A 57671-nucleotide genomic window follows, 5' to 3' on the forward strand; every position below is an offset into this window, starting at 1 on the left:
TTTTTACAACACTTGAAGCTCTGATTATCAAATAGATATTTGGGGCTTTTTTTGTTGAGCTAAACTACATATTAAAACTTCTCTCGGAAGTCTTACTGTCATTGACCTGACGGAAATCGGATTTATATATTAAAATAAAATCAAAGTGATTTTGTGATCTTGCTTTAGTAAAATTTTAGCTCAACTATAAGTTAATATATCCTTTTGTCTAATAAGTTTTCAAAGGTTTCCGTTTTCGGCAATTGATGTGTATAACGTCAGCAAAAATTGAACTTGATGTAACTGTTGTTGAACAGATATCGACTGCCCCATTAGTTTCGGTAACAGTAAGTGTAACTGTGTTTGTTAAGTTTAATAGGGTTAGTTTTCTTTTGTACACATATGACACAAGGTTTATGACCACTTTGTATATACCTTACATGGAACAACTAGTACTGCCATTTTATAAAATTTAAAGATTTAATCTTTTTTAAACAAAAATACCACACTGATTATTAATCTGATTTTCTAAAGGTTCGTATTTATTAAGAGATGTTCAACGACTATTTATTATTCTTCAAATATTCTGATGGACTCATGCCAGTATAGTTTTTAAATATTCGAGTAAAAGAAGATGCATTTGTATAGCCCACAGAATTAGCCAATGCCTCAATCGAGTATTTTTTAAATACAGGGTTCTCGTTTAATTGTTTTATTAAAAACCTAATACGGAAATCATTTAAATATTGTTTAAAAGTTAGCTTTTTTTGTTCATTAATAATTCTAGACAAATAAGAAGTGTTTGTGTTAAGCAGTTTAGCTAAAGTATTAAGACTAAAATCTTGATCTGTGAAAACAGAAGAGTTTTCTAGATTATTTAAACCATCTAATATTCTTTTTGTGGTTTCGTCATCAATAATAACGTTTTGTTTCTTTTTATTTGGAATATGCCTTTCAATAGATTTTTGGTGACGTTTCTTTCTATTACCAATAGCCATAACTAATAACAATGTCCCACAAAAGATAGATAGAAGCGATAATCCTATTTTTTTCTTATAATCACTCTTTTTAAGAGATTTGATAATTGTTTGTTTGGCTTCAATGAGATTTGGGGTTGTATATTTATTATTTATATTTTTTATTAAATAAGTAAAATCTTTATTTAAAATACTGTCAGTGACTAAAAGTTTGTTAATATAATATAATTGATTTTTTAGATCATTTTTTTCTTTATAATGATTGTACATCAAAGTGTAATTTTCACTAATTGCAGCGTCAAAATAGTTTTTAGATGTTGAAATTGAATCTATGTTTTCAAAGTTCTTCATAGCAAGATTAATCTTATTTTGTTTTAAATAATTTTTCCCTTCATAAAGATTCATTAAGACATTTATGTTATTACCAAATTCTCGTTTTTTATTATATGCTCTAAGCTTAATTATAGTATCTAAACTAGACATATAATCCGCTTTTTCAAAATAGGCCATAGCTGTAGATAGTAATAGCTTATCGTATACAATGCTATCATGCGTTTTTATACTAAGTGGTATTGCTCTTTTAGCAATTAGTAATGCAGAATCTGGTTTTTTTAAAAAATTGTAGTTGTTTGCAGTAGCCCATGATAGGTTAATAAGTTCTCTTGCATAATACTCTTTATGAGCATTTAACTTATAATAAGATACAACATCTTTTAAGATGTCAAGGCTTGATTGGTAATCTCCAACTTTAGTTTTTAACCTTGATATTAAATATTTGATTTCATATAATTGATCTTTATTGTCATTAGCTTTGGCGTAAAAGTTCGCTTTATGTAATTCAAGAAATGCTTCTTTAAAACGGCCATAAATTCCGTAAGCATTTGCCCTATAAATATAAGTCTTAGCGGGTTGCGTATAATTATAGTAGTCTTGAGTAATGGAAATTATAGAATCCGTGTATAACAAATCACGATTTGATTTTCTAGACGATATCAACATGTAATAACCATCGACGATTTTTGATGTATCCTTTTCTCTTTTTGCTTTTGATAAAAAGGCCTCTGCATAGTTATATTTTCCTATAGTCTCATTGAGACCTATATTCTGAAATTTCTTTTTAAGAGTTTCAAAGTTCTGGTTGTGAATTTGCTTTATTTGTTCTTTTTCCTCTTTAATTATTGTTTGTGTAAATAATGAATTGTTAAAAGAAAGGATACTAAATATTAAAATTTTCAGTAGTGAATTATTCATTCTTAATGGTGATACATAATTTTATATCATAGCTTTTTTCTTTCATAAAGTTAGGAAACATTATTATCAAAAAACTTATCTAGTTGTTAAAATAAAAATCAATATCGCAATAATTAATATCCATTTTATAAAATGTAGAGACTAGTTCTGATTTATTATCTCTGTGTTTTCCTTATTACTATAGTTTTGATTTATTTTACATACAAATGTATTATTACAAGACTTAACTAAATAAAAAACTCAAACCAATCTATCATGAAAAAAATTGTTTTATTAGCACTACTTGTTTTGCCTTTTTTAAATTTTGGACAAACTCAAATAGGACCAGACTTTGATGGAATAGGAGATAACGATCGATTAGGACGCAGTATAAGCTTGTCTTTTGATGGTACAATTATGGCAGTAAGCTCTAGATTTGGTGCAGATGGAACTAGTCGAGGGCAAGTGAAAATTTATGAAAACCAATCAGGAAGTTGGATGCAAATTGGGCAAAGTATTGATGGAGAAGCAGAAAATGATTTGTCTGGGTCCGCAGTGAGTTTAAATGATAGTGGTGATATTATTGCAATTAGTGCAATTGGAAATGATGATAATGGTAGTGGGTCTGGACATGTACGAGTATATCAATACAATGGTATCGATGCTTGGACTCAAATAGGACAAGATATTGACGGGGAAGCAGCGGGAGATCTTTCAGGAGGGAGTATTTCTTTATCGTCAAATGGTACAGTTGTAGCAATTGGTGCAAGATTAAATGAAAATGATAAAGGCCACGTTCGTGTATATAATTACAATGGCGTTGATGCGTGGACACAAATAGGAGAAGATATTGATGGTATTACTGATTTTGATCAGTTTGGATGGTCTACCAGTCTATCCTCTAATGGTAATGTGATAGCAATTGGTGCCCCAAGGAGTTTTTCTACATCTGGGTCTGTTAGAGTATTTAGAAATATTGACGACGACTGGGTTTTAATAAGTAGTGGAATTATTAGAGAACAATCTATGGATGAATTTGGATTCTCAGTTAGTTTATCTTCTGATGGAAATATAATAGCCGTTGGAGCTAGACTGAATGATGGTAATGGAAGTAATTCTGGTCATGTAAGAATTTTTGAGAATGTAAATGGTTCTGTTTGGAGTCAGGTAGGTCAAGATATTGATGGAGAAGCAGCAGGAGACCAATCAGGATATTCGGTAAATCTATCATCTGATGGTAATATTGTAGCCATAAGTGCTAGCAGAAATAATGGAGGTGGTACAGTATCTGGACATGTACGTTTATATATGTATGATGGAATAAGCTCTTGGACACAAATAGGTGAAGATATAGATGGTGAAAATTCAGGCGACTTTTCAACTACGATTTCTCTATCAGGTGATGGAAGTGCTATTGCATACAGTTCAACATTAAATGATGGAAATGGTACTGATGCGGGTCATGTCAGAGTTTATGACCTTAATACTATAATATGTACCGATTTAACTCTAAACGCAGCAGTAATGCCAACACCACATGATGGAGCGAGTAGCATAGCTCTTGGGACAAATAATTCTATAAATTTTTCATGGGAAAACGGTACAGATGATATTGTAACTTCTCATGTACTAAATATTGGAACAACAAATCCTCCGATAGAATTTGAATTTGTAAACTTTGTCAATGGAGATGCTTTAGATAACTTTGCCAATAACACTACTTATTATTGGTCAGTTGACGCTACAAACTGTGCAGGCACTACAATTGGTGATATTTGGAGTTTTACTACAGGTGAGACATTATCCGTCGATAATAATGAAATTGAGCAAATCAAAGTTTACCCAAATCCAACTACAGATATTTTATATATTAAAACCTCTTTAGAGATAAACCGTATTGAAATCTATGATTTATTAGAGAAAAATATCAAAAACTTCACGAAGACAAACAATAGCTCAATTGACATATCTCAACTGAAAGCTGGGGTCTATCTAATGAAAGTTAGTTCTAATGATAAATCGAGAACGTTTAAAATCACTAAGCAATAATAACAAAAAACTAAAACTTCACACATGAAAAAAATATTCGTAATTATTTTATGCATCTTCAGTTTTGTGGTTTATTCTCAAAAGGAGCAAGAGAAAAAAAATCAATATTTTTTTATTCACAACAATACAATTCTTACCGAGAAACAGGTAAACGAGTACATTTGTAAAGGGCTTGTAAAAAGTATGAAACAAGGAGTTCCAAAAGAAAAGCGAAAAGAATATGAAAAGCTACTTGGTGATGAATTTTATAGCATACATGATCATAATATATTGACTATAGTTTTATTTACAAAAGAAGAAGATATTGAAAATGCTATTCCTCCAGATATTTTAGAAATTAGAAATGATGACAATATAAAGCCATTAATACTTGAAAAGGGGAGGTATATTCTATTTATCAAATGAGAGAATGGTAAAACTCAAAAGATTGAAATTAAAGTATAGCAAAATACTTTTAGATGCTTAAACTACTGTAGCAATTGAAAAAATAAATATGAATAAATTTGTCACACTTTTAATCATCTTATTACTAACATCTTGTAATAAGCAGATAGAGCAAAATAACGGTATTTCATTACTTGAAAACCTAACACCACAAATAGACAGTTTAATGCAAATACACAAGCTAACTGGTTTGAGTGTTTCAGTGATAGAAGATTCCAAAATACTATGGTATAAAGAATACGGTTATAAAGAAAATGGAACTGAAGAATTAATTGACGAAAATACCGCATACTCAACAGCTTCACTATCTAAAGCAATTACGGCTACAACTGCTTTAATTCTTGAAGAATCTGGAAAAATAGATATTGATGCACCGGTAAAGAATTACCTTCAAAGATGGCAACTTCCCGAGTCAAAATATTTGGAAAAAACAGATGTAACTATACGTCATTTATTATCACATACCGCGGGAACAACACATGACGGTTATGCCGATTTTTATGGAAATGATATCGTCCCAACCATTGTACAGTGTTTAAATGGTGAATTACTGCCAAGAACCAACGAGCCTATAGATTTTGTTTTTGAACCTGGTACCGACGTTTTATATAGTGGCGGTGGATTTGTAATTGTTCAATTAGCCATAGAAGATGCGTTGAATAAACCTTTTCAAGATATTGTAGCTGAAACACTTTTTAAACCTTTGCACATGAAAAATACAACCATGATTCAACCCAATCAAGAGGGGTTTTTAAGCAATGTGGCTAAAGTGCATAATGCTAATCAAGAGGTGATTAGAACAGGTCTTCCAATTTGTCCTCAATTAGGACCATCTGGTATGTGGAGTAATCCTAAAGATTTAGCATTATTTGCTATTGAAACGCAAAAAGCCTTAAATGCTAAGCCTACAGAAGTTATCAGCGCAAATGTTGCACAAGAACTATCTAAAATTGTTACTTACAAATATTTAGGTGGAGGAGCCTTAGGTTGGCACCGCACATATGCCTTTGGTAATATAGAGTGGTTAACTATCATGGGGCAAAATACAGGAGTTGGTGGTGAGATGAATATATCTATGGAAGGCGGAAAAGGGATTGTAATACTGGCTAATGGAGAAAGTCAAAACAGACAATCTGTACTTAATTTTATACGCACACAGGTTATTGAACAGTTGAAGTGGAAAACAGAAATTGAAGCTAAAGCAATGCCTTTAGATAGAGCATTCATCAATGCTGTCAAAGGGTCTTATCTAGATTTTTTGTTCGGTGATTTTGACAAAACGGTTTCAATTATTGAAGAAAACGGACAACTATATATGTCTTCTAATATTATAAAATTATTAACGGGAAGTGAAAAAAATAAAATGACGCATGTAGGAAATCATGTCTTTAAAATAGAAGAATATCCCAACTATGTCGCTTTTACTCAAAATGGCGGAAAGATAGAAGCCATAAAAGTATATCGCAACATTGACGAGGCTGAAGAAAGCAAATGGGTAATACCTATAGAAACCCTAAAAACTCTGAAAGTACGTATAACGGAGGCGTTTTCTGGTTCCGATTTTGAGGTGTCAAAACAATTGTATTTAGCTATTAAAAGCCAAGAGGTAAATCACGATTTTTCAAATAGTTTATTAGATGTAGGGGTGCAATTTTATAGTACAAATCAATTAGAAAAAGCCTTACAAATATTCAATTTTAACATACAAGAAAATCCAAATAATCCTAACTCTTATCTGGTTCTAGCAGAAGTAAATGAACGGATTGGGAATACTAAAGAAACCATAAAGTATTATGAAAAAACATTAGCCTTAGTTATGGATATAGATGATCGAAAAGAAATTCAATCTAAAATTGAAATGCTGAGTCAAAAATGAATCATGAGAATAAAATAAATTATCAAGTTCCAAGATAGTACTCATGGAAAAAAGTAACATTAAAATACGACGACTAACACTAATTAATTTAGTTTTTATGATAATTCTATTAAACTGTAAATCTGAAACGAATCATATGGAAACAGTAGAGTATAATCATAGTTCAGTAGAGCGTTTGTGGAATGATTTTTTAAAAAATAACCCAGATAACAAAATAAAAAACACACCTCTATCATTTTATTTTTGTGATAATCAAAAAGATGCTGATGAATGTGCTGAATTGGTTGTTAAAGGAGTTAAAAGAGCAACAGCGACATCCTTATGGTGGTACGAAAAAAACAATGAACTACTTCCTAAAGTAGGAGACCAGTATATTGTAACTGATTGGAATGGAAATGCAAAAGCGGTCATTGAAACCACCAAAATTGAAAACGTATCTTATAATAAAATCACAGCTGAGTTTGCTGAAACGGAAGGGGAGGGAGACAAATCTTTAGACTACTGGAAAAAAGTTCATGAAGCTTATTATAAAAGAGAAATGGAATCTCATGGAGATGATTTTGATGAAAATATGACTATTGTTTGTGAATACTTCAAGACTATATATTTAAAATAATGAATACAAGTAACTACATACTAAAAGAAATAGAACAGTCAGATATACATAATATTCATAAGGGACTATCCAATCCTGAAATAACAAAATATTATGATGTTCATTTTTCTACATTAGAGGAAACAGAAGAACAAATGAAGTGGTATCGGAACTTAAAAAAAGAAGGTATTGGAATTTGGTGGGGAATTTATGATAAAAAAGATAATCAATTTTGTGGTGCTGGAGGTTTTAATGGTTTAGACAAAAACAACCAAAAAGCTGAAATTGGCTTATGGCTACTAAAAGAATATTGGGGGAAAGGCATTTTAAAAGAAGTAATGCCACAACTATTTGAACAAGGTTTTACTGAGCTAAATTTGAATAGAATAGAAGGATATGTTGTAAGTGAAAACACAAAATGTAAAAGTGCTTTAGAGAAAATTAATTTTAAGTATGAAGGAACGATGAGAGAATGTGAAATTAAGAACGGAGAAAGAATAAACGTTGATTTTTATTCTATTTTAAAAAGTGAATGGAGTAATTAAATTTACATTGTAAATATATATCATAGCAAGTTGTTTATTTTAAAGTTAAGAGTTGATTAATATTATTCGAAGCAGAAGTACTTGTTGGGATATAAAAAATATTGACATGAATATTAACTTTAGGGAAAGCTGCAAATTGAAAAATGAATTTGTAAGATTAAGTCCTTTAGAAAGTTATCACTTCGATGATTTGCTTGATTTTTCAATCAATGAACATAAATTATGGAAATATAATTTGGGAGGAGCAAATGGTTCTGAAAATTTCAAAAAACACATATCAAGTACTATTGAACAACGAAAAAATAAAAAGGAATATTTTTCCATACTACTTGTCTACCTAGGAATTCCTAAGGAATTTCCTCTGGTTGGTTCCTTCATACTTAAAATTAATTGCTAAAACAATCAATAAACTAAAGAAACACATTAGCTACAAACTAAATAAAGCAAATAGAAATGAAAAACAATGATATAGATAATAAAACAACTGAAAAACTCGAGGGTCAATTAAAAGGAATTAAAATCATAACTGGAGCATTGATTGGGGTTTTGACTATGCTATTGATTGTCTCAGTTTATGGATTAGTAACTAAAGAAAACAACGCGACATTTATTGCATTAATAGCTGTTGCAATTTCTTGTAGCGGGATTCTTCCTTCACAATTTATCAATATGAAGAAAATTAAAACAGAACTAAATTCCAGAAAAGAAAATAACTAATAAAACTTAAAACTTTGGATTATGTTTACCTGAAGAGTTATCACGTATTTTCGGTCACACTTTTCATATACGGAAACGTTGGTATCCATTGAGCAGCTAACTAAAAAAACAACATTGAATTAAAAGATATGAATAAAAAAACTTTTTTTTCATCGGAGCAATATTATCTCTTATAATTTTTATTGGATGTCTTGGAGAAATAGAACCGAAAACATTATTTGGATATTCTGTTAGTATTTGGTTTTTTTAGAGCCTTTTGGTTATTAAATGCTTTCATTATAGTTAAGGCATATCTTACTGTTAAAAAAAATGGATACTAACTAGAATGAAATTTTAATTTCGACTTATTTCCTGAATTGCAAAATGAATTTATAAGAAAGAAGCTGAATGTGGTAAACAATCAAGTTTTGGAATTACTAACTCAATCGGAATTGAAAATTTCGTAATACTCTTTATTACTGTAATCAAGAGTATTCCAAGTGGGACCACAAAATTGAGCCGCTTCAATAGCTTAGGGCGGTTTTTGTTTTTAATACTGTTTACGAAGTAGAGTTTAAATCTCAATTAATTTTAAAAGTACTGAACCTTAAACGTTTATTTTAGGTTTTGGACGTTTGAAATGCCCTTAGAATTGAATTAATATTATATTTATGTTAAGCATTAGAGCTAAATTGTAAGAATCTTCCCTGTTGTTACTGCATTTTCAGCGCTTTGTCGATAAAATTTACCTTTTAAAGATGTTTTTTACTCTATTTAATTTTGTTGGGTCATTTTTTTTTATACATTTACACCTTAATTATAGAATACTGAAGAAAAATATGTTAGCCTCAATCGCACTTTTTTTTGCAGGTTTCGCATCTATGGCTCAGGGAGCTACACCTCCTCCGCCAATGCCGCCTCCACCTCCAGGACTTCCTATCGATGGTGGTATTGTTGCTTTATTTTTTATTGCTTTAGTTTTTGGCATCTACAAAAGCAATAAAATTTCAAAAAAAGTAGCTTAATATCTTAGATCATTAAGTCGTTTTACATATTTCCCAATAACATCAAACTCTAGATTTACAGAATCTCCAACTTTCAAGTTTTTAAAAGTTGTGTGGTTATAAGTGTATGGTATTATAGCTACAGAAAAACTATTTGTTTTTGAATTGACAACTGTTAGGCTCACTCCGTTTATAGTAATAGAACCTTTTTCGATAGTAATATTATTTAGATTTTTATCGTATTCAAAAGTATAAACCCAACTCCCATTTTCTTCCAAAATATTAATACACTTTGCTGTTTGGTCTACATGTCCTTGGACAATATGACCATCTAAACGATCTCCAAGTTTCATAGCACGTTCTATATTTACAGAATCATTTTTGGACAGCAACCCTAGGTTTGTTTTATCTAATGTTTCCTGTATGGCAGTAACAGTATAAATTTCCCCGTCTATACTTACTACGGTTAAACAGACTCCATTGTGTGCCACACTCTGATCTATTTTAAGTTCGTTAGTGATATTTGTACTAACAGAAATATGAATATTCCCTCCATCTTTTACAATATTTTTTATAATTCCTAAGTCTTCAATAATGCCAGTAAACATAAATTGTGCTTTATTTGGTTAAATTTGTAATTGCAAAGTTAAATACATAATATAACTGATTTGTCATTTTTGATAAAAAAATAGGATAAGGTTTAAGTATGAAAAAAGAAGAAAAGGTCATTGTCGGAATATCTGTTGGAGATCTTAATGGAATAGGTCCAGAAATTATTATCAAAACCTATGAAGACCCAAGGTCTTTAGAGTTGAACACACCTGTTGTTTTTGCTTCAGGAAAGGTTATGCAATTTTTCAAAAACCATTTTCAGAGTAAAATCAATTTTTTTAATATTGATACTCCAGAAAAAATAGTGCACGGTAAAGTTAATGTTGTTAATGTTTGGGGGGAACCAGTAAAAATTGATTTTGGTAATGAAGATAGTAAAATAGGGGAATACGCTATAAAATCACTCGAATCGGCAACAAAAGCTTTGAAAGAAGGATTAATAGATGTGTTAGTTACAGCACCTATTAACAAACACAGCATACAATCAGAAAAATTTAATTTTCCTGGCCATACAGATTATTTAGCCAAAGCGTTAAACGGAAAAAGTTTAATGTTTATGGTCTCTGAAGAACTTCGAGTAGGACTTTTAACAGATCATGTTCCGCTTAAAGATGCGAGTAGTTCAATTACTGAAGAGTTAATTATAGAGAAGGTAGGAACTGTTATTAAGTCACTAAAGCAAGATTTTGGTATTAGAAAACCCAAAGTAGCTGTATTAGCAATAAACCCTCACGCAGGTGATAATGGGGTTATTGGTAATGAAGATGATACTATTCTAAAGCCAACATTAGAAAAATTAAAATCCGATGGAAGTCTAATTTATGGGCCTTATTCTGCAGATAGTTTTTTTGGTTCAAACACTTACAAGAAATTCGATGCCATAATTGCATCTTATCATGACCAAGGTTTAATTCCTTTCAAAACTATTGCATTTGGACAAGGAGTTAATTATACAGCAGGTTTGGAGAAAGTAAGAACGTCACCAGACCATGGGACAGCGTATGAAATTGCAGGAAAAGGTACTGCTAACGAAAGCTCAATGAAACATGCTATAAACACTGCCATTCAAATTTTTAGAAATAGGGCGGAGTATAGTCAGTACAATAAAAACCCATTAAAAAAAGCCAGTAGATAGTTATAAACAAAAATTGTTGATATCTGGCTGTTAAATAAGGAAAAATTTATATATTTGCACGCTCAAAATGAATGTGGTAATGAAGGCACTTAAAGATTATATAATTCCTTTTGTAGGATTAAAAGTCGGAGAGCATCATTTTGATTATCAAATTGATAATACGTTCTTTCAACATTTTGAATACGATGAGTTTAATTCAGTTAATGTTAATATTGACCTTAAGTTCGAAAAAAAGGCGACTTTATTAGAGTTGTATTTTTCGGCTGTCGGTTCAGTAAACATTAATTGTGATTTAACGAACGAACCTTTTGACCAAGTAATTAATGACGAATATAAATTAGTTGTTAAGTTTGGTAATGAGTACAATGATGACAATGAAGATATATTAATTCTACCACATGGTGAGTACGAAATTAATATAGCACAATATATATATGAACTCATTGTACTGGCCGTTCCAATAAAACGAATTCATCCTGGTATTGAAGACGGTTCATTGCAATCAGAAATACTTTCAAAATTAGAAGAACTAAGTCCTGGAGAGGACAAAAAGACAAAATCATCAGAGGAGATTGATCCTCGTTGGAATAATTTAAAAAAACTATTAACGGATAAATAACATTTAAAATGGCACATCCAAAGCGTAAAATATCAAAAACAAGAAGAGATAAAAGAAGAACACATTACAAAGCTTCTGTACCTCAAATAGCAACTTGCCCTACAACAGGTGAGCCACATTTATACCACAGAGCGCATTGGCACGAAGGGAAACTTTACTACAGAGGACAGGTTTTAATTGACAACTCACTTGAAGAAGAAAATATAGCATAAGTATTATGCATGCATATAATAAAACGCTCACTTGTGAGCGTTTTTTTTGTTATAATTTCCTGAATCGCACAAAAACCACTTAATTTGCATAATTATTTGCCAAAAAACGACGAAAATTGAGCAAAACTCATTAGTTTTTATCAATTTTCTATACTTTTAATTAATATAAAAGCTAATAATGAGTAAAATCACAGCGGCAATAACAGCTGTAGGAGGCTATGTTCCAGACTTTGTATTATCTAATAAGATTTTAGAAACTATGGTAGATACCAACGACGAATGGATAACTTCACGAACTGGAATCAAAGAACGTAGAATTTTAAAAGAAGAAGGAAAAGGAACCTCTTTTTTAGCCATAAAAGCAGCAGAAGATTTAATTCAGAAAAAAGGATTAGATCCCAAAGAGATTGAATTAGTTATTGTTTGTACAGCAACTCCAGACATGAAAGCTGCAGCAACTGCAGCTTATACAGCGACACAAATAGGTGCTGTAAATGCGTTTTCATTTGATCTAGAAGCAGCATGTTCTAGCTTTCTTTACGGGATGTCAACTGCGGCAGCATATATAGAGTCTGGTCGTTATAAAAAAATTCTTTTAATAGGAGCTGATAAAAATTCATCATTTATAAATTATAAAGACAGAGCAACATGTATCATTTTTGGAGATGGTGCTGGTGCTGTACTTTTTGAGCCTAATGAAGAAGGTTTAGGTTTGCAGGATGAATTACTAAGAAGTAATGGTGAAGGAAGAGAATTTCTTCAGGCCACTTATGGTGGCTCATCATATCCTATTACAGCCGAAACTTTTAATGAAGGTAAACACTATGTTTTCCAAGATGGTAAAACAGTATTTAAAAATGCTGTTTTTAATATGGCAGATGTTGCTGAAAAAATTCTTAAAAGAAACAACCTAACAAACGATGATGTTTCTTGGTTGGCAGCTCACCAAGCAAATAAGCGTATTATTGATGCAACTGCCAATAGAATTAATTTGGAAGAAGAAAAAGTAATGATGAACATACAGAAGTATGGCAATACTACATCAGCGACTTTACCATTATTACTATATGATTACGAATCACAGCTTAAAAAAGGTGACAATATAATATTTGCTGCCTTTGGTGGTGGATTTACTTGGGGCTCAATTTATTTTAAATGGGCTTATAATTCCTAACAAAAAAACTAACTAAAAAACAACTTAATATTATGGATTTAAAAGAAATTCAGAACTTAATAAAATTTGTGGCCAAATCTGGTGCAAGTGAAGTTAAGTTAGAAATGGATGACGTTAAAATTACCATTAGAACGGGTTCAGAAAGCGACACCACAATAGTACAGCAAGTACCAATGCAGGCGGCACCAGTTATTCAACAACAAGCTCCAGTTCAACCAGCTGCACCAGTAGCAGAAACGTCAGCACCAGCAGCAAGTGAAGATTCAAAATATATCACAATAAAATCACCAATTATTGGTACGTTTTATCGTAAGCCATCTCCAGATAAACCTGTTTTTGTTGAAGTAGGAACTGAAATTAAAGAAGGAGATGTACTTTGTGTTATTGAGGCCATGAAACTTTTCAACGAGATTGAATCAGAGGTTTCTGGTAAAATTGTCAAAGTACTTGTTGACGATTCGTCACCAGTAGAGTTTGATCAACCATTATTCTTGGTAGATCCATCATAACCAGATTTAAAATTCCAAAGTATAATTCCCAAGTTGTTGGAATTTGGAATTTGAAATTTTAAATATCTAAAAGTTATGTTTAAAAAAATACTAATTGCCAATAGAGGTGAAATAGCACTTCGTGTTATTAGAACCTGTAAAGAAATGGGTATAAAAACTGTAGCGGTATATTCAACTGCAGATGCAGAAAGCCTACACGTTAAGTTTGCTGACGAAGCCGTTTGTATAGGCCCACCTCCAAGTAGCGAATCTTATCTTAAAATATCTAATATTATTGCCGCAGCAGAGATTACCAATGCTGATGCAATTCATCCAGGTTACGGGTTTTTGTCTGAGAACGCAAAATTCTCTAAAATATGTGAAGAGCACGGTATTAAATTTATCGGAGCATCTGAAGAGATGATTGAGAGAATGGGTGACAAAGCTAATGCCAAAGCAACTATGAAAGCGGCAGGTGTACCTTGTGTGCCAGGAAGTGAAGGCGTTATAACATCTTTTGAAGAGTGTAAAAAATTAGCTAAAGAGACGGGCTATCCGGTTATGCTAAAGGCTTCAGCAGGTGGCGGTGGAAAAGGAATGCGCGCGGTTTGGAAACCAGAAGACCTTCAGAACGCTTGGGAATCTGCGCGAGCAGAATCTAAAGCAGCATTTGGAAATGATGACATGTACATGGAGAAACTTATTGAAGAGCCGCGTCATATCGAAATACAAATTGTTGGAGATTCTCGAGGAAAAGCATGTCATTTGTCAGAAAGAGATTGTTCAATACAAAGACGTCATCAAAAATTGACAGAAGAAGTCCCTTCTCCATTTATGACAGATAAATTGAGAAATCAAATGGGTAAAGCCGCTGTTAAAGCTGCCGAATATATTAAATATGAAGGTGCTGGAACGGTAGAATTTTTAGTTGATAAACATCGAAAATTCTATTTCATGGAAATGAATACACGTATTCAGGTGGAGCATCCAATTACTGAGCAAGTTATAGATTTCGATTTGATTCGTGAACAAATTTTAGTTGCAGCAGGAGTACCAATTTCTGGTAAAAACTACACACCAAATTTGCATTCTATAGAATGTAGAATAAATGCTGAAGATCCGTTTAATGACTTTAGGCCATCACCAGGTAAAATCACAACTTTACATGCTCCTGGTGGTCATGGTGTGCGTTTAGATACACATGTTTATGCGGGTTATAGTATTCCACCAAATTATGACTCAATGATTGCGAAGTTAATCACCACAGCTCAAACAAGAGAAGAGGCAATTAACAAAATGAAACGCGCATTAGACGAGTTTGTGATAGAGGGTATAAAAACGACCATTCCTTTTCACAGGCAATTAATGGATCATCCAGATTATTTAGCTGGTAATTATACCACTAAATTTATGGAAGACTTTGAAATACAAGAAGAGACAGAAGATTAAAACAAAAAAGCCCAAGCTGATCAGCTTGGGCTTTTTATTTGAGCTTCAGATTCACTCTATGATTCTAAAGAGACAGCTGCTTTTTTTGATAATAGAATAAATACAACTAACTTTAGGGGTTAAAAAATATGTTATGAACCAGAACTACTTTAAAATAATGGCAGTTACTGCTATTTGTTTTTGCTCCCTATTTACTCATGCACAAAATTCAAATGAATTGTGGATTAGTGTTAGTGAGGCTAAAGCCCAAAAAGCCGAACAGATTTCAAGAAAAATTATCCTAGCAACAGAGAAGTTTTATCAACTAGATGTTAAACAATTAAAGAATTCTTTAATAAATGTTGGGAATAGAAAAAATACAGGAAATACAGTAATTTCTTTTCCTAATTCTGATGGCAAATTAAATCGATATAAAGTTTTTGAAGCTTCTGTAATGGCACCAGAACTTGAGTCACAATTTCCCAACATGAAATCTTATGCAGGTCAAGGTATTGATAATCCTTCTGAGACTATCAGATTTAGCATAACGCCAAAAGGTCTTAACGTTATGTTATTGGGTACTTCAAAAGGCACACAATTTATAGACCCTTTCACAACAGAAGGAAATATCTATACAGTTTACGCAAAGAAAAATTTAGAAGCTAGAAATTTTGATTTTGAATGTGGTGTTATTGATGAACCAGAACTACTGAATAAAACATCTGACAGTATTAACATAGCAAAAAATGCAGATGATGGCACACTAAGAGACTATCGAATAGCGATAGCATGTACAGGTGAATATGCTACGTTTCATGGAGGGACTGTCGCTGGAGCAATGGCGGCTATGGTTACAACAATGACAAGAGTTAATGGTATATATGAAAGAGAGTTATCTATGACAATGACCATGATTGCTAATAATGCTGACATTATATACTTAGATGGTACAACAGACCCATTTAACAATGATAGTGCCTCACAATTAATTAATCAAAGCCAAAGTGTTATTGATGCTGAAATAGGCTCTGCAAACTATGATATTGGCCATACCTTCAGTACTGGTGGTGGTGGCTTAGCTGCTTTAGGCTCTTCTTGTAATAATTCAAATAAAGCAAGGGGAATAACGGGTTCACCACAGCCTGCCGGCGATTCATTTGACGTAGATTTTGTGGCTCATGAGTTGGGTCATCAATTTGGGTCAACGCACACATTTAATGGTAATGTAGGAAGTTGCTCAGGAGGTAATAGAACGGCTTCTTCGGCTTATGAGCCTGGGAGTGGAAGCACTATTATGGCTTATGCTGGTATCTGTGGTTCAGACAATGTGCAAAACAATAGTGATGATTATTTTCATCAAAAAAGTTTAGACTTAATATGGACTCATATTACAAGCTCTTTCGTTTGCCCAGTAAATACAACAGCAACAGGAAATAATGAACCAAATGCCAATGCAGGTTCTGACTATACAATACCTCAGGGAACCCCTTACAAATTAGATGGTGGAGCCTCTACAGATCCAGACGGATTAGCGTCATTGACTTACACTTGGGAGCAATATGATTTAGGACCTGCTGGATCGCCATTAGAGACCAATACAACAGGACCATTGACAAGAACATATAAAGGAACTAATGATCCAGTTAGATATGTACCAAGACTTCCTGATGTTTTAAGCAATGGAGGCGTTTCAACAACTTGGGAAAAATTGGCAACAGTAGATAGAGCAATTAATTATAGTCTAACTGTAAGAGATAACGACGCAACTGGAGGACAAACAGATGTCGATCAAATGACAGCAACTGTAACTACTGACGCTGGTCCATTTATAGTGACTTCTCAAAATACAGGTGGAATAAGTTGGGATAATGGATCAACACAAACTGTAACATGGAATGTTGCAGGTACAAATGCTAATGGCGTAAATGCTACAAATGTGAATATTTTACTGTCAACCGACGGAGGTATAAATTTTGACACAGTATTAGCATCTAGTACACCAAATGATGGGTCTCATAGTTTCACAGTGCCAAATAATGTTGCAGGCACGAATTGCAGAATTATGGTTGAAGGGGATAATAATATCTTCTTTAATGTAAACTCCACAGAGTTTCAAATTGGATCAGTTGTTTGTAATGAGTTTCCTTCTGGAGCTGTTGGTCTTGCCATACCTGATGGTCCAAGTCCAAATCAACCAGGAACCGTTGTTTTTAGTACAATCAATGTTTCAGATTCTGGCCCTATTTCTAGTATGAAAATATCATTAAATATCACTCATACTTACATAGGTGATTTAGTGGTTCAGCTACAACATCCTAACGGTACAGATTTTGTAAACGTTTGGAATAGAACATGTAATAGTACGGCTTTTGGAAATATTGATGTTACGTTAGAGGATGGATTACCAGCAATAAGCTGTGCGTCTCCTACCACGGGATCATATGCTCCAGAGAACGCTTTAAGTGCCTTTAATGGTTTAGAAATGAACGGTGATTGGACGATTGCTCTAGTAGATAATTATAATGGTGATATAGGTACTTTAAATAATTGGTCAGTAGAATTTTGTGTGCCAGCAGGATTATCCATTGCTGAGAACGAATTAGATAAGTTGAGTATTTATCCAAACCCAAATAATGGCGAATTTAATATTGTTTTTAATCCAACTTCTGGAGAAGCTATTACGATCGAAGTTTACGATATTAGAGGGAGAGCTATTTTTACAAATGTATTCAGTAGTGTAAGCCGATTCGACCAAGTTATTAAACTTAATAATGCACAATCAGGAGTATATTTATTAACTATAGCAGATGGCTCACAAAAAGTGACTAAGAAAATTATAGTGGATTAAAAATTTAATTTATATTTTAAAAGCTCCTAATTTTAGGAGCTTTTTTTATACTATGAATCTATCGTATTGGGAAATAAAGAGTTGGTTATCTAATGTAGACTATACCATTATAGGTAGTGGTATTGTTGGCCTTAACTGTGCCCTTTATTTAAAGAGTCGATTTCCCGAAGCCAAAATCTTAATTCTTGAAAAAGGAACACTTCCTCAAGGGGCTAGCACAAAAAACGCAGGTTTTGCCTGTTTTGGTAGCCTTAGTGAAATAATTGAAGATCTTAAAAATCATTCTAAGAAAGAAGTTTTAGAGCTTGTAAACAAACGAATAAATGGTTTGCAACTTTTAAGAGAAAATCTAGGTGATAAAGCGGTTGATTATCAAAATCTAGGTGGTTACGAATTGTTTACAGACTCAGATACTGAACTTTATGAATCTTGTAACGAGAAGCAAGAAGAAGTTAATGGGTTGCTACAACCCATTTTTAAAGAAGATGTATTCTCTTTTGTAGAAAACAAATTCAATTTTAATAGTATAAAACCTAAATATAGTTTCAATCAATTTGAAGGACAAATCGATACTGGGAAAATGATAGAGGCATTACTGCTTAAGGTTTATTCCTTAGGGATAAAAATATTGAACAATACTTTTGTTGAATCATTTTCTGAAAATTCAAACACAGTAAAAATTCAAACAAATCAATTTGAATTTACAAGTCACAAGGTTTTAATTGCTACAAATGGATTTGCAAAAGAATTAAATATTCCACAAGTTAAACCCGCTAGAGCCCAGGTTTTAATTACAAAACCAATTGATGGGTTACACATAAAAGGCACTTTTCATTTAGACAAAGGATATTATTATTTCAGAAACATTGATAATAGAGTTTTATTTGGTGGAGGGAGAAACTTAGATTTTATAACCGAAGAAACTTTAAATTTTGGCGAAACTGAAATCATTCAAAACAAACTTGAGGAACTTCTAAAAACAACAATTTTACCAAATATCGATTTTGAGATAGACCATCGATGGAGTGGAATAATGGGAGTTGGAACACAGAAAAAAGCCATAGTAAAACAGTTATCAAATAATGTATTTTGTGGAGTGCGCTTAGGCGGAATGGGAGTCGCAATTGGCAGCTTGGTTGGTAAAGAATTGGCAGATTTATTATAATGAGCGTAAAACAACAATTATATAATCGCTGCGAAAGTCTTCTAAACGAGAGATTAAGAGTCGTTCAAAAAACCATTGCTGATATTCAAAACAATCTCCAATCTGAAACTAAAAGTAGTGCTGGTGACAAACACGAAACAGGTAGAGCAATGCTTCAGCTCGAACGCGAAAAGGCAGGAAATCAATTAGCAGAACTTCAAAAATTAAGCGAGACACTTCAAAAGATAGATGTAAAAATGAAACATAACACTATAGCTTTAGGGAGTGTAGTTAAAACAACAGGCTCAAACTATTTTATTAGTGTAAGTGTTGGAGAAATTAAGCTGAAGAATGAATCTTTCTACGGCATATCTGTTGCTACTCCAATGGGTAAATTATTAATTTCTAAATCAGTTGGAGATGAAATTAGTTTTAGAGCACAAACATTTACAATAATAGATGTATTATAAAAACTCTAAGAACTAAGACTTCAATTTTAAACAGATTGTCGTTTTTATTACTGGGAATGACGTTTTTGTTATAATATCTTGTCAAATAATTGGAGTAACTTTACGATAGAACAACTGTTATGAAAACACGATTAATTTTTATATGCTTTATATGTCTATCAGCCTTTAGTTTTGCACAAAAATCTTCTGTAGATTTTGAAATAAAAAACGTAGGTATAACGGTCGATGGGTATTTCAATACATTTACAATTAATGCAGATCTTGATGCGAGTTTTGAACTTAAAAATCTTTCAGGAAAAATTACAACTTCTTCAATTAAAACAGGCATTGATAGTAGAGATGAACACCTTTTAGAAGAAGATTATTTTGATGTTGAGAATCATAAATACATTACATTAAAAAGTACAGCTATAACTAAAAAAACTAATACCACATATAACGTTAAAGCCAGCCTCACCATAAAAGGAAAAACAAAAACAATTACCATTCCAGTTGCAGTAGAAAAAGAGGGAGATAAATATAAAATCACTTCAAGTTTTGAGATTAATAGACAAAATTATGATGTTGGTGGAGGTAGTTTTGTAATGAGTAAAACAGTGAAAGTTAATGTGATATACTATCAAGAATTTTAGATGAGTAATGAAGATTTTGATGTAATTATTATAGGTGGTGGATTAGCGGGATTGACTAGCGCTATTCATTTATCTCAAAACGACACCAAAGTTTTATTAATAGAAAAAAACAATTACCCAAAACATAAAGTTTGTGGCGAATATGTTTCGAACGAAGTTTTACCGTACCTGAATTTTTTAGACTTTAACCCATTTAAATTTGGCGCAAAACGTATTTCAAAATTTCAATTAACAACTCACAATAATAAGAATATTGAGGCTAAATTACCTCTTGGAGGCTTTGGAATGAGCCGCTATGAAATGGACTACCAACTTTATCAGTTGGCATTAAAGAATGGAGTTATTGTGCTTCAGGATTTGGTAAATGAAGTTAAGCTATATGGAGATACGTTTCAAGTTGAAATGCAATCAAAACAAGTGCATCAATCAAGAATAGTGATAGGAGCATTTGGAAAGCGTTCTAATTTAGATGTAAAACTAAAACGAAAATTCATAAAGAAAAAATCACCTTATTTAGGCGTAAAAGTTCATGTTTCTGGAAGTTTTCCTGAAGATAAAGTAGCACTTCATAATTTTAAAGGTGGTTATTGTGGTGTGTCAAAGGTTGAAAATAATCACATCAACTTATGTTACATTGCGGATTATAGTACGTTTAAAAAATATAAGAATATCGACGCTTTTCAAGAACAAATACTATTTAAGAACTTGGCCTTAAAGCAGTTATTTCAGCATTCTAATTTAGAATTCGAAAAGCCGTTAACCATTTCTCAAATTTCATTTGAAACAAAAAGCGCTGTTGAGAATCACATATTAATGTGTGGAGATTCGGCAGGAATGATTCACCCATTGTGCGGAAATGGTATGGGAATGGCGATTAGAAGTGCACAATTAGCATCAGAGCTAATAATTGATTATCTTAAAGGAAAAATCGCAACAAGGGAAGCTTTGGAAAAATCGTATACCAAAAATTGGAAAAACACGTTTAGTTTGCGCTTAAAGGTTGGTCATACTATCGCTTATTTATTTAGGCAAAATTGGTTGGCGCCTAAGTTATTAATAGTGTTAAGATGGTTTCCTTTTTTAATACCATTAATTATAAAAATGACTCATGGAAAACCTATGAAAGTGTAATGGGTTTGTTTATTGACACCACATATAGGAGCAAAGAAACCGAGCTCATGGATGATTTTTCTATGAAGGGGGAATTGCTACGAGATACTTTAGATAAGCTTGGTAAAATAAACAAATGGTTAGGGGGTAATCATGTAACTTTAGATGGTATTAAGAAATTATTGAGTAATCAGTCAAAAGATAAAACCTACACAATTATAGATTTAGGTTGTGGACATGGTGATATTTTAAGGTTGATTGCTGATTTTGGAAGAAAGAACGGTTATCGTTTTAATCTTGTAGGAATAGATGCGAATCAAGACGCCATTGATTATGCTATAGAGCTTTCCTCAAAATATGGAGAAGTCTCGTTTAAAAATATAGATATTTTTTCAGAAGATTTTAATAATCTAGATTATGATATAGCCCTTTCCACATTGTTTTTACATCATTTTAACGAAGCAGAAATAAACACACTTTTAAAAAACACTTCTTCTAAAGCTAGATTGGGTGTTGTAGTTAATGATTTGCAACGAAATAAATTAGCTTACGGACTGTTTAAATTATTGGGATTGGTAATTTCAAATCATATGATAGTTCAAGATGGATTAACATCTATTTTAAGGGCATTTAAAAGAAAAGAATTAGAACAAATTTCAGAAAATTTAAAACTCAAATCAGAAATACGTTGGAAATGGGCATTCCGTTACCAATGGCTAATTAAAACCTAAATGGCTGTAAAAATCATATCAGTTGCAAAGCAACTTCCAAAATACACAAGAGAGACCAAAGATATTTTACCTTTTGTAGAATTATGGCTTGAGGGTCAAGAAGATCGTTTTAAAAGAAAAGTATTGAAGATTTTCGAAAATGCTGCTGTCGATAAGCGTTATTCTATAATGGACGCTGGAGAGGTGTTTTTAAAAACTTCCTTTGAAGAAAAAAATGACATTTACATAAGAGAATCTATAAAATTAGCTGAGAAAAGTTTAGTAAAAGCTTTAGATAAAGCGAAACTAAAATCAACAGATATCGACTATATCATTACAGTAAGTTGTACAGGAATTATGATTCCGTCCTTGGATGCTTATTTAATAAATCGATTAAAAATGAAACAAGATATTGTACGACTACCAGTTACTGAGATGGGTTGTGCAGCAGGTGTTTCAGGTATTCTATATGCTAAGAATTTTTTAAAAGCAAACCCTAATAAACGTGCAGTAGTCATTGCGGTAGAATCGCCCACAGCGACTTTTCAACTTGATGATTACTCTATGGTGAATATAGTGAGTGCTGCAATTTTTGGTGATGGTTGTGCAAGCGTCATTTTATCGTCTTATGAAGATGAGGTTGGGCCAGAAATTAAAGATGAAGCGATGTATCACTTTTTTGATGCTGAACACATGATGGGTTTTAAGTTAAAAAACACAGGATTACAAATGGTGCTAGACCAATCTGTACCGCAAACTATTGCTGACCATTTTCCCATGATAATTCATCCTTTTTTAGAACGCAATAATTTATCTATAGAAGATATAGACCACTTGGTATTTCATCCAGGAGGCAAAAAAATAGTACAAACCGTTGAGGATCTATTTGGTGCTCTAGGCAAGAATATTAATGACACAAAAGAAGTTTTAAGACTTTATGGCAATATGAGTAGTGCCACTGTTTTGTATGTATTAGAGCGTTTTATGGATAGGGACTTGCCTAAAGGGGACAAAGGTATAATGCTCAGCTTTGGACCTGGGTTTTCTGCACAGCGTATTTTATTAGAGTGGTAATATGGATATAGATAAAATCATAGCACTACTACCTTATCAAAAACCATTTTTGTTTATTGATAGTATAGATACGATTTCAGAAGAAGGAATTACAGGGTTTTATAGATTTAAAAAAGAGGAATCGTTTTATAAAGGTCATTTTAAAGAGAATCCAATAACACCGGGAGTAATTCTAACAGAGTGCATGGCACAAATTGGTTTAGTGTGTTTAGGAATATACTTATTAAAAGATAAATTAGCCCAATCTTCAAAACCACAAATAGCATTGACGTCTCACCAAATGGATTTTTATCTACCAGTGTTTCCAAATGAAAAAGTAAAAGTGATTTCAGAGAAAGAGACGTTTCGTTTCAATAAACTAAAGTGTAAAGTGAGAATGATGAATGAAAAAGGAGAACTGGTTTGTAGAGGAAGTATTTCAGGAATGTTAAAAGCATGAAGAAAAGAGTAGTAATAACAGGTCTAGGAGTTGTTGCACCAAATGGTATAGGTGTTTATAAGTTTACACAAGCTTTAAAACAAGGCAAATCTGGTATTACATTTCATCAAAAGCTCAAAGACCTCAATTTTTCTTGTCAAATAGGTGGTATACCTAAGGTCACAAACGAATTGAAATTAAATTACTTTACAGATTTGCAATTAAGAGGTTTCAATAGCTCTGGAATTTTATATGGTTGTATGGCTGGAATTGATGCATGGAAAGATGCAGGTTTTACAATAGATGCTGAAAGCGAATTAGATTACAGCACAGGACTTATTTTTGGAACAGGAACTTCAGGTGTTGAGAAATTTCGTGAAGCTATTTATAAATTAGATGAAGGCAATGTAAGGCGTTTGGGCAGTACAGTGGTATTACAAACTATGGCGAGTGGAGTAAGTGCATACCTTAGCGGAATGCTTGGTTTAGGAAATCAGGTTACTACAAATTCTTCAGCCTGTTCTACAGGCACAGAGGCTTTATTAATGGGATTTGATCGTATTCAAAATGGTAAAGCAAAACGTATGTTAGTAGGTAGCTGCAGTGATGACGGTCCATATATTTGGGGAGGATTCGATGCCATGCGTGTTATGACTTATAAGCATAATAAAAGTCCTGAAGAAGGCTCAAGGCCTATGAGTGCATCAGCCTCGGGATTTGTGCCTGGTAGTGGAGCAGGTGCATTGGTTTTAGAATCCTTAGAAAGTGCTTTAGAACGCGGAGCTTTTATTTACGCGGAAGTTTTGGGTGGTGAAGTGAATTCTGGTGGACAACGCCAAGGAGGTACATTAACCGCACCGAACGCAGAAGCTGTACAAAATTGTATAAAAAATGCGCTTTTAAATGCTAATATACAGGCGAGTGAAATAGATGTTATTAATGGACATTTAACAGCTACATCCAAAGACGCTTTGGAAATTGATAACTGGGCAAAGGCATTAAATAGAAAAGGTATTGATTTTCCGTTTATTAACTCTACTAAATCTATGATTGGTCATTGTTTAGCCGCAGCAGGCGCTATAGAATGTGTGGCTAGTATTATTCAACTATCCGAACAATTTGCGGCACCAAATATTAATTGCGAAGATTTAAACTCAGAAATCACTCAATTGATTGATAAGTCAAAAATTTTAACAAAGACAATAGATTTTAATTTTGATGTTATGGTTAAAGCAAGTTTTGGATTTGGTGATGTAAATGCATGTGTTTTATTTAAGCGATATATAGCGTAACTTTACATCATAAATTTGTGCTATGACTAAAGATGAATTAATTGCTAAACTAAAGACAATAGTTGCCCCTTATATTCAAGATGAAGAGGCCTTTAAAAACTTATCTGAAGACACAGACTTTGTTAATGATTTAAAAATAAATTCGGCCAATTTAGTTGATATTATTTTAGACATTGAAGATGAGTTTGATATCCGTTTGGAAAACGAAGACATGGAAAAAATGCTTGATGTAAAAGCAGCGATGATCATTATAAACACAAAATTAGACGCCTAATGGTTGGCAATGATATTATTGATATTGTTGAAGCACAGAAAAGTTCTAATTGGCAACGACCTCGGTTTTTAGACAAACTATTCACACACAAAGAACAGCATATTATTCTTAACTCAGATAATTCATTTCTAATGGTTTGGAAATTGTGGTCTATGAAAGAGGCTGCATATAAATTATACACACAACTACATCCAAGTCGATTCTATAATCCAAAGGGTTTTGAATGTTCTGATGAAGAATATTTTAGAGTGGTGAGATTTCAAAATTTCAGATGTTATGTAAAATCTAGAATTACATCTCAATACATCATATCAGAAGCGCGTTTGAAGTTTAGCGAACTAGATTCAGAATATAATGTATTATCAGATTTCTCTAAAATTAAAAGTAGACAGATAAAAGTGGCTTTGCTCTCAAAAATAGCTACGCATTTTAAAATTTCCAAACAAGACTTAAACGTTGTTAAAACAACTTTTGGAGTCCCTTTAGTTTATCAGAATTCAAAAAAACTTCCTGTTAAAATTTCAATAAGTCACCATGGAAATTATGGTGCTTATGCGATTTCATACTCATGAAACAATTAAAACATACCATAGAGATTATTATCAAATATAGGATAGCGATTATTGTTGTTCTCGCTTTTCTTATGGGATTTTCAGGATACCAAACGGTTAAAAAATTACGCGTAGACAACTCACTTTCAATTTGGTTTTTAGAGGATGATCCAAGCTACAAGGCTTATATTGATTTTCAAACCGATTTTGGTTCAGATGAGATTTTCATTGTAATGCTTCCTGTTGGAAATGCCATTGGTGAAACAGAACTAAAAAGTTTAAATGCACTACACTCTAATATTGAAGCACTTCCGTATGTAAAAACCACATTTAGTTTAGCAAAAGCTAAATACCCAATCTATGCGAACAATACTATTAACTTCGATAATCTATATAACTCAAAGCGTAGTGAAAAAGGCTTAAAAAGTCTATTTTCAAAAATGCCGAATATCACATCTCAGTTGGTCACTAAAGATTACAAAAATCAGTTCTTCTATGTGCAGATGAATCCCACACCAACAATTGAAGAAAAGCGACAAGATATTGCTGGTGAAATTCGTTCCATTATAGAAAAACACTATTCTAATTATTACTTAACAGGACCACCTGTTTTAAACGAAGCTTACAGTAAAGGTATATATAAAGAAAGCTTGGTTTTTGGTTTGCTAACCGTTTTAGTGATTACATTAATGCTGTTATTCTTGTTGCCAAGTAAACGTTATCTTATTATTTCATTATTATCGGTTGCAGTACCAGTATCCTTATTATTTGGATTGATTACTTCCCTAGGCTTTGCATTGAATATGATTTCTATGCTAATTCCAACCATTCTGATGGTTTACAGTGTTAGTGACGCCGTACACATTATTAACATATATCATAAAGAAGGACTACAGAATAAATCGTTATCTAAAGTTGAGCTATTGACCTTAGCAATTAGAAAAAGTTTCACACCTTGTTTTTATACAACTTTAACAACTTTCGTAGGGTATTTTGCACTCTACCTCTCTCCTTTACCTGCATTTAAAAATATGGGTGTGTTTACTTGTGTCGGTTTAATTCTAAGCTTTGTATTAGTATATGTCATTACTATTATTGGCTTTAGTTTTATGACTCTTAATTTCGATGTGGCAAAACCACTTCTTAGTCTTAAAAAAGTCAGTCAATCTGGAGTTATAAATTGGTTGAATGGATTTACATCTAAATATAAAAACTCAATAATAACAGGTTTTACACTAGTATTGCTTTTTGGGTTGTATTCTATTTTTCAGGTGAAAATAGACACTAATTCTCGCGATCTATTGGCTGAAGGCATTGCAAAACAAGATTTGAGAACAGTTGAGTTTGAATTAGGCGGAAGTAATAGATTACAAATCAATGTATCAACTAAAAATGGCAAAAGCATATTGTATAAAGACGCCATGAAAGCATTAGAAAAGTTCCAGAATACGCTTGAAAGCAATGCGTTTATTTCTAATCCTGTTTCAGTAATTAATTTTAAATCATTCTTAGAAAAACGAACACCTGTACTGTTTCAGTCAAATGTATCTGAAGATAAAATTAAGAATACTTTGGCTGCGGTAGAAAACACGGACAACAACTTTTTCAAACTATTTTCTGAGGACTTAAGTACAGCTGGTTTTACATTGACTTTAAGTGAAATGAAAACTTCAGAATTAGAGCAAGTATTAGAGGATATAAAAATTGCTTTTGAAGCATCATTCAACACCAATGATTATGCACTTAAGATAAACGGATTTGCCGTAGTATTTGCGCAACTTAATAACTTTATATTAGAAACCCAGTTTAAGTCGTTTTTTGCTGCTTTTTTTGTGGCATTTTTATGTTTGTGGATTTTTATACGAAGTCTCAGAACTACACTTTTAGTATTGATTCCTAATATTTTGCCTTTAGCGATTTTAGCAATATTAATGAGTCTGTTAGATATTCCATTGGATGTCACAACAGCCATGATTACACCAATAATGTTGGGTATTGCAATGGATGACACTATTCATTTAGTTTATAAATACAGAAGGAGTAAAACCATAATTGGCACACCAGAAGAACGTATGAATAACGCTATGCGCTATACAGGGAGTGCGCTCTTTTCTACAACTATAGCCTTGGTTGGTGGTTTTTTAATCATTGCCTCTAGTACAACCCCATCTGTAAGAGATTTTGGCTTACTTTGTGCGGTTACTGTGGCTATTGCCTTGATAACAGATATCTTTTATTTGCCTGCTTTGCTGAAGAAGTTTGATAAGTAGACAATTAAAAGCGTCCAACTTTAAGCCGGACGCTCATTATTTTAAAGAACTTATCGAGTTGCATAGATTTTATCTCTTCGATCTATTTCGCCTAAGGGACTTCCTTTGAAGGTTAAAATGTTTACAAACCCATTATTCTCGGTTATTAAAGAATCTTGTTCCCTTACAGCCCCAATAACCTTGTTGCCATAGTCTCCAGTTAATTTATTTGTTGCAGGATCAACGTCTCCCCATAATTTATCCGGTTTTCCGTTGTCTATAGGTTCAACAAAATAAGTAATACCTGTAATTTTTGAGCTTACAATGAATCGTCCTGTTTTGTCCGTTTCTGTAAGGAATCGTTTGAGTAATTCTTGTCGTTTCATATTATATTATTTTTTAATTATATGTTTTGTTTTAAACACCAATGTAGAATCTTAGCAATGTTTTTTGCATCGTCAATTCCTCTATGATGCGTGCCTTCTAATGGTATTTCTAAAATACCTAAAGCGCCTTTCATTCCTACTTTTCGTTGTAAACCTTTGACTTCTGAAAACAGTATTTTTACATTTATATGGTTTTGAGACATAGGGTAATCTATACCTTTGATTGTACACTGGTTTTTCATCATATTTAAGTCATAAGCGCCATAACTAGCCCAAGTATAATGATGGGCATTGTAATCTTCTCTTAACTTCGTACAGGCTTCTTGAAAGGAAATACCTTCTGCTTCTAACAAATCTTGAGTTATTGTTGTTAGTTCTGTGCAGAAGGGACTTACTTTAGACCGTTCGGGTCTTACTAAAATGCCTTTATTCTTTGTGATTTCTCCAGTTTTTGTATTGAGTTCACAAATACCGATTTCTATAATTTCGCTACGTTGCCCTTGAGGAATTTTACCGTTCCAACATGTGGCTTTGAGATCTATTACTATTATTTTATTTTTATTCATGTTTTCTATATTTTTAGATTCCTGCCTACGCAGGAATGGTAAATGGTTATTTCTTTTTTTTCTTCTTCTTTTTGCTTTTAGATTTTTTCTTCTTTGGGTTCATTTTGTTTTTAATTCTTGAAATTTCAGAATTGATATGACTAATAAATCTATCGTCATATCCAAAAAGTTTCGCTTTTTTAAATGCTTTTAAAGCTTTTTTGTACGCTTGAAGATTCTCGAAAAGCTGCCCTTGATATAAGTGAACTTCGCCTTTGTTTAAACCTTTTACGGTAAGTGCAAAGTCAATTAGTTTTTGAGCTTCCTCGTAATCTTCGTTACATATTAAAACCAGAATGTATTTTGAATACACTTTGTGAAAATCCATTTTATTTGCCAAAGCTTCTGCATAATATTGCTTGGCTTTTTCGTAATCACCGAATTGTTCGGCCTGTAAACGTCCCATGAGAAATAACGCATAAGCATTATCCCTTTCGTAAGACAAAGCGTAGTTTAGATTTTCTACAGTTTCTTCTAGTTCGTATGGATAAGCATCTATAGCTTTAAGCACGTAGTTGTTTAACAAATTCGTGTCCATTGTTTTAATTATTTAATTCGTTCTGCAATTCATTTTTTAATGCATTGCGTTGTTTTTTATACGTTTTTACAATTGTCTTCTTTTTAAAATCTGAACCTTTAAAAACCTGTATAGGATTTCCACGTTCTATGTTTAAGTGGTTTTCCCATTGGTTTTTTACGCTCGTTTTTAATGCTTCTAATTGTAATTCACCTACCTTTTCTTGTAAGCGCTGTTTTGCTATTTTTTTATTTTGATGTTGTGAACGACTATCCATAACCAACACTTGTATTTTGCTTGGTTTGTGAATAGCTCTAATAGCAGAACTCACTTTATTTACATGTTGTCCTCCTGGTCCTGAACTACGGGTGGCTTGATATGAAATATCTTTTTCATCAATTTGAAGTTTGTTTAGTTTCGGTAATTCATAAATGCCGATAAACCAATTTTTTCTTTTGTGATATACTCTAGATTTTGACTTTCCAATCCACTGTATTATTCCTATCCATTCATTTAGAAAAGCTTCTAGATTTTTTCCTTTTAATTGAATAGTAACCGATTGTAAGGTAGTGTTCTCTCTTCCTTTTTCTCTTTGAATGATTTTATAAGCTATCTGTTCTTTTTTTACAGCTTCTAAAAATCGTTTTAGAACTTGAGCCACAACCCAACAACACTCTGTTGGTCCTCGACCAGCCGTTATTTGTATAATTTTTGTGTCCATTTTTTCTATACTTTTTCTAAAGGATTTTTAGAAAGCAACACATTGCCAATTGGGCTTTTACCTTTCGCAATTAATCTTAAAGCTGCTTTTACAGCCCAACATTTATCGCTAGAGTGAATGTTAGAGTAGTAGCTTAACAACTTTTTTGGCTCAACTAAGGTCCTGCCATTTACTGTTATTGTTTCTACTGAGGCAGATTCAAAAAAATCAATAGTAATTCTTACTTGTTTTCCTGTTTCTAGCCATTCGATTTTCTCGTAACGTCTAAAATTCTCTTTACTCGGCATATGGTCATATCGTGTCCATACTTTTTTAAAGTCTTCTTTCGCCAGTATTACCATCACTTCTGCAACATCTTTTGGATGTACAAAAATGTCTATATCCTTATGATCGTGCGCATGTTTATATTCTGTGTGGTTTTCTGGTGACATAAAGTGCCAAGCCCAACCTCCTGAAATAATAATCCATGCTTTTAATTTATTTAAAATGTCCAAACCTTGTTCTATTCTATAGCTTGGCCATTGTTCTTCGTATCTTTTTATGTTATGATTTGCTCCCATAATTTTCTTTTTTATCAAAATATCTACTTAGCCATTCTCACAATCTTTGGTGTAAACTTGCCAATAACTTCAATCAACTCTTGTTGATTTTTCATTACAGTTTCAATGTTTTTATATGCCATTGGCGCTTCATCGATTCCGCCTCCTATTAAAGAAACCTCATGCTTTTGCAGTTCTTTTTTTACTGCACTCTGCGTTAATGTCATTTTACATTGTCGTCTAGATAATAAGCGTCCTGCTCCATGTGATGCTGACTGCAAACTGTCTGTATTACCTAATCCTCTAACTATAAATCCTGGCGCTGTCATAGATCCTGGAATAATACCTAGCTCTCCTTTTTTTGCTGGTGTTGCTCCTTTTCTATGCACGATGCATTCTTGTCCATTGACGTCTTGTTTCCAAGCGAAATTGTGATGATTCTCTATTTTAGCAATAGGTCTCTCTCCTAATAATTTGCTAATACGTTTATGAATATCATCATGACAAGCTTTTGCATAATCACCAGCTAAATTCATAGCTAACCAGTATTCTTGTCCGTCGTGTGTGTTTAAATCTAACCACGCTAAATGCTGTACGTGTTTTGGTAATGGACATTGCTTTGTTGCTAAATATGTATAGTGTTTTGCAATGTTTGCACCCAATCCTCGTGAGCCACTATGTGATAAAACACCTAGGTATTCGCCTACTGGTAAATCCCATTCGTTGTTAATATCTATAATAGTGATGACGCCAAACTCCACAAAATGATTGCCTCCGCCAGAAGTTCCTAATTGTTTATAGGCTTTATCCTTTAGGCGTTTTACTAGTGGAATAGTTTTAAATTCTTCACGTTCAAAAACTGAATCATCGTGTTTTACTTTGTGTGTTTCGTACATCCCGAATTTGGTATGCTCGGACAAAATGTTTTCCAATTGATGCTTCTTGCCTTTTAGATAAGATGCTTTTACTGGATAAATGGTTAAACACATTCTACAGCCAATATCTACACCAACTCCGTAAGGAATCACAGCGTTTTTTGTTGCTAATACACCACCAATTGGTAAGCCATAACCAACATGTGCATCTGGCATTAAGGCTCCCGCAACAGCAATTGGTAATTTTAAAGCATCGTACAATTGGTACTTCGCTTGCTCGTTAATCTCGTTCTCTCCATAAATTTGAAATGGGGCACGATGTGTATTTAATTTTTGTTTTGTCACATTTACTGGGTCGAGCAGGCTTTCTGCTATTTTCCCCCAAACACCATCTCCTTTATAGTTTTCTGGATTTAGTAATACTTTTTTTGCGTCTTCTAATATGCGTTCTTTCTTTACACGTTTTTGATAGCGATTAATCTGACCTAAAGTCACGTTAATACTATTATTTTTTGGAAAGCCTAATTTGATTAAGTCTTTTCCGCTTAATTTCTTTCCCATTGTTTTAGTTTTTTAAGAGAAGGCGAAAAAATCACCTTCTCATTTTTAATTCATCATTATTCGAAAGAGGATATACAAAATCCAGAAGATTATTTTCAATACTAAAGCTGAATCATAATCTTGATTTTTGGTCATTTGTCTCCGTTCAACAAGTCTAGCATATGCCTGTTGCTGAACTTGAGGCTGATTCTGTCTTTGATATTCCATTTCTTTTTTTCGTCTCACCTGGGAGTTATTAATCCAGTAATTTATTAATTCAACAGATTTACTATCAGGTTCTTGATTACACTTTGCTTTAGCTTGAACTATTACATTGCTTGGTAATTCTATTTCTAGTGTTACTAAACGCTTTATTAGTTTTCCCTCAACTTCTTGTCGCAAAGAGAAAATTGAACATCTTCCTTCGTCACAATCGTCGTCATATTCAGAAACGCAGTGTTGCATTTCATTGCCTTCATCATAAAGTTCTGCTGAACTTAATAGTTCTTCAGTTTTATAAACAACTTTTTTATTATCTACAATTTCTTCAAAATACAAAGGCTTAATTCCTGATGAATTCCAAGAAAAGGTGTCTCCTTTTTCTTTTAAGTAAACATTACGATGCCATTCTTGAGTTTGATTCAATAATGCTTTTAATGTTCGGCTTTTCATTGAAAATGAACTGTCTTCACGATATTTATATGACAGATAATCTACGATGCCATCTAATTCATTCACATTTAAATCTTCTTCTTTTGAAAAAAACATAATAACTGACGCCCAAAAATCTTCTTGATCTTCTCTTATAATTGATAATCTTGAAAACGCAAGCATTTTAGCGGTCTTCGTTGAGGCTCCAAAACCTACAGCTTGAGCATATCGTAAAGCTTCATTAACAGAAAGAAAAGAAGGTGCATTTCTAAACTCGTGAGCCATTTTAGCTGTTGGCTTTATTGGCATGTTGGACAAGTTTTTTATACTTTTTCCTTTTCCTAATTGAACGTACCAAAGCATATATTTTTTTTCACTTTGATAAAATGAATTTTCTAAAAACTTTGGCGCTTCATATAACGCAAAACAGTGTCTTATTACCGAGTTTAGCTGGTCATTTTCATTTACAGTCTCTTTTTTCCAGTTTTCTATAGGTCTTACTATTCCATTTCCAAAGGCGCTTATGTTGTGTATAACATTTACGCTGTCATAATTTCTTAATAATGCGTAGCATTTTTGGTTATATAAGTGAATTAATAGCCTCTTAAAAGTTTCTCTTTTCCAAGTGTATTTTTTCTTACTGGTTTTAGAGAAAAACTCACGAAGCATTGATTCTATAGAACCATTGTAACGCGTAGGTTTATTGTTTTCGCAATATATCTTTTCAACTAATTTTAAATAATTAGCACTTTGTATGTTCTTGTTCTGTGTGTTCCAATTTGTTTTCATTTTAAAGTTCTTTACAAGATTACTGTCTATGTAAAGCCACTTAAATTTTTAATACATGTTGTTAAATGGTATGTATCTATAATCATATTTTAGTCTGGCTTTTACTATTTAGTTAGAAAGCTTTTGGCATAGCAATGGCTTTCAGATAATATCCCAAAAGGGTTCTGTTCGAATAATTGTTTTTTTCGAAACTTTAAGCCGTAACTTTTTTTGAAAGAAAGGCATACAAAAAAGTCCGAAACGTTTTGGCTTCGGACTCTTTGTATGATGAAAATAGATATCTATTTATCTGGAAAGATGTCTCGAAGCGTGTATGTTAAAGAACCTAGTTCTCTGGTCATACTTTTGTTTACATTGGTATTAAACATGTTACTTCGTTTTAATAATTATTTGTTGCGGTATTGCGATGCAAATATAAAGAGGAATATTTTTAACTTCCAAATAAAATTTGAATTTAATTTACTGAAAACCAGTAATTTAAGTTGAATTTAGGGTGTTGAATCCTAATCCGCATATGGCAGATTATCTAACAAACTGAAGTGTAGCTATTTGTGTTTTAGGCATACATTAGTATCAATTTCAAAAAAAATTAATAAAAAAAGCATCCTTTTTTTTGAGGATGCTTTTTTAACTTGAATATGTCTTGTTTTTACCTATTTCTCTACACTACAGAAATAGCTTTTCAGCATCCGATATTTTGATTTATGTAGCGTCATAGATTAAATTTTTTACTTTTTGTTGGTACAAATATGTGATTTTTTTTTTGAAATTAAAAACTGCTTAAAATTATGCTCGTTGATTTTAAGTTTGAATTATTCTATTATATTAGTCCTTTTAAAGTAACAGAATTAAGTGATACGATAGTTAATTTTCCATTTTTGAACAAACTGAAGACGTGAATAAGTTATTATAAGGAGACAATAAACTGAATTTTCGAATTTTCTTCTAATTCGTCTTTGTGCTTTATAAATATAGATTCAGAATTATACTCAGCTTCAATCAACCAAGAATTCCCATTAAAATAAGATTGCTTTACAACTGCTTTTAAGTCTGAATGTTCTACAATTTTAAGTTGGTGCGCATATACAATTCCATACGGTTTAATAACATTAAATTCACCAAAGAAAGAAGCAATCAACGGTAGTTTTGGATTATTGTTTAAGTATTGAGGTGAGTCTTTAGCTATTATCTTAGAGTCATGAAGCACTATCATTTCATCAGCAAAACCAAGGACATCGTTTTTATCGTGTGTAGCGACTATACAGGCAATGTTATTTTCTTTTAGATGTTTAAAAACTTTCCGTCGTAAGGATTGTTTTTTAAAATTATCGATATGACTAAAAGGTTCATCTAACAATAGGATTTCAGGCTCTTTAGCCAAAGCCCTTGCTAATGCCACACGCTGCTTTTGCCCACCACTAAGATTTTTAACTTTAGTATTAGAAAAATCTTCGAGCTCTACTACTTTTATAAGTTCTTTTGTGCGTTTCTGTTTTTCTTTAGGATAAAAGCGAGATAAATATTTGCCGATGTTTTCTTCAACCGTAATAAAAGGCATTAAGTCAAATTCTTGAGTAACGTATTTCATAAAATCATAGCCAATGACTAAATTGTATTTTGGTCCGAGAATTTCGGTGTCTTTCCAAAAGATTTGCCCTTCTTTTAAATCGTATTCACCATAAATAAGTTTGAGTAATGTGCTTTTTCCGGATCCGCTTTCTCCAATAATAGCCAAGTTTTCACCAGCGTTAACTCTAAAGTCAATAGCTTTTAAAATTTTAGTTTTAGAATATCCAAAAGTGACATTTTTTACTTGAAGCATATTGCAAAAATAGCACAAAAAAACCGCCTGATTTCTCAAACGGTTTGTAATATTTAATACGAAAAGGTCTATTTCTTTATAAACTTTCGCTTCATAATTTTTCCTTCTGATTCTAGTCTCAAAAAGTAAATTCCACTTGTTAAACTAGAAACATTTATAATATTAGATTTAAGCTTCATATTGAGAACTCGTTTTCCATTGATATCAAAAACTGTAGCTATTTTATCGATTACATTTCCTGATGTCTTAATTGTAAGCTCATCTTCCACAGGATTAGGATAAATGGAAACATCGATAAGAGTTTCGTCAATAACACTTAAAGCAGAGCCCTCAACAATATTGTGAGTTGTATTAATTGCAGGGTTTGCTATTAAATCCACAGTGCCAGAAGGCCAATAAATTGTAATGCTATTAATTGCAGTTTCAGAGCCGATACCAAAGTGCGTATTCAATGAACTCATAAACTCAAAGCCCTCACCACTTCTTACATCTCTTATTTGTATTCCTGCAGGTGTTTCTATTTCAACTCTTGCACCAATACCATTTATGTTACTTATTGTTCCTACTGTATTTATTTTTACCCAGTTGTTTGCGTTAGTATTATTTAAGTAGATATTACCATTTCTAAAAATATCTAAAAACCCATCATTATTGGTGTCGCCTATTGCTCCACTTGGTGGCACATTTGCTGAGTAATTTGTAAATGTAAAATCCCCATTATTAAATAAGATATCTCCATTAGTTAGAATGTCAACAAAACCGTCATTATCAAAATCGGCAGGAGCATTTTCTATACCCAAAGCGGCTGCTAATACTCCAGAACCAGCTGTAACATCTGTAAAGGTGCCATCTCCGTTGTTTTGCATTAACTTAGTATCTCCATTAGTAGTGCTGCTTGCTCCAACATAAACATCCATATCTCCGTCATTATCAAAATCTGCCCAAGCAGAAGACCAAGTTTGTATATTGTCCCCTAGATTTGAGGAGTTGTTGTGACCAACTCCAGGATAATTTGTATTGTACCAACCATTGCTGTCTGCAACATTAATAAAGACACCATTACCATCGTTTCGCCATAATTCATTTGTGCTTATAGTTGTAGAGCCTCCTCTACATTTGGCTATAAACAAATCCATGTCACGATCATTGTCATAGTCTATCCAAACGGTACCATAATTACCACCACCTGGTGTTAGACCCAATCCATTCTGCACAACACCAGCACTCTCTCCTTGATAAAAGGTTAGGTTGCCAGAACCATCATTAATGTAGTACACATTAGCTTCTACATCATGACAAACAAAGGCGTCTAAATGTCCATCATTATTAATATCTATAAAATTAGAGCGTTGAGAAAAAACATAGTCAGGTCCTGAGATTTCGGTATAACCTGTACCAGAACTATTGGCTTTCATAAATGTAACACCAGAGCCACCACCGTATAAGAGGTCGTTATATCCATTACGGTCAAAGTCACCTGCAGCGAGGCTCCAACTAGGAGAATTGAAGTCCGATGATGGTGTTATATTTATATTGCTTACGCTAAACCCACCAGATGAAAGCTGGTAATGCACATTAATATTACTCGAACCTACAGAAACAACATCATCTAAAAAGTCACCATTTAAATCTACAAGAGCAATATCATATATTTCACTGGCATTGATTGGATTTGTGGTAAAAGTAACAGGATAATCAGATAGATCCACACCTGTTGTAAATGTTTGACATTCCCACAGGCTATAGCCTTCCGCATTACAATCCGCTCTTACGCAAACTCTATAGTCTGTTGCTGGTGAGAGGTTAGTTAAAACGTAAGAACTGCTCGTGGTAGAAATTCCAGTTGTTGGAGTAGGTTCAGTAGCTAGTACTACAGCAACTTCCCAAACTGTTTCAGTTCCGCCAGCGATCCAATTAACATTAGCTGTTGTAGCCGTGATGTTGTTTACTGAAACAGTATTAACATTTGGACAAGCAGGAGGTGAAATTGAAGTGATATTTACGGTATTCACACAAAAACCCCACCCAAAAGAACCATTATCATCATAAGAAATGCGGTATTGAAAGTTTTGTAACTGATTAGGTGTGAATGATGAAATATCTAAGAGATCACTATTAAAACCACTTGGAGTATCACTACAAAAACTATTACTAACATTACTGTTTTCATTAAGTGCGCTTCCCCAATTTATCCATGAGGCGCCATCTTCATCCCAATATTGTAATCTTAAGCTTTCTGTTTGAAAAATTCGAAATACGTATTGAAAAGAAACGACAATGTCAGTTTCCCCAGCATTAACTGCATTAGTAAGATTGATTACAGGAGATTCAACAGCTACGTTGTTAATTGAAGCACTTCCGGCATCATCATCATCGAAAGAAAATGATGTGGAACCACCATTTGTGGTAGGGTCTTCATAAAGATATGTTGCGTCGTAACTACCAGAGAGCGACCAATTTTCATTGGGCCAGTTGGCATCCTGATTTAATACTTGTGCCTTAATGCTAACAAAAACTAAGCTTAAAAGAACAGTTAGGAGTAATGATTTTTTCATATTAGTTAATTTAGTTACAGTCATTATTTAAGGAGTTTATCCACTCTTCGATGAGCTCTACACCTTCAGAGTGTATTGCGGCCCGACCCAGCAAAGGCATTCTATTAGAGGGTTCTGTAGAGTTTAATCTAAAATGTAATACAGAATTTCTTGCATCACCTGGCTCAACAATAGATCCTAGATTAAATCCTAGGTCAGTATCGGGATCTACACAAACACCTATTTTGGAAAAATCTTCTGTCTCAGAAAAATCAAAGCGCATTGGTCGATATGCACAATGTGTTTCTTCCGAATGACAGTGCGCACAATTAATATCTAAATAAGCTCTAGCCCTTAAGTCGAGACTTATATCCGTGTTCTTATAATCAGGTAAAGCCCCAATATTATTAGGCAATGAATTTTCTAAATAACCTAAACTTACAAGTTTTTCTAATTGATTTAGAGAACCATTGCTATAATTGTAAATTAAATTTAGGTTTCTTGGTTTCGGACCTATAGGCTCAGAGATTTCCATAACCTTATGGCATGTGTGGCATTCTGCACCAGCAGGAATTCTATATTGCAATGATTTTATCTCATCATCATCTTGCCATTGAATATCAATATAACTGCCATCTAAATTTAATGTTGCTTCTGTTTGTTCTGAGTTCCAAACATAATTTGCAAATACCCAACTTTCATTTTTTCTAATCATCAAACGCGTCTCGATTAGACGAGTTTCATTATTTGGTAATACATTTTCGTAGTAAAAATTTTTAATTAAAATAGTACCAACAGGAAAATTAAGTGATTCATCATCACTAATATAGGTTGCCTTGGTATTGTTTGGCATCCAGATAAAGCGTTTTTTCTTAGCGTAATCTGTGAATAAAGTAGAGTTCAATGTATAGGGTGTGACTCCAAATTCCGGGTTAAGATCTTTTAAATTTCCTTCAAAAAACTGGTATTCCGAAAGTGTTTGATAAGGCATATTTTGCAAATTAAATAGCACATTAGAATTACCAGTGATAGTTATATTAATCGTTTCTGTTTTACAATTACCAGATGTGTTGCAAATTGTATATTGAAAACTATCAGAGCCTACTTGATTTGGGTTTGCAGAATACTGTATGGTATCATCACTGGGATTATTAGGCGTATTATTAGAATCCTTTACTAAGGCACTCCCATTTGTAGGACTGCTAAGACTTAATTGACCATTCGAAGGAATATTGAAATCATTTGATAAAACAAAAATTTCAATTTCTGAGTTTTGAGCTATAGTAACAAAATCTGGATTTGTTTCTATATCTAAGGAGATCAGGCTGTCATCTGTACCACAAGAAAACACAGATAAAATAATAAGCAGAAAAAAATAGTATTTTTTTTTCATCGTTAATTAATTACTACTATTTATAAGACAGCTAAGCCTATAAAACCCCTACTTTAATCGAAAAATAAAGCTAAAACTAATGCTTTTTACTTGAATGCATTGTACTTTAAAAGAAAGAAACGGTTTAAAACCTTAAACCTAACATACTTATTAAACCTGAAATAAAGATAAATAAGATACATCGGTGTAATATATGCAAGGAGTTTGTTTTTCTGATAAAGCACTGGTTTTAACTTAACAATATATCTAAAAAACCTTTCTGGCGTCAATAGGAAATTAATCATAAATTTCATAGGTCTTTTAATTTTTGGTGGCTTGTATGAAATTCCAACTTGATTATGACCTACGTTTTGATAAAATCCGTGACTTAATGTGTCTAAAAATTTCAACTTTTTATTTCCTTGAAATAGTCCAACTTTTAGAGCCATTTTTGAAATTGTTGCTTGCATTAATTCATTACTATAACACACAGGTTCTAGTGTGTTTAACAACACTTTGTGTAAAGCAAACATTTCTTCTTGATGCGCTTTTATATGATTATCGTACAGCCATTTTTCTTCTGGCTTGTGTGACTGTATTACAAAACCTTCAACATCTAAACTGTAATCCAATGCACTACCATGATCTGCACCCGAAAACTGCTCATAAAGCTGTTGATTAGCCATTAATATATAGTCGTGATAATCAGTGTATGGTAAAATGGATGAGATGAGTCCATATCTTTTAGTTTTAGGTTGGATATCATAGATATCACCCAAACCAAGATAATAACCAGTTACTGGAATGTCACAGTCGAAAAAATTGTAAATAGCTTCTTGCATTGTTCCACCCCAACCAATATCTACAAGGCTAATGCCGTTTTTTTCGATGTCTACATCAAAAGAATTAACGTACACTTTAAACGCATTATAGCTTGTTTTTCTGTGCTCATCATAATAACTCTTTAAAGTTTTGTTTTTCTTTAAGCTTTCAAAAATTGAAGAGCTAAAGAAATCTTCAATAACAGTTTTACCATCCACGTTTAGTTCCGAAATAATTTGAGTTTGGAGCTCATCAGAACAATTTATAGCTAATAAAAACTCATCAACAGCAAGATCACGATATTTTGAACTCAAAAAGGTAAAAGGTTCCTCATCAAATTCTTTTAATGACATTTGAAGTGCTGCGTGTCTAGATATTTTTAAATAGTGGGTTTTTATTTTTTGACTTTCATCTACTAGAGAAAAGTCTTGATAACTGTCAAAGAGTTTTTTGAGATATTGACCCTCTCGAGAAAGAAAGAATAAATCTTTAATGTTTTTTCTTTTAGCTGTTGCGTAGAGTCGTTCAACAAAAACATGATAAAACACTATATATTCTGTGAATGGTTTCGCCGAGTTTTTATGACAAGTCTTGTAAACAGTATTAATAATCTTTTTTAAACGTTTTTTATCGTTTCCAAAGTTATTGCGCTTATTTTTTTTTAGATATTTTTTGTGTGGTAGTTGGTATGCATTAAGTCCATTTTTTATGGCATTATTATAATCACTTGTTAGATTATCACCAATCATCATTCCTTCATTAGGATTAATCGACAACTCTGAAAGAATTGGAGCATAGATATCGCCTGTATGTTTACTTTTTCCTAGTGTAGATGAACTGTAAACACCATCAAATAAATCTAAAATTCCATGATGAGCTAATAACTTTTTGAATAATGATGTAGAACCATAAAAATCTGAAATTAAGTAAATTTTACCTCCATTAGATTTAAAATACTTCAAAGTATCTAAAACGTCTTGATTTAGATACTGTACTTGAGATTCTGCTCTGGCGTCAGCCTCTTCGAAAAGATTAATAAAGTCATTTTTATTCTCATCTAAAATGACGTTTGAATTGACAAGACGCTTACAGACCTCTGCCTTTATGGCATTATAAGGAATTTCGTCAGTAGTTTTATTAAGTTTACCAACAAGATATTTACTAGATTCTTGTCTCGTAAAATAAAGTTCATCGATAGATGCTGACAAACCTAATTCCCTAATCATAAATTTCGCCCAAATCCTTTGCACATAATTTGGGTGCACATGTCTATGAACGATAGTATCGTAATAGTCGGTAAAAAGAAATTTAATATTCTTTTCTTTTAGTTTTTTGTGTAATTGGTTAAGTGACAATTAATTTGATTTGGTTAATAGCTAATTACGTTATCAAAAAGGGTAAATTGGGGGAGCAATATAGTAAGAAATCAATCTAAAAAATCAATTAATTAGTTGAAATACAAAAATTTACTGATATTATGGAGTCTGTTAAAAAATATGAAAAAGACTTCAAACTAAATCGTTCTTAACTAAATATTCCGCAATTTGAACCGTGTTTGTTGCAGCTCCTTTTCTAAGGTTATCGCTTACTACCCAGAGATTCAAAGTGTTTGGCTGAGAACTATCTCGTCTAATACGGCCAACAAACACATCATCCTTTCCATTTGCATACATTGGCATAGGATAAACATTTACATCTAGGTTATCTTGCACTGTAACACCATCTGTTTCGCTAAGAAGTTGCCGTACTTCAGTTATATCAAAATCATTTTCAAACTCAACATTTACAGCCTCGCTATGCCCACCAGCGGTTGGAATTCTTACTGCTGTAGCTGTTACTGCAATGGTTTTGTCATCAAGGATTTTTTGAGTTTCTCTTACCAATTTCATTTCCTCTTTAGTATACCCATTTTCTTCAAAAACATCACAATGCGGAATAGCATTTTTGTGAATTGGATATGGATAAGCCATTTCACCTTTTTTTCCTGCAATTTCATTTTCCATTTGTTCAACAGCTTTAACGCCAGTACCAGAAACGGATTGATATGTAGAAACCACAATACGTTTTATTTTATATGCATCATGAAGCGGAGCTAAAGCCATGACCATCTGTATGGTAGAACAATTAGGATTGGCAATAATCTTATCATCTTTAGAAAGCGCTTTAGCATTAATCTCTGGCACAACTAATTTTTTAGACAAATCCATTCTCCAAGCAGACGAGTTGTCGATTACCGTAGTACCAACTTCAGCAAATTTCGGAGCCCACTCAAGGGAAGTGCTTCCACCAGCTGAAAACAGAGCAATATCTGGACGCTTATCAATTGCAGTAGGAATATTGATAACCTCAATATCCTCACCTTTAAATTTTATTTTTTTACCCACAGAACGCTCTGAGGCAACTAATAATAATTCATTAACTGGGAAATTGCGCTCTTCTAATACGTTAAGCATAACATTTCCAACTAAACCTGTGGCTCCAACAATTGCTACTTTCATTTTATGAAAATTTAAGGAGTAAAATTAGATTATTTCTCATATAAATGTGATTATTTTCTCATAAAAATGTGATAAAAATTTAGGTCTTGAATTACGAATTTTTCAATAGTAATACATAAAAAAAGAAAAACCCAGATTTTAAAAATCTGGGTTTGATTAAAAATATATAGTGTAGCGGCTTCGCTAAACAGTATTATTTTTTCAAAGCATCTCTAATCTCAGTTAATAAATCAATATCAGATGGTCCTGCTGGAGCTTCTTCAACTGGTTTTTTAGTTTTGTTATATGCTTTAACAATCATAAACATTACAAAACCGACAACAATTAAACTGACGATGGTATCAATCCATGCTCCATATTCTACAGCAGCAACACCAGCTTCTTTAGCGGCCTCGACAGTTGCATATTCTACATCTCCTGGAGTCCAAAACATGTCAGAAAAACTTTTTCCTCCCGTTACGAGACCAATAAGTGGCATAGCAATTTTAGAAACGAAACCGTTTATAACAGCTCCTAGAGCTCCAGCCATAATTACAGCAACAGCGAAATCAATCACATTGCCTGTCATAATAAAATCCTTAAATTCTTTTAACATAATTCAGTGTTTTAAATAGTTAGTTAAATACGTTAGTAAGACACTAAAATAGTTAAAAAAGTCACAAATTTTAACATTTCAACTAATATTTTATGAAAGAACGTTTGACACGTTGGGAAATAGAAGTAATAATTTCATAAGAAATTGTACCAGCTGATTCGGCTAGATTTGAGGCTTTATATTTAGGGTTAAAGATAATGACTTCATCTCCTTCGTTACAGTCAATCCCAGTAATGTTTACCATAATCATATCCATGCAGACATTCCCTATGATTGGAGCTTTTTTGCCATTTATAGTTACAAAACCTTTTTTGTTACCATAAATACGGTTAACACCATCTGCGTGACCAATAGGTATTGTTGCTGTTTTTTCAAAACCATTAGCTTTATAAGCTCTATTATAACCTACAGTCTCATCTTTTTCAATATTATGAATTTGAGAAATCACGGATTTCAAACTTGCAATGGGTATAAGATTTCTATCCTCTTTTGCAGAATTACCAAAACCATAAAGACCAATACCACAGCGTACCATATCTAAATGTGCTTCAGGATAATTTAAGACTCCAGAAGTATTGCACAAATGTAACCAAGGTATATAACCAATTTTGTCTGCAAATTCATTTGAAATGGAGTGAAATGTATGAATCTGTTGCTTTGTAAAATCTTTTTCATCCATATCCTCGCTAGCCGCTAGATGAGAAAATATGGACTTAGCTATAATACTATCTGTCTTTTTTAATACATTGACAATATAATCCACATCATTTTCCCAAAACCCTAAGCGATTTAATCCTGTATTGAACTTTATATGAACCGGATAATTGGTCTGTGAATGTTGTTCGGCAATTTCAATAAATTCATTTAAGATTTTAGCATTGTACATACTAGGTTCTAAACATCGTTCTATTATGGTGCTAAAGTTAACAGGTTGTGGATGCAAAACTAGTATTGGAGTCGTAATACCTGCATCTCTTAAAACAACACCCTCTTTGGAGTAAGCCACAGCAAAATAATCAACGTTTAGTTTTTGGAGATGTTTTGCGATCGCAACCGAGTCACTTCCATAAGCAAAGGCTTTTACTACAGCTAAAAACTTAGTTTTTGGTTGTAATTTAGATTTTAAATAATTGAAGTTATGTGTTAATGCACTTAAATCAATTTCGAGAACTGTTTCTTGGGCTTTAGACATTAGACTTTTTTATCTTTAGAATCTACTTCTTCGGCATCATTCACCTTCATTTGCCTTACCTTATCTCTCAACATACTTTTGTAGTAAGCGGCTCTACTAAGTGGTTCGTACTCATCGACTTCACCCAGTAAAACCAGATCGTCACTTTTTGCTTTTCGGTAACTGTATTGTGCTAAATTCCCTGTTTTTGTGCATATGGCATGTACTTTAGTTACGTATTCTGCAGTGGCCATTAGATACGGCATTGGTCCGAAAGGATTACCTTTAAAATCCATATCTAAGCCAGCAACAATAACACGAACACCTTTATTGGCTAAATCGTTACAAACGCGCACGATTTCATCATCAAAAAATTGAGCTTCATCAATACCAACAACATCACAACCATCTGCTAGGATGGGAATATTTGCAGCGGCAGGCACTGGTGTAGAGCGAATTTCATTAGAATCGTGAGATACTACCATTTCGTCATCATATCGTACATCGACAGCAGGCTTAAAGATTTCAACATTTTGCCTTGCAAACTTTGCACGTTTTAATCTGCGAATTAATTCTTCGGTTTTACCAGAGAACATTGATCCACAAATCACTTCTATCCACCCAAATTGTTCTTTATGATTTACCGTATTTTCGAGAAACATTTCGTAATTTTAGCACTAAATAGCAACCTTTTTTCGTTTGTATAAAGGTCAAGCAAATTTATTAAAAAACAAAAGTAAAACAGATGAAAAAGAAATTAGAATCAGAATTGGTTAGCATAGCGCACAGGATTCTAAAACTGAAAGGTAGAGAAGATGTAGATAGAATGCACGAAGAGGTTTCTAAACTATACGAAAAACTTACAGTTTTAAAATTTGCTCAAGAAAATTTTGACGATGATATGCCCACTATAGGCAATGACTCATCATTTTTTGACATGCTAGATACAGCTTTTAACAATAAAATAAGTGATAACATTGAAGTTGGAAATAAGACCTATGTCAATCTAGATGAGGTTGAAGATGATGGTATTATGGAGCCTGTGATGGAAAAAATTAAAGATATGGTGGCTCAAATGCCAGAGGAGACTCAGCAGGTTGATGCTATCTTAGAAAAGACCTTACCTAAAGAAAACCCTAACACCATAGAATTTGAGAATATTACCTCGGATTTTGCTAAAATGCCAGAGTTTGAGCCTATTGAAGATGCGAAAAAACGTGAAGCAGAAAACGAGAAAAAATCCTTAAATGACAAGTTAAAAGGAAGAAGTCTTCAAATTGGACTGAACGATAAGTTGGCTTTTATAAAGCATTTATTTGAAGGCAAAAATGAAGACTATGATCGTGTTATTTCCCAAATTAATACCACCCATTCTTTAGGCGAAGCTCGAAAATTGATCATGGAAATGGTAAAACCAGATTACAATAACTGGGAAGGAAAAGACGAATACGAAGAACGCTTTATTGAAATTGTAGAGGGTAAATTCAATTAAAATTCGATGCGTACAAAGCAAAGTTTGTATTGAATGAGTACTGCTATGTTATGCGGATTTTTCTTGTATTCAACCTCTATATACTTCGCCAAGACAGAAATGATAAAAGGTTTTTTTTGAAAACTTTAATTACCCCACTTACATTGTTATCCCTTTAACAATCATAAAAATTCTAGGGGTAATAATAATTTTATGGAGAGCAAGCAAATAGTTTACAGAATGGGCTTATGCTGGTTTTTTCTTTGATTTAGTTTTAGCCACTACAGTATATCATTATGCTAGCCATGGAATTATTGGCTTTTCACTTTATGGTTTAATTGCTGTTTTCCCATTTTATTTTTTGGCCAAATACATTCGATACTAATTAATAATTCAAATACACGTATCCAACTTTTGGCTTTTGAAATCCTTTAATATCCAAAACATAAAAGTAAGTTCCCACAGGTAATAATTTCGAAGAATCTGGGAAACCCATATTCGCTCTTCCATCCCAAGTATTTAGATAATTTGAAGCTTCATAGATTTGTGTACCATATCTGTTGTAGATTTTTAAAGTATTTTCCGGGTAATCTTCAATACAAGGAATAATTAGTGCGTCATTTCTTCCATCGTTATTAGGAGAAAGACCTTCGGGAATGAGCAAACAACCTGAAATTTCTACTGTGGCATCATCTTCATTATTTGAAGTATTTCTATCTGGTTCATTAACACTATTCAAAATAGCAACATTTATCAAATTATCAGAGGAAATTATCCTTGCTGTTAAAATTAAAATCTCGGATATATTAGCACTTAGACTTGGGATACTCCATGTAAACGTATTTTCATCAAAAACACCAAAACTCGTTGTTGCTGATATAAACTCATAACCTTGTGGTAAAGCATCTATAACTTCTATTATAGTGGCGGTTGTTGTTCCTAAGTTGGTTGCTGTAATCGTGAATTCCACCTCTTCGCCATAAGCCACTTCATTTGGTTCAACAGTTTTAAGAATTTCAATATCTACATCAGAAGTGTCTATGATAACATTTAATGTCGCATTTGTTTGAGAGGTATCAATATTATTGTTGTTTGAGAAATTCTGAAAATTATTAAGGTGAGTTCCAACTTCACTCGAAGTCACCAGAACGGAAAATGTACAACTTGCAACTCCATCAGGGAATACAAGATTGTCCATACCGACAAAAACATCACCAATATCACCAATAAAATTTACTGTACAACCATTTGCTTCAATCCATTCTGGGGTGTCCGCAAGTATTATTCCCGTTGGTAAATTATCAGTAAATGAAATATTAGTTTGGGTAGGATTAGAAGCAATATTAAAAACTGTAAATGTTAGTTCACTTTCGCCACCTTCGATAATAGTATCTGGCATAAATGATTTTTGTAAAATAGGAGCCACAACTTGAACGCTGTTAATAGAAATATTAGTTTCGGGTGTAATTTCTTCATTATTTACTGCGCTAGGAATCGCTTCGGCAATATTATTAAAAGCTCCTCCAAAACTTGGTGCAGTTACAGGAATACTAATGGAGACTGTAGAACCTGCTTCCATATCTGGTATTGTTCCAGAAATAAAATTATCTATAATATCAAAACTTACAGGGCATGTGGCATTACCAGATGATACGATACAAATGGGAGTCCCAATAATATTAAAAACAGGATTAATAGTGTTTTCAAAAAGTACATTTGTAGCATCAGAGCTTGTTGTACTATTACTAATATCTATAATCCAGTTAAAAGTCTGATTGGTGTTGACCTGTGTAAATTCCGGATAGGTTTGAACCACTAGATCTACACAAGGCGCAAAAAACGTAGATACATCTACTGTTTTATACGAACCTGCTTCATTTGAAGGGCCATTTACATAACCAGCTCTTGCAAAATTTGAACCAACCATAGGCTCTTCAATAGAACATTCAGGTTGCCAATCTATTGTTACATTAAAGGTAACTGAACTGTTTGCTGGTAGTATTCGGTTTTCTTCGGGTAAAATTTGCCAAAATATATCAAATTCTCCTGCTTCTGGTTGTCCATCATAAAAAACACCAATGTTAGTATTTTGAATGTCAAAGCAAGTTGTTGTTCCTGTGGTTTCAACGCATTCGACTGATGTTAATGAAGCTAATATTGGAGGACTATCGGTATCTATAATTGAAATAAAATCTTGCAGCACTATTATGCCTTCATAGTCACTTGTATTGGCAACAGTTACCTCATAACTTACTAAGCCCCATTGTGCCGTATTATCGACAGATGCTCCAATAGGTAATTCAGGACTTATTTGCGTTTTAGTAATATCTAAACTAGATAAACTTACACCATCACAATTTTCGATATCAGGTGGTGGAAGATTAAGTATATTGGCAAAAAAGTTATTTTCTAAATTGATATCGGTTACTTGACTATCTAAAATATTAGTGGCACTTCTAATAATTGCTTGAATAGGATTTGGATTAGTGCTACACTGAGGCTCAATATATTTTATTACGGTTTCAATATTTATAGTGGTATTGGGCTGAAGTATAAAATCGTTACTTGTCCAACCTTGTCCATTATTTATACTAGAGATTGAAAAATCATTACAAGAAACAGATCCGGTAGTACCAACGCAATTTGTAGAAATGATTTCCCACGCGACACTTGTACTAGTTAAATTTTGAATAAAGAAGCGCATAAGAGTTTCTGACGGACCATTATTACAAATCGTAGTTAGTAACGTTATTTCTTGGTCATAATCTAACGCAATATTTACATCTGGATCTGTTTGTACCGTTTCAATACAAATGTCTGTTTCTGGACAGAAGTCCGCATTGAGCAAGTTGGTTAGTACGTTGTTAGAATTGTTTGAGGAAGCATTAGCGTGATCTAATTCAATTTGAATAAAGCTATTAACATCTATTTGCATAGGATCTTCTGAGCAAGAATAATTGGAAAATCGATAAACCATTTCAAAAGAGATACTTCCACCAGCAGTAATTTCAGAATTCGCTTCAAACGTAAATACTGTATTAGCACTTGTAGTGCCTGCGGAAGAAACATTTATTGAAAATTCGCTAATATTAGTTAAATCAGGACAAGTAGATCCGTTGGTAGTGTTTATGCACTCTAATGAAACAAATTCTGCAAAAGGCTCACCATTTTCAGGTGGTAAAGCCAAAAATAGTTTACCTTCAATAGCAGTGACAGGAAAATCAATAGCACTATTATTAGTAATGGTAAATTGATAAGTTACAGTATCTCCCCAAGCATTAATAGGAACACCTTGAGAAGGTTGAATTTGTGAATGTGTAATCGAAAAATCAATTATAATATCTAAAACATCAATAGATATTATAGATTGATTATTGCTGGTATTGGTGTCTGTTGTACCTCCAGGAGCGTCAACTGTTCCATTTGCTGCTATACCACCAAGATTGGTTGGTGCAGTAACTAAAACCAATAACTCAACGCTCCCATTGTTAGGTATTGTTGCAATTGAAGCGGTTAAAACATTAGCATTTACATTAATGTTAGAAAACTCAGATGCACCAGCATTATTATTCTGAGAAGTGTAAGATAAGATGCTTAGATCGTCATCAAAATCTACAGAGATCATTGCGTTATCAACTAAATTGCCAGAATTTGTGACAGTAATTATATACTGAAAATCTTCATAAATATCAACTTGAGATACAGCTGTACCATTTAAATCTTGAACCTCAATAGCAATGGATAGATCAGTTGTTTGACTGGACAAAATATAAACATTGCACAAGACAAATAATAAAAAGTAAAGCGGTTTTAACACAGATTGGTTTTTATATACAAGATGTAGATTCTTACAAATGGTTGCGTTAAGATATAGAAAAGATTGTAAATTTGATATTAAGTTATGCACTTATATGAAGTTATTTTTAGTCCCCACTCCAATAGGAAATTTAAAAGACATCACCTTTAGAGCTATAGAAGTTTTAAAGCAAGTAGATTTAATCTTGGCTGAAGATACTAGAACTTCAGGAAAACTACTCAAACACTTTGAAATCACTACACAGATGCAAAGTCATCATATGCATAATGAGCATAAAACAGTGAATAATTTAGTTGAAAAATTAAAATCCGGATTATCTATTGCGGTCATTAGCGATGCTGGTACACCAGCAATTTCTGATCCTGGATTTTTATTAGTGAGAGCCTGTGTGGAAAATAATATTGGGGTAGAATGTTTGCCAGGAGCAACAGCTTTTGTACCAGCTCTAGTAAATAGTGGTTTACCTAATGATAAGTTTGTGTTCGAAGGATTCTTACCTGTAAAGAAAGGTCGCCAAACACGACTTTTATTACTGGCTGAAGAAACCAGAACCATGATTTTTTATGAAAGTCCTCACAAGTTAGTAAAGACTTTAGGGCATTTTTGTGAGTATTTTGGCGAAGATAGACCAGTTTCAGTTTCCAGAGAATTGACAAAACTCTATGAAGAAACCATAAGAGGGACAGCTAAAGAAGTTTTAGAGCATTATACTAACAAACCTCCTAAAGGTGAGATTGTTATTGTGGTAGGTGGTAAAAAGTAATGGAAGAACTACTTCACAATATAAGCCAATGCACAATATGCAAAGCACACCTTCCATTAGGTCCTAGACCAGTCGCAACAGCACACATAAATTCTAAAATAGTAATCATTGGCCAAGCACCAGGAACCAAGGTTCATGAATCTGGAATTCCGTGGGATGACCAAAGTGGAAAAAAACTAAGACAATGGCTTAACGTCACAGACGAGCAATTTTACAATACAGAAAACTTTGCGATTATACCTATGGGATTTTGTTATCCAGGAAAGGCAAAAACAGGAGATTTACCACCACGACCAGAATGCGCTCCACAGTGGCACACGCCATTATTAGAAAAAATGCCAAATGTAGAATTGATTATTTTGGTTGGCGCTTATGCGCAGAAATATTATTTAAAAGATAAAGCTAAACGAACATTGACGGAAACGGTTGGAGAGTACAAAACATATTTGCCAAAGTATTTCCCAATTCCACATCCATCACCAACTAACCGATTCTGGAGAAGTAAAAACCCATGGTTTGAGGAATTGGTGGTGCCCAAACTAAGAAAGAGAACAAGCTCAATCTTACAAAGCACCTAATCTAAAAATAAGGACGATTAATTTATAATAATTTTCACGACTTTTTGACGGTTGTCTTCACCAATGACTTTAGCAAAATAAACTCCAGAAGAATAAGAGCTGACATCTAAACTTAGTGCTCTAAAAAATAGACTGTCATAGATTTTTCTACCAGCAAGATTGTAAATTTCAATTGTCTTTTCGGCATCATCTTTTGTTACAATGTTGACTCTTTCTGAAGTAGGATTTGGATACAAATTAAAACCAATTAATTCCTCTTCAACATTAAGTACACTAAGACTTTGTGCAAACATCCAATTCCAAACCATTGGATTATTGTAAGTTCTTGTCCAAGAGTCATGGCCTCCATCTTTATATAACGTAAATGATAAATTATCAGCAGGCTCAATTGCTCCAACAGCTGATGACCATGTTTGATTTGTGGTATCAAACAGCATTGAATAATCTTCACTTGCTGCAGAGTTTCCACTTTCATAAGGATATACCGACATAACAGAACTACTAATATTTGCGATATCGTTTACATTATTTATAGTATTATTTACACCAATAACATTATCATTAAAACTATGAAATGTCCAAATTGGTGTTTGTTGTAAAAAGTCTGAAGGGTCATTTAAAATTCCTGTTCCGCAGATAGGAACAGCGGCTGCAATCTTATCATAATGCCCTTGTAAGGCTCCCCAAGTACTAGCTCCGCCAGAACTTAAACCTGTGACATAAACCCTATTTAAGTCAATAGGATAATTATTAATTAAATAGTTGTAGAAATTAAGAAAGTCTGAAGCGCTATAATTAGCATCAGAATTTTGCGGGGAAATTATTATGGCTTCAAAATCAGAACCTTGCTGAATTAATTTTGGAGGACCAAAAAGAAGAACATCATCTAAATCCGTTGTACCATTACCTCTTTCTCCGTAGCCATGATAAAATAACACTAGAGCATATGTGTCACTTGAAGCGTTGTTGAAATTTAAAGGTAAGTATTCGTAATACCCAAAAGGAGTATCAGGACTACCAAATTCTACAGGAGTATGGTCTCCTGCATTACCATATGGAGCTTGCGCTGTTAAAACTATTGTGCTGCATAATACGAAGAAGCACAATACAATAATCTTCTGAGTTTTAATCTTCATAACACGTTGGGTTTATAGTTGAATAAATACATTGATAGTCAGATCTTTGCAAATTTCGGAAGCGCAATATAATAAAAACAGACTGTTTATTGACATGAGATATTTGCTTAGATGTTTTGTTTCTTGCAAAAATCATCAACATGTAGAATAGAGAAACCTTACTTTCTCTAGTAAGGCTTCAACTAATCAAAATATTAATTAAATTTATCTACTCCACAATCTCAATAATATTCCCAGTAATCCAAGTTTTGTTCTCATCGCCATAATACAAATAGGCTGTACTTGCAGGCGCTTGATAATTACCAGCAATATCGGCTTTTAAATCTAATCGAATTTCTTTAGTTTCTGAGACTCTGAATTCTCGCCAGTAAAACACGAGATAGTTATCAAAGACCTCATAATATGCAACTTTGTTCTCTTCTAATATTTTTTTGAGTTGCCAAGGCTGTGCTGTTGTACCAGACGGAATCCCAATAATAGTCGTGACCATACCTAAGGGCTCTTGTTTTTTATTAGAGACCTTAATAGAAAAGCTCACATTATCACCAACCGCATAATTCTTATCTAAAATAGTGGTTTCAAGTTGTAAAGGAGATGCTTCAGAACTGTCTGGTAAAGTACTATCCCATTTTACGTTTAAATTATATGGAAATGTGGCTTTAGAATTATTGAATTTTACACTAATAGTTTGCTTACCAGTTTTTAAATAGTTTTCAAATCCATTGATCCTTATTTTACCTTCATTATTAATTTTTAACGATTTCGTCAATGACTTACCATTGACTATTAAAGTGATATTATCATTTTCACTTACCAATTTTTGCTTTTGTTTTTTAGTGTAATTAATAAGGGCTTTTAAGGCCATTGCTGTCGCTTGTGTTGACCCAAACCTGTTGTATTGTCTTTGCTTTACTAAATATTCTATGCCTTTAGAAATAAGCGCTTCGTTTAGGTTAGATTCGTACATTAATGCCAATAAGGTCAAGGCTGTTGTTTCTATATTTTTTGAATTGCCATACGATCTTGTAATCGTATTTTCTACAGGCAATTTATTAAAACCGTAACGCTCAATATTTGCTTTGATTTGAGTAATTAAAGTTTCAAAATTTTCACCTTTATTCAAATTCTTGCTTGTCATGGCAAGTAATGCCATTTTATAAGTATCGTTACTTTTAATAGCATCATTATATGCTGTATTATATTCGAGTTCTATGTCTGCTTCGATTTTAGCTTCGCTAAGTGCGTATACAATGTAAGCATTAGCCACATCTGTAGGTGAACTTGCAAAACTATCATAGCCCTTTTTACTCTTTTTAAAACCGCCTTTACCGTCTTTTCTGCTTAACAACCAATCTACGGTTCTCGCAATCATTTTATCGTTTACACCATTGTATACTTCTTTCATTTCGGTAAATTCCAAAATACCGTAAGCGGTTAAAGTTTCATGTGGAGGTGTATGTCCAAACCATTCAAATCCACCTTTTGAAGTTTCAAAACTTATCAGTCTTTTGTAGCCTTTTTTGATAAAGTCTAAAGCTTTAGCCTCAATTTTAGAATTACTTTTCCCAGACTCTTTAAGGTATTTTAAAACCATAATATTAGGATAGGTTGTGGATGAGGTTTGCTCAAAACAACCATAAGGTTGACGTATTAAAGACTCAATACCATCCATGACATCTCCTACAATGTCCGTGTAAATATTGAATTCTGTCGTAATTGTATTTTCAACAGCATGATTAATATCAAATTCAAAACGTTCGGATTTTGAACCAGATAAAGAGATTTCTGTTGGGAAATATGGACTTATAATAGTGGCTTGTTTTTTAACAAGATCTTTATAATCTTGAGACGTGGCTAAAACCGAAATTTCAATGGCCTCTCCCTTTGTTATTGGTATTACTTTAATATGTTTTGTTGTAGCACTTAGTGCGTCGACTTGTATGTTTTCTTCAAAATCTTCAATTAATTTTAAATGGTTTGGAAGTAGGATTTGTAACCTAGTATCTAATGCTTTGTTAGTTTCATTTGTAATGGTTATTGGTAAAGAAATAGTATCATTTAAAACCATATAGTTAGGTGTTTTGAAATCTAAATTCAGCAATTTCTTTGTAGCATAAAGCTTATCCTTTTTACCAACAAGACCATTAAAACCAATCCCTTCAGTAGTGATTTTAAAAGAGGTTACAGCATCAGAATTATAAAATTCTAATTCCGCTATACCATCAGCATTAGTTTGCACTACAGGATTCCAGTATATGGTTTGCCTAAAATCTGTGCGCTCTTCTGGCAAGTGATTCCCTTCATATTTAGGCATGTAGAAATTTCTAGACTTCGCCGTACGAATGGGATTAGAATTATAGAATTGTTTAATAGTGTAGTTATTATATTTTTTATTATTTAGTCGTTTAGTGGCACCACTACCATGATAACTCCCACCATGCTTTGTATTAATAAGAATGACGCCATTAGCTCCACTTGAGCCATAGATACTTGTTGCTGTTGCGTCTTTTAATACCGTAACACTTTGCACTTGTTGTGGATCTATATCTCCAAAAACAGATTGCTCGTAAGGGACTCCATCCACTACAACAAGTGGTTGGTTGTTGCCAGAAACTGATCCAAACCCTCTAATTCTTACTGTAGGTGTACTTCCTGGTTGCCCTGATGCATTTACAATACTTATACCAGCAACTTCCCCAGCTAAAGCATTTACTATAGAGTTGCCATTAATTGAAATATCTTCTGCTGAGACTGTAGTTACTGAGCCTGCAAATGCTTTTTTTGAAGTCGTTCCATAGCCAACTACAACGACTTCGTCCATTGCATTATCTAGATTTAAACCCACAGATACTAATGCTTTTTGTTTAATCGTTTCTTTAAGTGGTTTTTCATTCTTCTCAAAAGTTTTAAAGCTATCCTTGTTTTCTCTGTTATTTGGTTTTGTCTGGTTATTGTAATTGCCTTTTTTTAAGTGAGTTTGTTCTATGGTAACACGTTCCCCATTATCTTTATATGCTAACAAAGTGAGGTAATTGTTTTTGTTGAATTTAAAAGCAAACGATCCGTCTTCTTCGGTATCAAAAACCAAAACTTGTGTTCCTTTCCTATCAAAAAGCAATAGATGCGCTTGTGTAGGTTTTCCTTTTTTGTCTAAAACTACACCATTTTGTATTGCGCTTTGCTCTGGTAAATATTTTGCGTTCTTAGTTGTAATATTAGGTGTGTTTATGTAATCTCTCCAGCCATGTGTTAGCATAACTAAATCTAATGCTTTTGAAGATTTAGGTTCTTTAGGATTAAGATAAAATTCGGGCTTATGTAGTTTACCTTTGAGTTCTGATGATATTAGCAAATACGATAGTATATGGTCTTGCTTATCATCTGCAAAAGACAATAATTTATTATCAGTAACTGCAATCGACAAGTTTGCTGGTATTGGATTGTTTTCATCGTCATAAGTTTTTATGGTAAGCCTTACCTTTTCTCTTGTATCGTAGAGTTCTTTATTAATACTAAGATCAATATTGAGTTTTTTATGAGGATTTAAAAATACTAGACGTTCAGCAAACGTGCTATCGTAAGCATTCTTTAGACTGAATCTTGTAATACCCATTGGTAAATCTTCTGTAGGTAGAGTCACTTTTTTCTGATTTCCGATTTTCTTTTTTAGAAGCGTTCCACTGGCATTTGAAACTTCAAGAAATAAATCTGTACTATAGGTTGAAAAAATATTGAGTTGCGTATATAGGCTATCTGTATTAACAGAAAAACGAACACCATTTTCGTGTATTTTTGGAAGCGGAATCAGTTCTTCTGAAAGAAAAGGTTCTGTTATTCTGGCAAAATAGACTTTGTTTTTAACTGGATTAAAATTGAAGCTACCCATACCATCATGATAGCTTTCAAAATTTGAAACCACAATACTCTTTTCATCTAAAATATCACCTTTAATATCTACAGGTTTTCCAAATTCATTTACGGCTTTAAATGCTACTTTGCTTGAACTGCCAGCTACAATTTTTCCGCTTTCAGGTAGAAACTGTAAATCAATGTTGTTTAAAACCACGGGCACTGCTCTAGATATAGATTCGGTTGTGCCTTTATTGTAAACCAATACATTTAAAACCACGTCAGCCGTTTCTAAATCATTGGGTAAATTAAATGTTGGCTTTAACTTACCGTCTTTATCAGTTGATGCCACTTTATTAATTATCGTCTTTCCTTTTGCATTGACTTTATAAGTAACTTCAGTATTTGCAAGCGGATTGTTTTTTAGATCTTTAACTTCGAGATTAGAAATCACTTTAGATGATTTTCCATAACCTTCTTTTTCAAACTTTAAGTTAAGTAATAGCTTTGGTTTCACCACTTTTTGCACTGTGATTTTCTTTGTAAAAAAAGCATCATCACCGTAATTATTCATCCAATTGGTATAACATTTTAAAGTATAAATGCCACCAACCCAATCTCTATTGATGTCAAATTCTCCATAAGCATAACCCTGTTTTACATTTAGCCTTAGTGATTTAACAATAGCTCCTTTTGGAGAAATTAATTCGGAATGCATAATATCGCTCAATGTAGAAATAGTATGATCAGTACCAACGATATATGACTTAAACCAAAGGGTTTCACCAGGAAAATAGAATGGTCTATCAGTTTGGGTATAAATTTTTTCTAATGGATTATTTAAAACGTCGTATGCCTTAAATGACAATAAAGTAAGAAGGCCAAAACCAATAAACATTAAAAATTTTGCGTGGTGTATTAGATGTCTCATCATGATTATATTTTTAAGTTGACTTTTAATCCAACCTCTGTTATAAGCGGAGTGTTGAAAAAGTTAAGATTATGCCCAGAATTGGTATCGAAAAGTGATGCATATGGCGATGCTCCGCTGTATTTAGTTATAGTGAATAGGTTATTGGCATAGATGCCTATTTCAAACTTTCTAAAGAATGCGTTGTAGTTATTATCAGAAAAATCATAAGACAACTCAATTGTTCTAAGGTTAAGATAACTAGCATCTTCAATAGCGTCCTCAGCAACTCCACTAAAACCATAGCGTACAAACCGGTTATTTTCAATGCCATTGGCTGGATTATAAAAATCCACAGGAACGTCATTAGTAACTCCTTGTTCATTAACGCCATTAAACACAAAATCAGTAATACCTCTTTGGCTAGCAGATTGCTGTGATGTGCCAAAATAATTGAGAACATTTTGAGTGCCATTCCATACGTCACCACCTTTTTGGTAGTCTAATGTGAAAGAGAATTTTAGTTGTTTCCACTCTAATCGATTAGAAAATCCAAGTGTAAAATCGGGTATTGGATCACCAATGATTTGTTGTTCAGCATCCACAACAGGAAATCCGTTTGCATCAATAATAATATTATTATTAGTATCTCTTGCGTAAGCAGAACCAACAATTACTCCAGCGGGTTCATCAACAATGAGATTTTTAGAAACCGATTTAAAACCAGCAATTGGTATACGTTCTTGGTTACTGTAAAGCTGTTCTACTTTATTTTTATTAGTCATAAAGCTTAGCCTGCTTTCTAGCTTTAAATCATCAAACCATTTATTAACATCTAATTGAAGTTCTAAACCTTTATTAGATATGTCAGCTAT

The 57671-nt window shown here is 33.0% G+C and carries 50 protein-coding genes (1 of these 50 running past the window's edge); 29 read left to right on the plus strand and 21 right to left on the minus strand.

The annotated features are described in order from the left end of the window. Window positions 1-542 precede the first annotated feature (542 nt). Complete coding sequence (locus Q0822_RS05900) at window positions 543-2207, minus strand: helix-turn-helix domain-containing protein (protein ID WP_299121383.1); 1665 nt, start codon at window positions 2205-2207, stop codon at window positions 543-545. Window positions 2208-2462: 255 nt separating this feature from the next. On the opposite strand from Q0822_RS05900, the gene Q0822_RS05905 reads away from it, so the two are divergent. The 8 genes from Q0822_RS05905 (at window position 2463) to Q0822_RS05940 (ending at window position 9416) form a co-directional block, all read left to right on the plus strand. Beyond that, window positions 2463-4235 (plus strand): T9SS type A sorting domain-containing protein, encoded by a 1773-nt coding sequence (locus Q0822_RS05905; RefSeq protein WP_299121386.1) that lies wholly within the window; start codon window positions 2463-2465, stop codon window positions 4233-4235. 24 nt (window positions 4236-4259) lie between these two features. After that, complete coding sequence (locus Q0822_RS05910; protein WP_299121389.1) at window positions 4260-4640, plus strand: hypothetical protein; 381 nt, start codon at window positions 4260-4262, stop codon at window positions 4638-4640. 88 nt (window positions 4641-4728) lie between these two features. Beyond that, window positions 4729-6555, plus strand: coding sequence for a serine hydrolase (locus Q0822_RS05915; protein ID WP_299121391.1), 1827 nt, complete (start codon window positions 4729-4731; stop codon window positions 6553-6555). A 97-nt stretch (window positions 6556-6652) separates the two neighbouring features. Continuing rightward, window positions 6653-7171 (plus strand): ASCH domain-containing protein, encoded by a 519-nt coding sequence (locus Q0822_RS05920; RefSeq protein ID WP_299121392.1) that lies wholly within the window; start codon window positions 6653-6655, stop codon window positions 7169-7171. Next, on the plus strand, window positions 7171-7695 hold the full coding sequence (locus Q0822_RS05925; RefSeq protein ID WP_299121394.1) for a GNAT family protein: 525 nt from the start codon (window positions 7171-7173) through the stop codon (window positions 7693-7695). Before Q0822_RS05920 ends, Q0822_RS05925 begins: the two co-directional genes overlap by 1 nt. 106 nt (window positions 7696-7801) lie before the next feature. Next, window positions 7802-8092 carry a hypothetical protein gene (locus tag Q0822_RS05930; RefSeq protein ID WP_299121397.1) on the plus strand — a complete coding sequence of 97 codons (291 nt, stop codon included), beginning with the start codon at window positions 7802-7804 and terminating at the stop codon, window positions 8090-8092. 56 nt (window positions 8093-8148) lie between these two features. After that, window positions 8149-8412 (plus strand): hypothetical protein, encoded by a 264-nt coding sequence (locus tag Q0822_RS05935; protein ID WP_299121400.1) that lies wholly within the window; start codon window positions 8149-8151, stop codon window positions 8410-8412. Between the two features lie 818 nt (window positions 8413-9230). Continuing rightward, window positions 9231-9416, plus strand: coding sequence for a hypothetical protein (locus Q0822_RS05940; protein WP_299121401.1), 186 nt, complete (start codon window positions 9231-9233; stop codon window positions 9414-9416). Here the strand turns inward: Q0822_RS05940 and Q0822_RS05945 are convergent. Then, window positions 9413-10003: a riboflavin synthase gene (locus tag Q0822_RS05945; protein WP_299121404.1), complete on the minus strand. Its 591-nt coding sequence runs from the start codon at window positions 10001-10003 to the stop codon at window positions 9413-9415. The genes Q0822_RS05940 and Q0822_RS05945 overlap by 4 nt on opposite strands. 98 nt (window positions 10004-10101) lie before the next feature. Here Q0822_RS05945 and pdxA point away from each other — a divergent pair, with 98 nt between their 5' ends. The 18 genes from pdxA to Q0822_RS06035 all read left to right on the plus strand — a co-directional run bounded on the left by pdxA (window position 10102) and on the right by Q0822_RS06035 (window position 27856). After that, a complete protein-coding gene (pdxA, locus tag Q0822_RS05950; protein WP_299121407.1) occupies window positions 10102-11142 on the plus strand; it encodes a 4-hydroxythreonine-4-phosphate dehydrogenase PdxA in 1041 nt (346 codons plus the stop codon). 79 nt (window positions 11143-11221) lie between these two features. Then, complete coding sequence (locus tag Q0822_RS05955; protein WP_299121408.1) at window positions 11222-11761, plus strand: DUF177 domain-containing protein; 540 nt, start codon at window positions 11222-11224, stop codon at window positions 11759-11761. Window positions 11762-11769: 8 nt separating this feature from the next. After that, window positions 11770-11973 (plus strand): 50S ribosomal protein L32, encoded by a 204-nt coding sequence (gene rpmF / locus Q0822_RS05960; protein ID WP_299121409.1) that lies wholly within the window; start codon window positions 11770-11772, stop codon window positions 11971-11973. Between the two features lie 178 nt (window positions 11974-12151). Then, window positions 12152-13147 (plus strand): beta-ketoacyl-ACP synthase III, encoded by a 996-nt coding sequence (locus tag Q0822_RS05965; protein ID WP_299121412.1) that lies wholly within the window; start codon window positions 12152-12154, stop codon window positions 13145-13147. Window positions 13148-13179: 32 nt separating this feature from the next. After that, on the plus strand, window positions 13180-13656 hold the full coding sequence (accB, locus tag Q0822_RS05970) for an acetyl-CoA carboxylase biotin carboxyl carrier protein (RefSeq protein WP_299121417.1): 477 nt from the start codon (window positions 13180-13182) through the stop codon (window positions 13654-13656). A gap of 75 nt (window positions 13657-13731) precedes the next feature. Continuing rightward, window positions 13732-15084 (plus strand): acetyl-CoA carboxylase biotin carboxylase subunit, encoded by a 1353-nt coding sequence (gene accC, locus Q0822_RS05975; protein WP_299121422.1) that lies wholly within the window; start codon window positions 13732-13734, stop codon window positions 15082-15084. Between the two features lie 133 nt (window positions 15085-15217). Further along, on the plus strand, window positions 15218-17911 hold the full coding sequence (locus Q0822_RS05980) for a reprolysin-like metallopeptidase (protein ID WP_299121426.1): 2694 nt from the start codon (window positions 15218-15220) through the stop codon (window positions 17909-17911). Window positions 17912-17963: 52 nt separating this feature from the next. Then, the gene (locus Q0822_RS05985; RefSeq protein WP_299121430.1) at window positions 17964-19076 is read left to right on the plus strand and encodes an FAD-dependent oxidoreductase; all 1113 of its coding nucleotides are present in this window, start codon (window positions 17964-17966) and stop codon (window positions 19074-19076) included. Then, window positions 19076-19525, plus strand: coding sequence for a 3-oxoacyl-ACP synthase (locus Q0822_RS05990; protein ID WP_299121433.1), 450 nt, complete (start codon window positions 19076-19078; stop codon window positions 19523-19525). Before Q0822_RS05985 ends, Q0822_RS05990 begins: the two co-directional genes overlap by 1 nt. Before the next feature lie 119 nt (window positions 19526-19644). After that, entirely contained in the window at window positions 19645-20157 is a 513-nt protein-coding gene (locus Q0822_RS05995) for a YceI family protein (protein ID WP_299121436.1), read from the plus strand. Beyond that, a complete protein-coding gene (locus Q0822_RS06000; protein WP_299121440.1) occupies window positions 20158-21288 on the plus strand; it encodes an NAD(P)/FAD-dependent oxidoreductase in 1131 nt (376 codons plus the stop codon). Beyond that, window positions 21225-21998 carry a methyltransferase domain-containing protein gene (locus tag Q0822_RS06005; RefSeq protein ID WP_366125098.1) on the plus strand — a complete coding sequence of 258 codons (774 nt, stop codon included), beginning with the start codon at window positions 21225-21227 and terminating at the stop codon, window positions 21996-21998. Before Q0822_RS06000 ends, Q0822_RS06005 begins: the two co-directional genes overlap by 64 nt. Further along, the gene (locus Q0822_RS06010; protein ID WP_299121445.1) at window positions 21999-23051 is read left to right on the plus strand and encodes a type III polyketide synthase; all 1053 of its coding nucleotides are present in this window, start codon (window positions 21999-22001) and stop codon (window positions 23049-23051) included. It abuts the gene before it with no gap. Between the two features lies 1 nt (window position 23052). Further along, window positions 23053-23490, plus strand: coding sequence for a hydroxymyristoyl-ACP dehydratase (locus tag Q0822_RS06015; RefSeq protein WP_299121449.1), 438 nt, complete (start codon window positions 23053-23055; stop codon window positions 23488-23490). Beyond that, window positions 23487-24761 carry a beta-ketoacyl-[acyl-carrier-protein] synthase family protein gene (locus Q0822_RS06020; protein WP_299121452.1) on the plus strand — a complete coding sequence of 425 codons (1275 nt, stop codon included), beginning with the start codon at window positions 23487-23489 and terminating at the stop codon, window positions 24759-24761. The genes Q0822_RS06015 and Q0822_RS06020 overlap by 4 nt, the downstream gene beginning before the upstream one ends. 22 nt (window positions 24762-24783) lie before the next feature. Beyond that, on the plus strand, window positions 24784-25035 hold the full coding sequence (locus tag Q0822_RS06025; RefSeq protein WP_299121454.1) for a phosphopantetheine-binding protein: 252 nt from the start codon (window positions 24784-24786) through the stop codon (window positions 25033-25035). Beyond that, a complete protein-coding gene (locus Q0822_RS06030) occupies window positions 25035-25607 on the plus strand; it encodes a 4'-phosphopantetheinyl transferase superfamily protein (RefSeq protein ID WP_299121456.1) in 573 nt (190 codons plus the stop codon). Before Q0822_RS06025 ends, Q0822_RS06030 begins: the two co-directional genes overlap by 1 nt. After that, entirely contained in the window at window positions 25604-27856 is a 2253-nt protein-coding gene (locus Q0822_RS06035) for an MMPL family transporter (protein WP_299121458.1), read from the plus strand. Before Q0822_RS06030 ends, Q0822_RS06035 begins: the two co-directional genes overlap by 4 nt. Before the next feature lie 50 nt (window positions 27857-27906). On the opposite strand, the gene Q0822_RS06040 is transcribed toward Q0822_RS06035, so the two are convergent. The 15 genes from Q0822_RS06040 to Q0822_RS06110 form a co-directional block, all read right to left on the minus strand. Next, entirely contained in the window at window positions 27907-28221 is a 315-nt protein-coding gene (locus tag Q0822_RS06040) for a hypothetical protein (protein ID WP_299121460.1), read from the minus strand. 17 nt (window positions 28222-28238) lie between these two features. After that, complete coding sequence (locus tag Q0822_RS06045) at window positions 28239-28787, minus strand: 3'-5' exonuclease (RefSeq protein ID WP_299121462.1); 549 nt, start codon at window positions 28785-28787, stop codon at window positions 28239-28241. Between the two features lie 46 nt (window positions 28788-28833). After that, the gene (locus tag Q0822_RS06050) at window positions 28834-29364 is read right to left on the minus strand and encodes a tetratricopeptide repeat protein (protein WP_299121464.1); all 531 of its coding nucleotides are present in this window, start codon (window positions 29362-29364) and stop codon (window positions 28834-28836) included. Window positions 29365-29368: 4 nt separating this feature from the next. After that, complete coding sequence (gene prfH, locus Q0822_RS06055) at window positions 29369-30064, minus strand: peptide chain release factor H (RefSeq protein ID WP_299121466.1); 696 nt, start codon at window positions 30062-30064, stop codon at window positions 29369-29371. Between the two features lie 5 nt (window positions 30065-30069). Further along, window positions 30070-30642: a hypothetical protein gene (locus Q0822_RS06060; RefSeq protein ID WP_299121468.1), complete on the minus strand. Its 573-nt coding sequence runs from the start codon at window positions 30640-30642 to the stop codon at window positions 30070-30072. A gap of 5 nt (window positions 30643-30647) precedes the next feature. Continuing rightward, entirely contained in the window at window positions 30648-32039 is a 1392-nt protein-coding gene (locus Q0822_RS06065; protein ID WP_299121470.1) for an RtcB family protein, read from the minus strand. A 45-nt stretch (window positions 32040-32084) separates the two neighbouring features. Further along, window positions 32085-33458: a PcfJ domain-containing protein gene (locus Q0822_RS06070; protein ID WP_299121473.1), complete on the minus strand. Its 1374-nt coding sequence runs from the start codon at window positions 33456-33458 to the stop codon at window positions 32085-32087. Between the two features lie 907 nt (window positions 33459-34365). Further along, window positions 34366-35280, minus strand: coding sequence for an ABC transporter ATP-binding protein (locus Q0822_RS06075; RefSeq protein ID WP_299121475.1), 915 nt, complete (start codon window positions 35278-35280; stop codon window positions 34366-34368). A gap of 68 nt (window positions 35281-35348) precedes the next feature. Then, window positions 35349-37835: an FG-GAP-like repeat-containing protein gene (locus tag Q0822_RS06080; protein ID WP_299121477.1), complete on the minus strand. Its 2487-nt coding sequence runs from the start codon at window positions 37833-37835 to the stop codon at window positions 35349-35351. Between the two features lie 10 nt (window positions 37836-37845). Continuing rightward, window positions 37846-39207 carry a hypothetical protein gene (locus tag Q0822_RS06085; protein ID WP_299121479.1) on the minus strand — a complete coding sequence of 454 codons (1362 nt, stop codon included), beginning with the start codon at window positions 39205-39207 and terminating at the stop codon, window positions 37846-37848. An 86-nt stretch (window positions 39208-39293) separates the two neighbouring features. After that, window positions 39294-41363, minus strand: coding sequence for an HAD family hydrolase (locus tag Q0822_RS06090; RefSeq protein WP_299121480.1), 2070 nt, complete (start codon window positions 41361-41363; stop codon window positions 39294-39296). A gap of 153 nt (window positions 41364-41516) precedes the next feature. Beyond that, window positions 41517-42506 (minus strand): aspartate-semialdehyde dehydrogenase, encoded by a 990-nt coding sequence (locus Q0822_RS06095; protein ID WP_299121482.1) that lies wholly within the window; start codon window positions 42504-42506, stop codon window positions 41517-41519. 193 nt (window positions 42507-42699) lie between these two features. Continuing rightward, window positions 42700-43101 carry a large conductance mechanosensitive channel protein MscL gene (gene mscL, locus Q0822_RS06100; RefSeq protein ID WP_299121484.1) on the minus strand — a complete coding sequence of 134 codons (402 nt, stop codon included), beginning with the start codon at window positions 43099-43101 and terminating at the stop codon, window positions 42700-42702. Window positions 43102-43183: 82 nt separating this feature from the next. Beyond that, window positions 43184-44293, minus strand: a complete 1110-nt coding sequence (gene alr / locus Q0822_RS06105; protein WP_299121487.1) for an alanine racemase — start codon at window positions 44291-44293, stop codon at window positions 43184-43186. Continuing rightward, entirely contained in the window at window positions 44293-44934 is a 642-nt protein-coding gene (locus Q0822_RS06110; RefSeq protein WP_299121488.1) for a thymidine kinase, read from the minus strand. Before Q0822_RS06110 ends, alr begins: the two co-directional genes overlap by 1 nt. A gap of 83 nt (window positions 44935-45017) precedes the next feature. On the opposite strand from Q0822_RS06110, the gene Q0822_RS06115 reads away from it, so the two are divergent. Then, on the plus strand, window positions 45018-45764 hold the full coding sequence (locus Q0822_RS06115; RefSeq protein ID WP_299121491.1) for a hypothetical protein: 747 nt from the start codon (window positions 45018-45020) through the stop codon (window positions 45762-45764). A 364-nt stretch (window positions 45765-46128) separates the two neighbouring features. On the opposite strand, the gene Q0822_RS06120 is transcribed toward Q0822_RS06115, so the two are convergent. Further along, the gene (locus Q0822_RS06120; RefSeq protein ID WP_299121492.1) at window positions 46129-49509 is read right to left on the minus strand and encodes a gliding motility-associated C-terminal domain-containing protein; all 3381 of its coding nucleotides are present in this window, start codon (window positions 49507-49509) and stop codon (window positions 46129-46131) included. Window positions 49510-49654: 145 nt separating this feature from the next. Between Q0822_RS06120 and rsmI the strand changes: the two genes are divergently transcribed. Both rsmI and Q0822_RS06130 read left to right on the plus strand, forming a co-directional pair. Beyond that, a complete protein-coding gene (gene rsmI / locus Q0822_RS06125) occupies window positions 49655-50323 on the plus strand; it encodes a 16S rRNA (cytidine(1402)-2'-O)-methyltransferase (protein ID WP_299121494.1) in 669 nt (222 codons plus the stop codon). Continuing rightward, the gene (locus Q0822_RS06130; protein ID WP_299121496.1) at window positions 50323-50901 is read left to right on the plus strand and encodes a uracil-DNA glycosylase family protein; all 579 of its coding nucleotides are present in this window, start codon (window positions 50323-50325) and stop codon (window positions 50899-50901) included. Before rsmI ends, Q0822_RS06130 begins: the two co-directional genes overlap by 1 nt. A gap of 17 nt (window positions 50902-50918) precedes the next feature. On the opposite strand, the gene Q0822_RS06135 is transcribed toward Q0822_RS06130, so the two are convergent. The 3 genes from Q0822_RS06135 to Q0822_RS06145 form a co-directional block, all read right to left on the minus strand. Then, window positions 50919-52037 (minus strand): T9SS type A sorting domain-containing protein, encoded by a 1119-nt coding sequence (locus tag Q0822_RS06135; RefSeq protein ID WP_299121499.1) that lies wholly within the window; start codon window positions 52035-52037, stop codon window positions 50919-50921. Window positions 52038-52245: 208 nt separating this feature from the next. Continuing rightward, window positions 52246-56820 carry a TonB-dependent receptor plug domain-containing protein gene (locus Q0822_RS06140; protein ID WP_299121502.1) on the minus strand — a complete coding sequence of 1525 codons (4575 nt, stop codon included), beginning with the start codon at window positions 56818-56820 and terminating at the stop codon, window positions 52246-52248. Window positions 56821-56822: 2 nt separating this feature from the next. Continuing rightward, a protein-coding gene (locus Q0822_RS06145; protein WP_299121503.1) for a carboxypeptidase-like regulatory domain-containing protein crosses the window boundary here: on the minus strand, window positions 56823-57671 show its 3' portion. Its footprint extends 1947 nt past the window's final position; 849 of the gene's 2796 nt are visible here — the last part of the coding sequence; its start codon lies off the right edge, out of view; the stop codon is at window positions 56823-56825.

The sequence above is a fragment of the uncultured Winogradskyella sp. genome (genome assembly GCF_947496485.1).
In the GTDB taxonomy this organism is placed as follows: Bacteria; Bacteroidota; Bacteroidia; order Flavobacteriales; family Flavobacteriaceae; genus Winogradskyella.

Bases quoted from the DNA above. Each gene is read 5' to 3' on its own strand.
- Q0822_RS05900 (WP_299121383.1), bottom strand. From the start codon at position 2,207: ATGAATAATTCACTACTGAAAATTTTAATATTTAGTATCCTTTCTTTT.
- Q0822_RS05905 (WP_299121386.1), top strand. From the start codon at position 2,463: ATGAAAAAAATTGTTTTATTAGCACTACTTGTTTTGCCTTTTTTAAAT.
- Q0822_RS05910 (WP_299121389.1), top strand. From the start codon at position 4,260: ATGAAAAAAATATTCGTAATTATTTTATGCATCTTCAGTTTTGTGGTT.
- Q0822_RS05915 (WP_299121391.1), top strand. From the start codon at position 4,729: ATGAATAAATTTGTCACACTTTTAATCATCTTATTACTAACATCTTGT.
- Q0822_RS05920 (WP_299121392.1), top strand. From the start codon at position 6,653: ATGATAATTCTATTAAACTGTAAATCTGAAACGAATCATATGGAAACA.
- Q0822_RS05925 (WP_299121394.1), top strand. From the start codon at position 7,171: ATGAATACAAGTAACTACATACTAAAAGAAATAGAACAGTCAGATATA.
- Q0822_RS05930 (WP_299121397.1), top strand. From the start codon at position 7,802: ATGAATATTAACTTTAGGGAAAGCTGCAAATTGAAAAATGAATTTGTA.
- Q0822_RS05935 (WP_299121400.1), top strand. From the start codon at position 8,149: ATGAAAAACAATGATATAGATAATAAAACAACTGAAAAACTCGAGGGT.
- Q0822_RS05940 (WP_299121401.1), top strand. From the start codon at position 9,231: ATGTTAGCCTCAATCGCACTTTTTTTTGCAGGTTTCGCATCTATGGCT.
- Q0822_RS05945 (WP_299121404.1), bottom strand. From the start codon at position 10,003: ATGTTTACTGGCATTATTGAAGACTTAGGAATTATAAAAAATATTGTA.
- pdxA (WP_299121407.1), top strand. From the start codon at position 10,102: ATGAAAAAAGAAGAAAAGGTCATTGTCGGAATATCTGTTGGAGATCTT.
- Q0822_RS05955 (WP_299121408.1), top strand. From the start codon at position 11,222: ATGAAGGCACTTAAAGATTATATAATTCCTTTTGTAGGATTAAAAGTC.
- rpmF (WP_299121409.1), top strand. From the start codon at position 11,770: ATGGCACATCCAAAGCGTAAAATATCAAAAACAAGAAGAGATAAAAGA.
- Q0822_RS05965 (WP_299121412.1), top strand. From the start codon at position 12,152: ATGAGTAAAATCACAGCGGCAATAACAGCTGTAGGAGGCTATGTTCCA.
- accB (WP_299121417.1), top strand. From the start codon at position 13,180: ATGGATTTAAAAGAAATTCAGAACTTAATAAAATTTGTGGCCAAATCT.
- accC (WP_299121422.1), top strand. From the start codon at position 13,732: ATGTTTAAAAAAATACTAATTGCCAATAGAGGTGAAATAGCACTTCGT.
- Q0822_RS05980 (WP_299121426.1), top strand. From the start codon at position 15,218: ATGAACCAGAACTACTTTAAAATAATGGCAGTTACTGCTATTTGTTTT.
- Q0822_RS05985 (WP_299121430.1), top strand. From the start codon at position 17,964: ATGAATCTATCGTATTGGGAAATAAAGAGTTGGTTATCTAATGTAGAC.
- Q0822_RS05990 (WP_299121433.1), top strand. From the start codon at position 19,076: ATGAGCGTAAAACAACAATTATATAATCGCTGCGAAAGTCTTCTAAAC.
- Q0822_RS05995 (WP_299121436.1), top strand. From the start codon at position 19,645: ATGAAAACACGATTAATTTTTATATGCTTTATATGTCTATCAGCCTTT.
- Q0822_RS06000 (WP_299121440.1), top strand. From the start codon at position 20,158: ATGAGTAATGAAGATTTTGATGTAATTATTATAGGTGGTGGATTAGCG.
- Q0822_RS06005 (WP_366125098.1), top strand. From the start codon at position 21,225: ATGGTTTCCTTTTTTAATACCATTAATTATAAAAATGACTCATGGAAA.
- Q0822_RS06010 (WP_299121445.1), top strand. From the start codon at position 21,999: ATGGCTGTAAAAATCATATCAGTTGCAAAGCAACTTCCAAAATACACA.
- Q0822_RS06015 (WP_299121449.1), top strand. From the start codon at position 23,053: ATGGATATAGATAAAATCATAGCACTACTACCTTATCAAAAACCATTT.
- Q0822_RS06020 (WP_299121452.1), top strand. From the start codon at position 23,487: ATGAAGAAAAGAGTAGTAATAACAGGTCTAGGAGTTGTTGCACCAAAT.
- Q0822_RS06025 (WP_299121454.1), top strand. From the start codon at position 24,784: ATGACTAAAGATGAATTAATTGCTAAACTAAAGACAATAGTTGCCCCT.
- Q0822_RS06030 (WP_299121456.1), top strand. From the start codon at position 25,035: ATGGTTGGCAATGATATTATTGATATTGTTGAAGCACAGAAAAGTTCT.
- Q0822_RS06035 (WP_299121458.1), top strand. From the start codon at position 25,604: ATGAAACAATTAAAACATACCATAGAGATTATTATCAAATATAGGATA.
- Q0822_RS06040 (WP_299121460.1), bottom strand. From the start codon at position 28,221: ATGAAACGACAAGAATTACTCAAACGATTCCTTACAGAAACGGACAAA.
- Q0822_RS06045 (WP_299121462.1), bottom strand. From the start codon at position 28,787: ATGAATAAAAATAAAATAATAGTAATAGATCTCAAAGCCACATGTTGG.
- Q0822_RS06050 (WP_299121464.1), bottom strand. From the start codon at position 29,364: ATGGACACGAATTTGTTAAACAACTACGTGCTTAAAGCTATAGATGCT.
- prfH (WP_299121466.1), bottom strand. From the start codon at position 30,064: ATGGACACAAAAATTATACAAATAACGGCTGGTCGAGGACCAACAGAG.
- Q0822_RS06065 (WP_299121470.1), bottom strand. From the start codon at position 32,039: ATGGGAAAGAAATTAAGCGGAAAAGACTTAATCAAATTAGGCTTTCCA.
- Q0822_RS06070 (WP_299121473.1), bottom strand. From the start codon at position 33,458: ATGAAAACAAATTGGAACACACAGAACAAGAACATACAAAGTGCTAAT.
- Q0822_RS06075 (WP_299121475.1), bottom strand. From the start codon at position 35,280: ATGCTTCAAGTAAAAAATGTCACTTTTGGATATTCTAAAACTAAAATT.
- Q0822_RS06080 (WP_299121477.1), bottom strand. From the start codon at position 37,835: ATGAAAAAATCATTACTCCTAACTGTTCTTTTAAGCTTAGTTTTTGTT.
- Q0822_RS06085 (WP_299121479.1), bottom strand. From the start codon at position 39,207: ATGAAAAAAAAATACTATTTTTTTCTGCTTATTATTTTATCTGTGTTT.
- Q0822_RS06095 (WP_299121482.1), bottom strand. From the start codon at position 42,506: ATGAAAGTAGCAATTGTTGGAGCCACAGGTTTAGTTGGAAATGTTATG.
- mscL (WP_299121484.1), bottom strand. From the start codon at position 43,101: ATGTTAAAAGAATTTAAGGATTTTATTATGACAGGCAATGTGATTGAT.
- alr (WP_299121487.1), bottom strand. From the start codon at position 44,293: ATGTCTAAAGCCCAAGAAACAGTTCTCGAAATTGATTTAAGTGCATTA.
- Q0822_RS06110 (WP_299121488.1), bottom strand. From the start codon at position 44,934: ATGTTTCTCGAAAATACGGTAAATCATAAAGAACAATTTGGGTGGATA.
- Q0822_RS06115 (WP_299121491.1), top strand. From the start codon at position 45,018: ATGAAAAAGAAATTAGAATCAGAATTGGTTAGCATAGCGCACAGGATT.
- rsmI (WP_299121494.1), top strand. From the start codon at position 49,655: ATGAAGTTATTTTTAGTCCCCACTCCAATAGGAAATTTAAAAGACATC.
- Q0822_RS06130 (WP_299121496.1), top strand. From the start codon at position 50,323: ATGGAAGAACTACTTCACAATATAAGCCAATGCACAATATGCAAAGCA.
- Q0822_RS06135 (WP_299121499.1), bottom strand. From the start codon at position 52,037: ATGAAGATTAAAACTCAGAAGATTATTGTATTGTGCTTCTTCGTATTA.
- Q0822_RS06140 (WP_299121502.1), bottom strand. From the start codon at position 56,820: ATGATGAGACATCTAATACACCACGCAAAATTTTTAATGTTTATTGGT.